Origin of the sequence: Pseudomonas syringae group sp. J309-1 (genome assembly GCF_032582135.1) — a bacterium.
GTDB lineage: Bacteria > Pseudomonadota > Gammaproteobacteria > Pseudomonadales > Pseudomonadaceae > Aquipseudomonas > Aquipseudomonas quasicaspiana.
On sequence record NZ_JAWHNU010000001.1, the window covers coordinates 57361 to 113636 of the forward strand.

General features: G+C 57.2%; 56 protein-coding genes, 1 tRNA gene, 1 pseudogene and 1 riboswitch (2 of these 59 only partly in view). Of the genes and pseudogenes, 33 read left to right on the forward strand and 25 right to left on the reverse strand.

Annotation, left to right across the window (positions count from 1 at the left end; translation table 11 throughout):
• The 8 genes from RX972_RS00270 to RX972_RS00305 form a co-directional block, all read right to left on the reverse strand.
• Positions 1 to 492 carry the 5' portion of an OmpA family protein gene (locus RX972_RS00270; RefSeq protein ID WP_255881358.1) on the reverse strand. The gene continues 213 nt to the left of window position 1, outside the view, so the window shows 492 of its 705 coding nt (coding positions 1-492); the start codon lies at positions 490 to 492; its stop codon lies beyond the left edge, outside the window.
• A gap of 100 nt (positions 493 to 592) precedes the next feature.
• Positions 593 to 1237 (reverse strand): MBL fold metallo-hydrolase, encoded by a 645-nt coding sequence (locus tag RX972_RS00275; protein ID WP_316872086.1) that lies wholly within the window; start codon positions 1235 to 1237, stop codon positions 593 to 595.
• Positions 1238 to 1294: 57 nt separating this feature from the next.
• Positions 1295 to 1888 (reverse strand): hypothetical protein, encoded by a 594-nt coding sequence (locus tag RX972_RS00280; protein ID WP_316872087.1) that lies wholly within the window; start codon positions 1886 to 1888, stop codon positions 1295 to 1297.
• A gap of 224 nt (positions 1889 to 2112) precedes the next feature.
• Positions 2113 to 4854: a LuxR C-terminal-related transcriptional regulator gene (locus RX972_RS00285; RefSeq protein WP_316872088.1), complete on the reverse strand. Its 2742-nt coding sequence runs from the start codon at positions 4852 to 4854 to the stop codon at positions 2113 to 2115.
• 259 nt (positions 4855 to 5113) lie between these two features.
• A complete protein-coding gene (locus tag RX972_RS00290) occupies positions 5114 to 6478 on the reverse strand; it encodes a DUF1329 domain-containing protein (RefSeq protein ID WP_027899543.1) in 1365 nt (454 codons plus the stop codon).
• 29 nt (positions 6479 to 6507) lie between these two features.
• A complete protein-coding gene (locus tag RX972_RS00295) occupies positions 6508 to 8445 on the reverse strand; it encodes a DUF1302 domain-containing protein (RefSeq protein ID WP_255881355.1) in 1938 nt (645 codons plus the stop codon).
• A gap of 381 nt (positions 8446 to 8826) precedes the next feature.
• Positions 8827 to 10503 carry a fatty acid--CoA ligase gene (locus RX972_RS00300; RefSeq protein ID WP_316872089.1) on the reverse strand — a complete coding sequence of 559 codons (1677 nt, stop codon included), beginning with the start codon at positions 10501 to 10503 and terminating at the stop codon, positions 8827 to 8829.
• Between the two features lie 270 nt (positions 10504 to 10773).
• Positions 10774 to 11403 (reverse strand): LysE family transporter, encoded by a 630-nt coding sequence (locus tag RX972_RS00305; RefSeq protein ID WP_122705654.1) that lies wholly within the window; start codon positions 11401 to 11403, stop codon positions 10774 to 10776.
• 120 nt (positions 11404 to 11523) lie between these two features.
• Between RX972_RS00305 and RX972_RS00310 the strand changes: the two genes are divergently transcribed.
• The 3 genes from RX972_RS00310 to RX972_RS00320 all read left to right on the forward strand — a co-directional run bounded on the left by RX972_RS00310 (position 11524) and on the right by RX972_RS00320 (position 14538).
• Positions 11524 to 12489 (forward strand): 2-hydroxyacid dehydrogenase, encoded by a 966-nt coding sequence (locus tag RX972_RS00310; RefSeq protein ID WP_316872092.1) that lies wholly within the window; start codon positions 11524 to 11526, stop codon positions 12487 to 12489.
• 217 nt (positions 12490 to 12706) lie between these two features.
• Complete coding sequence (locus RX972_RS00315; protein ID WP_316872093.1) at positions 12707 to 13705, forward strand: class I SAM-dependent methyltransferase; 999 nt, start codon at positions 12707 to 12709, stop codon at positions 13703 to 13705.
• Positions 13706 to 13745: 40 nt separating this feature from the next.
• Positions 13746 to 13865, forward strand: a riboswitch (yybP-ykoY riboswitch).
• Positions 13866 to 13953: 88 nt separating this feature from the next.
• A complete protein-coding gene (locus tag RX972_RS00320; protein ID WP_122808037.1) occupies positions 13954 to 14538 on the forward strand; it encodes a TMEM165/GDT1 family protein in 585 nt (194 codons plus the stop codon).
• Positions 14539 to 14649: 111 nt separating this feature from the next.
• Here the strand turns inward: RX972_RS00320 and RX972_RS00325 are convergent, their stop codons facing one another.
• Positions 14650 to 15468 (reverse strand): M48 family metallopeptidase, encoded by an 819-nt coding sequence (locus RX972_RS00325; RefSeq protein ID WP_027899536.1) that lies wholly within the window; start codon positions 15466 to 15468, stop codon positions 14650 to 14652.
• Positions 15469 to 16779: 1311 nt separating this feature from the next.
• Between RX972_RS00325 and RX972_RS29330 the strand changes: the two are divergent.
• Both RX972_RS29330 and RX972_RS29335 read left to right on the forward strand, forming a co-directional pair.
• Positions 16780 to 16983, forward strand: a pseudogene (locus RX972_RS29330) (HAMP domain-containing protein); the annotation flags it as partial.
• A gap of 111 nt (positions 16984 to 17094) precedes the next feature.
• Positions 17095 to 17838 carry a methyl-accepting chemotaxis protein gene (locus RX972_RS29335; protein ID WP_410478180.1) on the forward strand — a complete coding sequence of 248 codons (744 nt, stop codon included), beginning with the start codon at positions 17095 to 17097 and terminating at the stop codon, positions 17836 to 17838.
• Positions 17839 to 17936: 98 nt separating this feature from the next.
• Here the strand turns inward: RX972_RS29335 and RX972_RS00335 are convergent, their stop codons facing one another.
• Genes RX972_RS00335 through RX972_RS00345 form a run of 3 tightly spaced genes read right to left on the reverse strand, consistent with a single transcriptional unit; the run spans position 17937 to position 19078 of the window.
• A complete protein-coding gene (locus tag RX972_RS00335; RefSeq protein WP_122705650.1) occupies positions 17937 to 18566 on the reverse strand; it encodes an SOS response-associated peptidase in 630 nt (209 codons plus the stop codon).
• A gap of 57 nt (positions 18567 to 18623) precedes the next feature.
• Entirely contained in the window at positions 18624 to 18896 is a 273-nt protein-coding gene (locus RX972_RS00340) for a putative signal transducing protein (protein ID WP_027899533.1), read from the reverse strand.
• Positions 18896 to 19078, reverse strand: a complete 183-nt coding sequence (locus RX972_RS00345; RefSeq protein WP_027899532.1) for a CPXCG motif-containing cysteine-rich protein — start codon at positions 19076 to 19078, stop codon at positions 18896 to 18898. Before RX972_RS00345 ends, RX972_RS00340 begins: the two co-directional genes overlap by 1 nt.
• Before the next feature lie 118 nt (positions 19079 to 19196).
• Between RX972_RS00345 and RX972_RS00350 the strand changes: the two genes are divergently transcribed.
• Positions 19197 to 20360: a 1-acyl-sn-glycerol-3-phosphate acyltransferase gene (locus tag RX972_RS00350; RefSeq protein ID WP_316872097.1), complete on the forward strand. Its 1164-nt coding sequence runs from the start codon at positions 19197 to 19199 to the stop codon at positions 20358 to 20360.
• Positions 20361 to 20510: 150 nt separating this feature from the next.
• Positions 20511 to 20717 carry a hypothetical protein gene (locus RX972_RS00355; protein ID WP_027899530.1) on the forward strand — a complete coding sequence of 69 codons (207 nt, stop codon included), beginning with the start codon at positions 20511 to 20513 and terminating at the stop codon, positions 20715 to 20717.
• A gap of 200 nt (positions 20718 to 20917) precedes the next feature.
• Here the strand turns inward: RX972_RS00355 and RX972_RS00360 are convergent, their stop codons facing one another.
• Complete coding sequence (locus RX972_RS00360; RefSeq protein WP_255881353.1) at positions 20918 to 21499, reverse strand: YajG family lipoprotein; 582 nt, start codon at positions 21497 to 21499, stop codon at positions 20918 to 20920.
• A 175-nt stretch (positions 21500 to 21674) separates the two neighbouring features.
• Here RX972_RS00360 and RX972_RS00365 point away from each other — a divergent pair, with 175 nt between their 5' ends.
• Together RX972_RS00365 and mqo are read left to right on the forward strand one after the other, a co-directional pair.
• On the forward strand, positions 21675 to 21908 hold the full coding sequence (locus RX972_RS00365) for a hypothetical protein (protein WP_316872098.1): 234 nt from the start codon (positions 21675 to 21677) through the stop codon (positions 21906 to 21908).
• 727 nt (positions 21909 to 22635) lie between these two features.
• Positions 22636 to 24144: a malate dehydrogenase (quinone) gene (mqo, locus tag RX972_RS00370; RefSeq protein WP_316872099.1), complete on the forward strand. Its 1509-nt coding sequence runs from the start codon at positions 22636 to 22638 to the stop codon at positions 24142 to 24144.
• A 54-nt stretch (positions 24145 to 24198) separates the two neighbouring features.
• On the opposite strand, the gene RX972_RS00375 is transcribed toward mqo, so the two are convergent.
• From RX972_RS00375 to RX972_RS00385, 3 genes are all read right to left on the reverse strand, one after another.
• On the reverse strand, positions 24199 to 24486 hold the full coding sequence (locus RX972_RS00375) for a PA4642 family protein (protein WP_316872100.1): 288 nt from the start codon (positions 24484 to 24486) through the stop codon (positions 24199 to 24201).
• Positions 24487 to 24553: 67 nt separating this feature from the next.
• Positions 24554 to 25042 (reverse strand): hypothetical protein, encoded by a 489-nt coding sequence (locus tag RX972_RS00380; protein ID WP_027899525.1) that lies wholly within the window; start codon positions 25040 to 25042, stop codon positions 24554 to 24556.
• Between the two features lie 178 nt (positions 25043 to 25220).
• Complete coding sequence (locus RX972_RS00385) at positions 25221 to 25778, reverse strand: hypoxanthine-guanine phosphoribosyltransferase (protein WP_027902893.1); 558 nt, start codon at positions 25776 to 25778, stop codon at positions 25221 to 25223.
• Between the two features lie 181 nt (positions 25779 to 25959).
• Here RX972_RS00385 and upp point away from each other — a divergent pair, with 181 nt between their 5' ends.
• Positions 25960 to 26598 (forward strand): uracil phosphoribosyltransferase, encoded by a 639-nt coding sequence (upp, locus tag RX972_RS00390; RefSeq protein WP_027902892.1) that lies wholly within the window; start codon positions 25960 to 25962, stop codon positions 26596 to 26598.
• Complete coding sequence (locus RX972_RS00395; protein WP_122395490.1) at positions 26598 to 27875, forward strand: uracil-xanthine permease family protein; 1278 nt, start codon at positions 26598 to 26600, stop codon at positions 27873 to 27875. Before upp ends, RX972_RS00395 begins: the two co-directional genes overlap by 1 nt.
• A gap of 154 nt (positions 27876 to 28029) precedes the next feature.
• Here RX972_RS00395 and hemH read toward each other — a convergent pair whose 3' ends face one another.
• Both hemH and RX972_RS00405 read right to left on the reverse strand, forming a co-directional pair.
• Positions 28030 to 29055: a ferrochelatase gene (gene hemH, locus RX972_RS00400; RefSeq protein ID WP_027902890.1), complete on the reverse strand. Its 1026-nt coding sequence runs from the start codon at positions 29053 to 29055 to the stop codon at positions 28030 to 28032.
• A gap of 13 nt (positions 29056 to 29068) precedes the next feature.
• Complete coding sequence (locus tag RX972_RS00405; protein ID WP_316872101.1) at positions 29069 to 29971, reverse strand: TIGR01777 family oxidoreductase; 903 nt, start codon at positions 29969 to 29971, stop codon at positions 29069 to 29071.
• A gap of 279 nt (positions 29972 to 30250) precedes the next feature.
• Here RX972_RS00405 and RX972_RS00410 point away from each other — a divergent pair, with 279 nt between their 5' ends.
• The 12 genes from RX972_RS00410 (at position 30251) to RX972_RS00465 (ending at position 40366) form a co-directional block, all read left to right on the forward strand.
• Entirely contained in the window at positions 30251 to 31237 is a 987-nt protein-coding gene (locus RX972_RS00410) for an NAD(P)/FAD-dependent oxidoreductase (RefSeq protein ID WP_316872102.1), read from the forward strand.
• The gene (locus RX972_RS00415) at positions 31234 to 31449 is read left to right on the forward strand and encodes a TIGR02450 family Trp-rich protein (protein ID WP_027902887.1); all 216 of its coding nucleotides are present in this window, start codon (positions 31234 to 31236) and stop codon (positions 31447 to 31449) included. The genes RX972_RS00410 and RX972_RS00415 overlap by 4 nt, the downstream gene beginning before the upstream one ends.
• A 217-nt stretch (positions 31450 to 31666) precedes the next feature.
• Positions 31667 to 32629, forward strand: coding sequence for a YbgA family protein (locus tag RX972_RS00420; RefSeq protein WP_027902886.1), 963 nt, complete (start codon positions 31667 to 31669; stop codon positions 32627 to 32629).
• A gap of 2 nt (positions 32630 to 32631) precedes the next feature.
• On the forward strand, positions 32632 to 33570 hold the full coding sequence (locus RX972_RS00425) for a MerR family transcriptional regulator (protein WP_263268367.1): 939 nt from the start codon (positions 32632 to 32634) through the stop codon (positions 33568 to 33570).
• Between the two features lie 9 nt (positions 33571 to 33579).
• Positions 33580 to 35028 (forward strand): deoxyribodipyrimidine photo-lyase, encoded by a 1449-nt coding sequence (gene phrB / locus RX972_RS00430; protein ID WP_316872104.1) that lies wholly within the window; start codon positions 33580 to 33582, stop codon positions 35026 to 35028.
• Positions 35021 to 35443, forward strand: a complete 423-nt coding sequence (locus RX972_RS00435; RefSeq protein WP_316872105.1) for a nuclear transport factor 2 family protein — start codon at positions 35021 to 35023, stop codon at positions 35441 to 35443. Before phrB ends, RX972_RS00435 begins: the two co-directional genes overlap by 8 nt.
• Positions 35440 to 36228 (forward strand): SDR family NAD(P)-dependent oxidoreductase, encoded by a 789-nt coding sequence (locus RX972_RS00440; RefSeq protein ID WP_099270499.1) that lies wholly within the window; start codon positions 35440 to 35442, stop codon positions 36226 to 36228. The genes RX972_RS00435 and RX972_RS00440 overlap by 4 nt, the downstream gene beginning before the upstream one ends.
• Positions 36225 to 37472: an NAD(P)/FAD-dependent oxidoreductase gene (locus tag RX972_RS00445; RefSeq protein ID WP_099270500.1), complete on the forward strand. Its 1248-nt coding sequence runs from the start codon at positions 36225 to 36227 to the stop codon at positions 37470 to 37472. Before RX972_RS00440 ends, RX972_RS00445 begins: the two co-directional genes overlap by 4 nt.
• The gene (locus RX972_RS00450; protein WP_316872108.1) at positions 37469 to 38269 is read left to right on the forward strand and encodes a DUF1365 domain-containing protein; all 801 of its coding nucleotides are present in this window, start codon (positions 37469 to 37471) and stop codon (positions 38267 to 38269) included. Before RX972_RS00445 ends, RX972_RS00450 begins: the two co-directional genes overlap by 4 nt.
• Positions 38256 to 39521 (forward strand): SAM-dependent methyltransferase, encoded by a 1266-nt coding sequence (locus RX972_RS00455; protein ID WP_027902879.1) that lies wholly within the window; start codon positions 38256 to 38258, stop codon positions 39519 to 39521. The genes RX972_RS00450 and RX972_RS00455 overlap by 14 nt, the downstream gene beginning before the upstream one ends.
• Positions 39514 to 40035, forward strand: a complete 522-nt coding sequence (locus RX972_RS00460) for a DUF2878 domain-containing protein (RefSeq protein WP_231666513.1) — start codon at positions 39514 to 39516, stop codon at positions 40033 to 40035. Before RX972_RS00455 ends, RX972_RS00460 begins: the two co-directional genes overlap by 8 nt.
• A gap of 16 nt (positions 40036 to 40051) precedes the next feature.
• Positions 40052 to 40366 (forward strand): YkgJ family cysteine cluster protein, encoded by a 315-nt coding sequence (locus RX972_RS00465; protein ID WP_049827204.1) that lies wholly within the window; start codon positions 40052 to 40054, stop codon positions 40364 to 40366.
• 103 nt (positions 40367 to 40469) lie between these two features.
• On the opposite strand, the gene RX972_RS00470 is transcribed toward RX972_RS00465, so the two are convergent.
• The 6 genes from RX972_RS00470 to hemA form a co-directional block, all read right to left on the reverse strand.
• A complete protein-coding gene (locus RX972_RS00470; protein ID WP_316872111.1) occupies positions 40470 to 40988 on the reverse strand; it encodes an acyloxyacyl hydrolase in 519 nt (172 codons plus the stop codon).
• Positions 40989 to 41104: 116 nt separating this feature from the next.
• Positions 41105 to 41905 carry a glutamate racemase gene (gene murI, locus RX972_RS00475; protein WP_316872112.1) on the reverse strand — a complete coding sequence of 267 codons (801 nt, stop codon included), beginning with the start codon at positions 41903 to 41905 and terminating at the stop codon, positions 41105 to 41107.
• Positions 41898 to 42656: a molybdopterin-synthase adenylyltransferase MoeB gene (locus tag RX972_RS00480; protein ID WP_231675314.1), complete on the reverse strand. Its 759-nt coding sequence runs from the start codon at positions 42654 to 42656 to the stop codon at positions 41898 to 41900. The genes murI and RX972_RS00480 overlap by 8 nt, the downstream gene beginning before the upstream one ends.
• The gene (gene prmC / locus RX972_RS00485; RefSeq protein WP_027902873.1) at positions 42650 to 43483 is read right to left on the reverse strand and encodes a peptide chain release factor N(5)-glutamine methyltransferase; all 834 of its coding nucleotides are present in this window, start codon (positions 43481 to 43483) and stop codon (positions 42650 to 42652) included. The genes RX972_RS00480 and prmC overlap by 7 nt, the downstream gene beginning before the upstream one ends.
• On the reverse strand, positions 43484 to 44566 hold the full coding sequence (prfA, locus tag RX972_RS00490) for a peptide chain release factor 1 (RefSeq protein ID WP_231675313.1): 1083 nt from the start codon (positions 44564 to 44566) through the stop codon (positions 43484 to 43486).
• Complete coding sequence (gene hemA / locus RX972_RS00495) at positions 44563 to 45840, reverse strand: glutamyl-tRNA reductase (RefSeq protein ID WP_027902871.1); 1278 nt, start codon at positions 45838 to 45840, stop codon at positions 44563 to 44565. Before hemA ends, prfA begins: the two co-directional genes overlap by 4 nt.
• A 226-nt stretch (positions 45841 to 46066) precedes the next feature.
• Here hemA and RX972_RS00500 point away from each other — a divergent pair, with 226 nt between their 5' ends.
• From RX972_RS00500 to RX972_RS00540, 9 genes are all read left to right on the forward strand, one after another.
• Entirely contained in the window at positions 46067 to 47794 is a 1728-nt protein-coding gene (locus RX972_RS00500; protein ID WP_122395507.1) for a tetratricopeptide repeat protein, read from the forward strand.
• A gap of 4 nt (positions 47795 to 47798) precedes the next feature.
• Complete coding sequence (gene lolB, locus RX972_RS00505) at positions 47799 to 48416, forward strand: lipoprotein insertase outer membrane protein LolB (RefSeq protein ID WP_027902869.1); 618 nt, start codon at positions 47799 to 47801, stop codon at positions 48414 to 48416.
• Between the two features lie 2 nt (positions 48417 to 48418).
• Positions 48419 to 49270, forward strand: a complete 852-nt coding sequence (ispE, locus tag RX972_RS00510) for a 4-(cytidine 5'-diphospho)-2-C-methyl-D-erythritol kinase (protein ID WP_099270508.1) — start codon at positions 48419 to 48421, stop codon at positions 49268 to 49270.
• A gap of 38 nt (positions 49271 to 49308) precedes the next feature.
• Positions 49309 to 49383 (forward strand) — tRNA-Gln (locus tag RX972_RS00515).
• Positions 49384 to 49429: 46 nt separating this feature from the next.
• Positions 49430 to 50371 carry a ribose-phosphate pyrophosphokinase gene (locus RX972_RS00520; protein ID WP_002552145.1) on the forward strand — a complete coding sequence of 314 codons (942 nt, stop codon included), beginning with the start codon at positions 49430 to 49432 and terminating at the stop codon, positions 50369 to 50371.
• A gap of 138 nt (positions 50372 to 50509) precedes the next feature.
• Positions 50510 to 51118, forward strand: coding sequence for a 50S ribosomal protein L25/general stress protein Ctc (locus RX972_RS00525; protein ID WP_027902867.1), 609 nt, complete (start codon positions 50510 to 50512; stop codon positions 51116 to 51118).
• A gap of 162 nt (positions 51119 to 51280) precedes the next feature.
• A complete protein-coding gene (gene pth, locus RX972_RS00530) occupies positions 51281 to 51865 on the forward strand; it encodes an aminoacyl-tRNA hydrolase (protein WP_027902866.1) in 585 nt (194 codons plus the stop codon).
• A 21-nt stretch (positions 51866 to 51886) separates the two neighbouring features.
• Positions 51887 to 52987, forward strand: coding sequence for a redox-regulated ATPase YchF (ychF, locus tag RX972_RS00535; protein WP_099270509.1), 1101 nt, complete (start codon positions 51887 to 51889; stop codon positions 52985 to 52987).
• A gap of 226 nt (positions 52988 to 53213) precedes the next feature.
• A complete protein-coding gene (locus RX972_RS00540) occupies positions 53214 to 54449 on the forward strand; it encodes a M20/M25/M40 family metallo-hydrolase (protein WP_316872151.1) in 1236 nt (411 codons plus the stop codon).
• 206 nt (positions 54450 to 54655) lie between these two features.
• On the opposite strand, the gene RX972_RS00545 is transcribed toward RX972_RS00540, so the two are convergent.
• Complete coding sequence (locus RX972_RS00545) at positions 54656 to 55564, reverse strand: LysR family transcriptional regulator (protein ID WP_316872152.1); 909 nt, start codon at positions 55562 to 55564, stop codon at positions 54656 to 54658.
• Between the two features lie 145 nt (positions 55565 to 55709).
• Here RX972_RS00545 and RX972_RS00550 point away from each other — a divergent pair, with 145 nt between their 5' ends.
• Positions 55710 to 56276, forward strand: partial view of an NAD(P)-dependent oxidoreductase gene (locus RX972_RS00550; RefSeq protein ID WP_316872154.1) — the 5' portion only. Its footprint extends 324 nt past the window's final position; the window shows 567 of its 891 coding nt (coding positions 1-567); the start codon lies at positions 55710 to 55712; its stop codon lies off the right edge, out of view.

The window sequence follows — 56276 nt, forward strand, 5'->3', positions numbered from 1 at the left end:
CTGACGCGAACCTGTACTGTCGGTGTAACCAACGATCTCGATGTTGTTCTGATTGAACTGTTTCAACGAACCGGCAAGGTTGTTCAGCGGCGAGTAGAAGCTGCTGGCGATAGCCGAGGAATCGGTCGCGAAGGTGATATTGCCCGGCATGATCAGCTTGATCTGATCGCCCTGACGCTGCACTTCGACGCCGGTGTTGGCCATGCTTTCGCGCAGCGCCTTTTCCTGTTTGTCAGCGTAGTAGCCGTAACCGGCGGAAGCCGCCCCCACTACCGCAGCACCAATCAAAGCCCCTTTGCCGCGGTTATTGTGATCGATCGCTGCACCAGCCAAAGCCCCCGCCAGCGCACCCAGCCCGCCGTATTTGGCCGTTTTGCTGACACCGCCAGAGCTTTGCGCCTGGCCCTGATTGTCGTAAGGGTTTGGTGACGCACACCCGGAAAGCATAGCCACGGCAGTAGCGGCAATAATCAAACGACGCGAGGTAAACATGCAGATGCTCCTGAATTCTATGAACATCAAGTCCTCAGACTTGTGACGAAATTAGAGCATGGCAGCCCTGTTAAATTCCTTAACCCTGCCTGAACAGCGCTCAAGCCCGAACGAACGGGTTCTCACGCATTTCATCGCCCAGCCGGGTATCAGGACCATGCCCTGTGACAACCGTAGCCTCTTCATCCAGTGTGTACAAACGCTGCTTGATGGAACGCACGATGGTCGGCTGGTCCCCGCCCCACAAATCCGTACGACCAATACCTCGACGAAATAACGTGTCCCCGGCAATCAACAACCCGGCATCGGCAAACCAGAAGCTCATCGAGCCAGGCGTATGACCCGGAGTATGCAGCGCCACACCACAGCCGCAGGCCAGCTCCTCATCATCGGCCAACCAACGGTCTGGGGGCGGCACGGGTGTGTAAGGCACGCGAAAAACCTGACATTGCGTCTCAAGGTTGTCCCACAGAAACTGATCCTCTTTATGCAGATGCAACGTCGCCCCGGTCTTCTCCTTCAAGAGCCCCGATGCCAGAAAGTGATCCAGATGCGCATGGGTATGGATGATGCTCACAACCTTCAGATCCAGTGCTGTCAGGCGAGCCAGAATCAATTCATGGTTGCCCCCCGGATCCACCACGATGGCTTTTCGGGTGATCGGATCGCCAATGATCGTGCAGTTGCACTGCAATGGGCCAACGGGGAATGTTTCTCGTATCAGCGTGAGCTTTGCCGCTTGCATGGAGGGCCTGCGAAGGTTAATGGATCAATCGGGATTGAAGACTACCGACCGGAAGCCTCAATTGCTCTCAGACTTCGCGCCCTGTAGCTCACAGTTCGTGCTGCCTGTAACGCCACTGGTATGCACGCTGACATGCCGTGTCTTGAAGCCCGGTGTCTCAAGCAATTGCTCTTCAGATTTGCTGTCCGCGGTAGCGACCTGGTACGTAATTGATCCATCCTCGTGCCACGCCAGCCGAAGGGAAAAGTCGCCGTTCGTATCGAGCGCCTTGAAGAACGTTGAACGCACGATCGGTTTGTCATTCAGGTGCGTTCGCACGCTGAAAAGTCGCGTGTCCCCAACAGGTTTTGTGGGTGAGCTGGTGAGGAACATGCTGTAGTCCTCTTTATCGTCCTCGGCCGCAGCCAGCACGACAGAGGGAACCCATGCGTCGCCCAGGTTATTTTTCTCGACGTGCACCTGGCAGATCAACTCACCTTTAGACAGAACGTTGTGTCGTACCAGCGTGTGATATTGACCGTAAGGAACATCGAAGCTTTGGGAAATTTTCAGCGGCACTGGCTGGCATGCCTGAAGCGTCCAGACTGCCGCAAGACCAACGAGCACCTTGACGGCTAAACCTGATTTTTCAGTGGTGCAATCAATGCGCATCGAGCTTCCTTGGATGAAATAGGTTTTCTGACAGTGCGCATTTTAGGCGGGGGATTGGCAATCGTCACCGAGCAACGCGAAAGATCGTTGCTGATGCCTTGAGGCAAAGTCTTCATGTCAGCCGAAACCAATAGCATCCTGGAAAGCGAAGCGCCTGATCATTGAGCGCTAACCACAGCGATGGGTCATGGATGGGTTCCAGGATCGTAGCAGTCGGCCAAATCTCAGCTCAACAGGCCAAGTTCCTGTGCCCGGGCCACGGCCTGGGTTCGGCGCTCGACCCGAAGCTTGCCATTGATATGGCTGGCGTGGGTCTTGACGGTGTGCAGCGAAATAAAGAGCTGATCACTGATCTCCTGATTCGAGCACCCCTGGGCGATTAACTGCAGGACGCTTAACTCACGTGCGCTGAGGGTGTCCATGACAGGCAAGGCCTCAGTGCTTTCTTTGAGCTGGGTGCAGGCCAATACAGGCAGCCTTTCCAGCAACGCATCGCGCACCGCACAAGGCACGACTTGCAGCAGTTGCTCGCGTAACCAGCCAGGGTGATGCTCAATCAGCTCATGAAACGGCAACAACGCCCCGCCCGTTGCTGCGCGCAAACTCTGATCCAGTAAAGCGCGGGCCTTAGCCTCGTCGCCGGTGCCAATAAACAACAACATCTGCTGGATCAATGCCGTCAGGTTCAGAAGTTGACCATCGACGCTACGAGCATGAATCTCCAGTTGATTGAGGCGTTGCGCGCAAGCGTCGACCTTCCCCTGAATTCGCTCAAGTGCAGCGCACTGCAACTCGACATAATGCGGAAGTTGCGGATGGCACTCAGGTGAGGACGCTGGCGTATCGCCGCTGTAGGTCTGGGTCAACCGCAGCAACCAGGCTTCTGCCAGATCGAATCGGCCTTGCGCCAACCACAGCTCGCACTTGACCAGCGTGATCATCGCCAGATAGTAAATCGATGGCACATCCCAGATATGCATCAGCCGCTCAGCTTCGGAAAGCTCCGCAAATGCCTCGGCAAAACGCCCTTCTCGCCCCAACAACCCCGCAACCGCGCAATGGCCGATCAACACGCTGATGTCTCGACATGCCCGCGCTTCGGCAAGACCGGCCAGTAGCTGCACGCGTCCAGTCTCATCCTGCATGCGCAGGGTCAATAAATAACCTTCATAAAGCGTGAGTCGCGCACGAACGGCGTACAAGCGTTGCGCAGACAACCCCCTCAGACGGTGTAGCCCGTGGCGAACCTCATCAAGCGCACGCAAAATTTCACCCCGAGCCTGCAACGCACGGGCGCGATCATAATGGGCGAGGGCTTCGAACAGCGGATTGGCGACCCGCTGCGCCAGCTCAAGCGCGTCACGATTCAAGGCGCGAGCACGCCACAGGTCACCTTCGGCAATTGCCAGATTGGCCAGGGTCGACAAGCACATCAAGCGCTGGCCATAACGTTTGCGCGGCAGGCTGAGCAATGCCTCGCTGCAATAACGCTGAGTCTTTTCAGTATCACCTCGCCCGCGAGCAATGATCCCGCTCAGGGCCAGCCACTGAGCGAGCATTGATTCTTGCGCCGTGGCAGAAGGTGCCGGCAGAAAACGACTGAGATGTTCGGCCAATTCTTCGGCGGCATCAAGCTGACACGCCAGCCCCAGCGCCCAGGCGTACAACACAATCAGCCTCGGCGTACTGATCAGCAGGCTGTCGGGCAAATCCATCTTCCAGCGTAACAACATGCCAACGTTCTGCTCAGCCAGCAGTTGCTCTTCGGAAAGGTTCTGGACCAGATTGGCGGCGACGTCCAGGTGCCCGGCCCGCAGCGCCTGCTCGACAGCTTCATCCAATAAGCCCTGTTCGCTGAACCAGCGGCAGGCATTAAGGTGCAGACGGTTTTGTTGGGGGCCGTCCTGAGCCTTGGCGCGCAGCAGATCGGAAAACAGGTGGTGATAACGGTACCAACGACCGTGCTCATCCAGCGGTACCAGAAATACTTGATGCGCCTGCAAATAACCCAGCAATAGCGCGCTGTCATGGCTGTCCCTGACGGCATCGCACAGCTCGACGCAAAAACGCTCCAGGCATGCAGTGTCATACAGAAAAGCCTGCACATCGTCGGGCAAGCTATCGATGACTTCTTCAAGCAAATAGTCGCGTATCAGCCCTTCACCGCCATGCAGCGCTTGTGACAACTCGTTATCAGTCCCCTCTCCAGATGCCGCCAGCAACCAGAAGCGCAGCCCGGCCACCCACCCCTCGCTGCGCTCGATGAGGCTCTGCAGCGCATCGGCCCCGAGCGAGTGGCTACGCGCACCCAACAGGGATAAAGATTCAGAATGCGTCAGACGCAAGTCGTGTTCGTTAAGCTCTACTAATTGCCGCGACAGCCGCAGACGCGCCAGATGCCACTCGGGGCGCTGGCGACTGGTGACCATGATGATCAATCCGGCAGGAAGGTGATTGAGGAAAAACTGCAGACAGCGATCCAGCACGGGACCTTGGGCCAAATGGTAATCGTCCAGCACCAGCAGTACTGGCTTGCCCAGCATCAGGTGCATCGACAGCTCATCAAGCAGACCATCGAGCCACTCTTCAAAAGCGAAGGGCTGATGACGCTGACGCATCTTCAATAAACCCAGTGCCTGAGCGCCCAGTTGTGGGAAGAACTGTTGCAACGCTGCCAGCAAACGCTCCAGAAAACGCCCCGGATCGCTGTCACGCGGACTCAAACCCAACCATGCACTTTGCCAGTCCTCAGGTAGATTCTGGCAAAACTCGATAGCCACTGAACTCTTGCCGAAACCGGCAGGCGCACTGATCAAGAGCAGCCGTCCGGATAAACCGGCAGCCAATCGTGTACAGAGACGGTTACGAGGTACGTAGCCGTCAGGCAAGGGTGGCCGGAAGAGTCGTCCTTCCAGCGCGGGGACCACGTTGCCTGCGAACGCTTGCAAACGGGACAAATCAGTCATGGCCGGCTCTTGATCGGCTAGGCGAATGCTCTGGAGACTAGCCGGTAAGTCAGCTGTTTTGAAGGTTGCGCGGGAAAAGACTGTAACAATTTCCCTACAATCATTGACTCGAATACACAGCCATAAAAAAGCCCCGCACAAGGGGCTTTAGAGGAATCGATCTGTAGGAGCCAACTTGTTGGCGAGACGTCGGACCTGCGCAACCAGACATTTCGTCTCGCCAACAAGTTGGCTCCTACAAAAATCTATTGCCGCGTTATCAGCGAACACCCTCCTGACGCAACGCATTCGGCGTGAACTCACTAGTAGTCGCAGTGAAGCCGAAGTCATAGGCCCTCTTCTCTTCGTTCTTCATGCCCAACGCCAGATAACGACCCGATTGGAGGTCGTATATGGCTTCCAGGGCATACCACGGCACTTGCTTGTCGTAGTAATTCTCGGCATGAGCTTCCGCGACACGCCACAGCTGGCCACGACCGTCGTAGTGGTCAATGACCGCGGCTTGCCAGGTATCTTCATCAATGAAGAAATCACGCTTGGCGTAGATGTGACGCTGCCCTTCCTTCAGGGTTGCGGTGATGTGCCAGACGCGGCGCAACTCGTAGCGTGTCAGGTCCTGATTGATATGCCCTGCCTTGATGATGTCAGCGTACTTGAGCTTCGGATCGTCCAGTTTGTAGCTGTTGGCAGCGATGTACATTTCCTGCTTGCCGACCAGCTTCCAGTCATAGCGATCCGGTGCGCCGTTGAACATGTCCAGATTGTCGGATGTGCGCAAGCCATCAGCGGCGGTGCCCGGTCCGTCATAAGAAACCTGCGGAGCGCGGCGGACCCGACGTTGCCCTGCGTTATAGAGCCAGGCAGAACGCGGTTCGGCTACCTGATTGAGGGTTTCGTGGACCAGCAGCACGCTACCGGCCAGACGCGCTGGCGCAGTGACTTCCTGCTTGAAATAGAACAATACGTTTCCGGGATTCTTCGGATCGTAGTCCTTCATTTTGTCGCGAAATACAAACTGATCACTGAAATACACCAGGCTGTATGATCCGTTCGGCTGCGGCGTTGCCTGGGTCACCAGACGCTTCACACTACCGCCACGATAACGCCCAATGTGGTTCCAGATGACTTCGGTAGCACTCTGAGGAATCGGGAACGGTACCGCTGTATCGAAGTTTTCGACACCATTACCACCCCCTACGAGCTTGGCATTGGTGGCATTTCTCTTGATGGCAGCCGACACGTCATCCGGAACCGCCGCGCCACGATGGGACGGATAAACCGGCATTTTGAAGGTTTCCGGGTAGCGCTTGAACATCGCATACTGGCCCGGCGCAAGGTTGGCCTTGTACTGCTCAACGTTAGCGGCGGTGATGGTGAACAGAGGTTTCTCGCTGGCATAGGGGTTGGCCAGGAAGCCTTTGCTGTCCACCGCCCCGGCATTCTTCGGCATCGGGCTCCAGGCAGGAATAGTGTTGCTGGCATTCCCGGCCTTTTCCGCGCCCATTGGCGTCAGCGTAGTGCCCAGCTTTGCAGCTTCGGATTCAGACACAGCAGCCATCACACCGGTCGCCAACAGCGACAACCCCAGCACACCGACCTGCAACAGATTTTTTGTTATTTTCATATTCATCGTCGTCCTGAAAAACCGGGCTCTTAGAAGTTCATACCGAAGCTGAGCGACACGAAATCGCGATCATCAACCGTGGTGTACTTGCCATCAAAGAAGTTGGTGTACGCGAGAGCCGCTGTGTAAGTGTTCTGGTACTCAGCATCCAGCCCAAGGCTGACCGCTTTACGCCCTTCCTCGAAGTTACCGCCAGGACCTGGCGAATAGCCTTTTACGTCATGAGACCAGGCGACGTTTGGACGCAGGTTTACCCCGGCAAATACGCTGTTGTAATCCCAGATGGCGCGGGCGCGATAGCCCCAGGAGTTGGCGGTAGTAAAGCCGTCGTCTTCGCAATAGCGGGTAAGGTTGTTTTGTGCTGCGCCAGTCAGCGTGCCTGCGTTGAGTGTCGCGCACTGCCCATTAGGCAGCGGGCCAGGACCATAGCTCGGATCCCGGCCGTAGCGAATTTTCGAAGTGCTATCCAGGCCGCCAACATGCGTCCAGCCCACTTCACCCACCACGGTCAGACGTTCAGCCCCCATGACTTGATCAAAGAACTGAGTAAAGCTGGTTTGCAGCTGGGTGATTTCTTTACGGCGATAGCCCTTTTGATCGGTATCCGGGCGACCTTGCAGCACCGAAACGTTCGGGTTCAGAGGGGTGATGCCCGAATACAGGATATCGGTGGTATTGATCTGCACCGGAGCATTCGGCCGGTAGCTGAGTTCGCCGGACCAGGCCGTGCCGGTTGGCAATGTGGTGGAGAAGCTGAGGCCGTACAGATGGATGTCTTCCGGGTACTCGACGTAGTAGCTGGAATTACCCGCAACGACCAGAGGTAAAAGCGTCGGTGCCAATGCCCTGGCCGTAGCCAACGGAATACCACTGCCCACAAGTCCACCCACTAGCCCTGCGGCACTATAAGCACTGGCGGGAGCGCCTTTTCCGCTGAAAATCGGCGCGCGGCTGTGGTAATTCATGAAGTAAGCGCCAAACTCGGTGTCCAGCGGCTCGAAGTTATAGTGCATGGCCACGCCAAACTGGCCACTGTCACGAGCATCCCGATCAGGGCCGCGACGTACGACTGCACCTTCATCCGGGTTGCCGAAAGATACGCCGCGTTGGCCGAGGCTATTGAAGACCGCGCCACGCGCCCCGGCGGGCAAACCGGCGGCAGTCAGTGAACTATTAAGGCCGCTTCGACTGCGCAATACCGCCAGGTTGCTGTCACAACCATCCGAAATCACATCCGGCTGCGAGAAGAACGTGCCGCAGTTATCGGTAACGGTCTGGTCCCACTCAAGCTGGTAGAAACCTTCTGCCGAGAGGTTCTCAGTGATGCTCTGCGACAGGTAAAACATGTTGACCGGAATCAGGCCTTCCTTGATTTCGGCGCCTGGACGACGGAACGCGGACACGTCGACCGGGTTGATGCTGTTGATGCCGCCCTGGATGAAAGTACTTTCACCCCAACTGACCACTTGCTTACCGAAACGCACCGAACCTGGCTCATCGCCGATGCTGTAGTTGTGATAAACGAAGGCGTCGAGAATTTGCCCGCCGGAAGACTTGGCGCCTTCCTTGCGATTGGAGTCGCTGATGTCCTTGAACTCCCGGTTCTCATCTTTGAGTTCAAAGTCATACCAGTATTTGCCGCGTACAAACACGCCGGTGTCGCCGTACTTCAACTCAAGATCGTGAATGCCCTTGAAGATTTTCGAGAACGTTTCACCGCGTTTGAAGTTCAAGTGGCCGTCATCGGATGTCTGCGACAGACCATGCCCGCCGTTGTTCGAACCGATGAGATTCTTGTTGGCGTTTTCGGTGGACCAACTGGCGCCCACGGAGAGCGAAGAGTCGAACTTGCCTTCGATTTCGCCGATGTTGAAGCTGACGCCGAAAGCAGGACCGGCGAGCGTAGAAGCGAGACTGACGGCCAAAGGCAGTTTTGCCCGGCGCCAGAACTGGTTTGCTGATGTCATCAACGCTACTCCATGTGTTTTTTATTGTTTTGGCAGTGGTACTGCTAAAAACGGGCAGCCGATCTTTCGAAAGACAGCCCAGCGCTCATCGGGTAACCCGGAAGGTTACAACGATTCGCCTTGTTATTGGTTTTTACGCAGCCCCTGTATCGACTATAGCCAGCCCAACGCACTGCTTGATCCCTCTAAAGTGTGATTTGTAGCTTCAAACGCTCTGGGAAGCGCTTGTCGGAGGATTCTTTATTGGCCTGCAAGCACTCGCCGATTCCTTGCTCTTGCAGGACCGGCGTTAGCCGGGAGGGCGGCATTGCTGACGGAAGAAATGTAGCGCCCCCATGTCCTCCCGGCTAAAGCCGGTCCTGCAGGATTGCGTAGACGTTGTCAGAGCGTCGACAAAAAGGCGCTGTTGGTGCTCTGCCATTCGGCGATGTCCAGGCGCATTCGCTTCTTGTCGAGCTTACCGACGCTGGTCTTGGGAATTTCAGTAACAACCGCAATCTGATGCGGGATTGCCCACTTGTTGATGTGCCCCAGCTCAACGAAAGGCTTGAGGTGCTCTTTCAAATCCCTGGCCTCGACGCTGTGCCCTTCACGCAATACCAGCAATGCAAAGGGTCGCTCCCCCCACTGCGGATCCGCGATGCCCACTACCGCAACTTCGCGAACCCCCGGATGGCGACTGCACAAATCCTCCAGCGCCAAAGATGAAATCCATTCACCACCGGTCTTGATCACATCCTTGATTCGGTCGCGGATGTCGATGACACCCATGCTGTCGAGCGTCGCCACATCACCTGTGTGCAACCAGCCGCCGGCCCACATCTCGGCGCCTTTCTGCGGCTCCCCGCAATAACCCTCACTCAACCAGGGCGCACGCAGCACCAACTCACCCATGGTTTCACCGTCAGCCGGGAGGAAGTTGCCGTCTTCGTCAACGATTGCTGCGTCTACCAATACGCCAGGCACGCCGGCCTTGATGCGGTAGGTGATGCGCTCGTCTTCGCTACCCGCACGCAATTCGTCATTCAAATGAGCAACCGAAATCAGCGGGCCGGTTTCCGACATGCCATAAGCAGCCGTCAATTGAATACCCCGCGCTTTGGCCGCCTCATAGAGTGTCCGGTTCAGTGAGCTGCCGCCGATGATGATTTTCCAGCCAGCAAAGTCGACGCCCTGCGCGCTTTTCGCGTTGAGTACCATCTGCATGATGGTCGGCACGCAGTGGGAAAAAGTCACCTTCTCCTTTCGCCACAACTCGACCAGAAACTCCGGGTCGTAACGACCGGGATAAACCTGTTTGACCCCCAGCATCGTCGCCGCATAAGGCATGCCCCAGGCGTGAACATGAAACATTGGCGTGATGGGCATGTAAACATCATTGGTATTCAGCAATCCCTCGATGCTGCCTAAACCAGTGGCAAGTCCCAAGGTGTGCAGCACCAACTGACGATGGCTGAAGTACACGCCTTTGGGGTTGCCCGTAGTGCCGGTGGTGTAAAAAGTGGTGGCGACAGAGTTTTCGTCAAAGTCTTCGAATTCATACTGGTCGCTCGCCTGGGCCAGCAGCGTCTCGTACTCGCCGATCAGGTTCGGCAACTCGGCGGTCTTCTCGGGCAAGTCCGTCAGCAGCAGGGTTTTCTCGACCGTGGTCAGATGCCCGGCCATTGCTTGATACAGGCCGACGAACTCACTGTTGACCAGCACAAACTTATCGTCGGCGTGGTTCATGGTGTAGGCAATTTGATCAGGCGAGAGCCGCACGTTGATGGTGTGAACCACCGCACCAATCATCGGAATGGCGAACATGCACTCAAGGTAACGGTGGCTGTCCCAGTCCATTACAGCAACTGTATCTCCAGCTTTCACCCCAGCCGCGCTGAGTACGTTTGCCAGCCGACAGACGCGCTCAATCAACACTGGATAGGTGTAGCGGACTGAGTCGCGGTAGACAATTTCCCGGGTTTTTTCGTATCGACTGCCTGACATCAATAGCCGCTTGATCAACAGAGGATATTGGTAGGCACCGTCGGCTGGCGGAATAACGCGGGTCTGTAGCATAAGAGTTCCTTTTCAAAGTACACAGGCGTGGCTTGAAATATGGACTCTAGAGCGGTACCTCGCCAGTCAAATCAGCCGAAGGGATGATTTGCGACCCGGATACTGCCTGCTCGATCTGTAAGAGGGACGGTATTTCTGACACCACGCTGTCTGGCAGCAAACATTGGATCTGTAGGAGCTGCCGAAGGCTGCGATGGCGGTGTGTCAGCATAAATGCCTCGCAGCCTTCGGCAGCTCCTACCGTTGTATCGCGTAAGGCAAGAATTTGTATCAATGACTTTCAGTCAGCGCCAGCTTCACCCCCAACGCCACCAGCACACCGCCCATCGCCCGATCAAACCAGTGGCCCATGCGTGCAAAGCCTGCGCGTACGCGCTCCTGACTGAACAGCCGCGCGACCAGACAGAACCAGAGGCCTGTTGCAACCGCCAGATAAACGCCATAACCGGCTTGTACCCACATCGGTGTGTGCGGGTTGATCACCACGGTAAACAACGAAAGAAAAAACAGCGTTGCCTTGGGGTTCAAGCCATTGGTAATGAACCCACTGGTGAATGCACCACGGGCCGTGCGCTCGCCTGCAACAACATTGACCGGCGCATCACCGGCGCTGGCAGGTTTGGCCCGGAGCGCTTTGATGCCGATGTACAGCAGATAAGCCGCAGCAGCCCACTTGAGGGCGTTGAACAATACGATGGACTGCGACACGATCAAGCCAATCCCAAGCAATGAATAGCCGACGTGCAGAAAGATCGCCGTACCCACACCCATGGCGGTATAGGTGCCGGCCTTGCGTCCATGGGCAACGCTTTCACGTACAACCACAGCAAAATCGGGGCCGGGGCTTGCGACAGCGAGCAAGTGGATCAAGGCAACGGTAAGAAACTCAGGCCAGTACATGGGGACACTCCAAAAAATAATCTGACCAAAAGGCAAACTGGTCAGGAATGTAAGCAGACGTTTCGCTCTGGTAGGCTAGCCACATTAAGGCTTCGATACGTCCATTAACAGGTACAGCTGATGAGCAATCAGAGTAAGGCAGTTTTTCTCGACTACACGTCGCTGGATCTTGGCGATCTGGATTTCAGCGAGCTGCGTGAATGCTTCGGTGAACTGACGCTGCACGCCAGCACCAGCGCAGATGAGGTAATCGAGCGCCTGCAAGGCGCACAAGTGGCAATCAGTAACAAGATCGTGATCGATTCCAACACGTTCGCAGCATGCCCTGACCTGAAGCTGGTACTGGTGACGGCCACCGGGACCAATAACATTGATCTTGTGGCGGCCCGTCATCACGGAGTTACCGTATGCAATTGCCACGGTTACGGCACGCCGTCGGTGGCCCAGCACACTTTGATGCTGCTGTTGGCCCTGGCGACCAGCCTGCCCGATTATCAGAAAGCGGTGCAGCAAGGCCTGTGGCAGAAGTCGAAACAGTTCTGCCTGCTGGACTTTCCCATCGTCGAACTGGAAGGCAAAACTCTGGGTTTGCTGGGGCATGGCGAACTGGGTAGCGCCGTCGCGAAACTGGCCGAAGCTTTTGGCATGCGCGTACTGCTGGGGCAAATCCCCGGTCGCCCTGCCCGCCCGGATCGTTTACCACTGGATGAGCTGTTGCCGCAGGTCGACGCGCTCACGCTGCACTGCCCGCTCAACGACGATACCCGCGACATGCTGGGGGCTCACGAGCTCAGCTTGCTCAAGCCTCACGCCTATGTGATCAATACCGCCCGCGGCGGACTGATCAACGAGCAGGCGCTGGCCGACGCCCTGCGTGAAGGTCATCTTGGCGGTGCCGCCACCGACGTACTCACGGTCGAACCGCCTAACGCAGATAATCCGCTGCTGTCAGGTGACATTCCCCGCCTGATCATCACGCCTCACAGTGCCTGGGGCGCTCACGAGGCGCGGCAGCGGATCGTCAGTCAGGTGACTGAGAATGCGCTGGGGTTCTTCGCGGGCAAGCCGGTTCGGATGGTGAGTTAGGTCGCACCACTGTGTCCTGACATCGCATTTTTGCGAGTCAGACACCGAACCTGGAGCGCACGAGCACCGCGAGGCAGCGATAGCGGTATATCAGACAGACCGCCATCGCGGCCTCGCGGTGCTCGTGCGCTCCTACAGATGTATTTCAATTCAAGGGATCGCGCCGCCGTTGCAGGCTCCAAACTGTTAGACTCCGCGCTTTTTCGAGGAGCCCACCATGGACCCGCGCAGTGAAGTGTTACTCCGTCAGGCCGAATTGTTTCAGGGCTCCCTGTTGCTGGCGGGCCTGCCCGCAGACGATTTGCTGGGTCGCCTGCCGAACGCGCAGGGATGGTGCTGGCATGCGGGCGATCAAGCCGCGCTGGACGCTCGCTTCGAAGGTCGCAGCCATTTCGGAGTAACAGCCCCCGAGCAGCCATTCGAGGCCGCCGTAGTGTTTTTGCCCAAGGCGCGAGAACTGACCAACTACTTGCTCAATGCCCTCGCCTCGCGTCTGGCGGGACGTGAATTGTTTCTGGTCGGTGAAAAACGCAGCGGTATCGAAGCTGCGGCCAAACAGCTGAGTCCGTTTGGCCGACCCCGCAAACTCGACAGCGCCCGCCATTGTCAGCTGTGGCAAGTCACCGTTGAAGATGCCCCGAAAGCGGCAACGCTGGAAAGCCTCGCCCAGCACTACGAAGTCGAAATGGAGGATGGCCCACTCAAGGTTGTCAGCCTGCCGGGCGTTTTCAGTCAGGGTCGACTGGATCGTGGCTCGGCATTGTTGCTGCAGAATATCGACAAGCTGCCCAGCGGCAATTTGCTCGACTTCGGCTGCGGCGCAGGCGTGCTGGGCGCTGCGGTAAAACGTCGCTACCCGCACAACAACGTGATCATGCTTGATGTGGACGCCTTCGCCACTGCCAGTACGCGTCTGACCCTTGCTGCAAACGGCCTTGAGGCCGAAGTCCTGACGGGCGATGGTATCGATGCAGCTCCCATGGGTTTGAGCACGATTCTGAGCAATCCGCCGTTCCACGTCGGGGTTCATACCGACTATAAAGCGACCGAGAATCTGCTGAGAAAAGCACGCCAACATCTGAAATCAGGCGGCGAACTGCGACTAGTTGCCAACAGCTTCCTGAAGTACCAACCGATCATTGAGGAGCATTTTGGCGTGTGTGCGATCAAGGCTGAGGGCAACGGCTTCCGGATCTATCGTGCCAAGCGGGCTTGAAAATAAGCACTTGCCGAAAGCGAAAGCTGAAGGCAGAATCCGCTCCGTCCTAGGGGAGTAGTCTCCCACGAGCGCCATGCTCGTCCGGTACGCATCAACATACTTGGTCCTCAGACCATGGTGCGTACGACCCCGAATCCGCTCAGACGGATCGGTGGTTTGACAAGACCTATGACACGAACACCTTACCCGGGGCGGGGAGGCTGTACGTGTCATAGCCGTGTCGACCCGCCCCTTAGGAAAACCTGATGCTGGAATCCCTGTTGGTCCCCACCGCTGTTGTCGCGCTTGCCGAAATAGGTGACAAGACCCAACTTCTTGCCCTTATTCTGGCTGCTCGCTTTCGCAAGCCATGGCCAATCATCGCTGGCATCGTTGCCGCAACCCTGGCTAACCACGCCGCCGCTGGTGCCGTTGGTGCCTGGTTCAGCAGCTTTTTCTCAGACGCTACCCTGCACTGGATTCTCGCCGCGAGCTTCACCGCAACGGCCCTGTGGACGCTGGTTCCAGACAAAATGGATGACGACGAGGCCAATACCGCACGCAAGTTTGGCCCGTTCATGACCACGCTGATCGCGTTCTTCATCGCCGAGATCGGCGACAAGACGCAAATCGCCACGGTCATGCTCGCCGCGCAATATTCCTACCTGTGGCTGGTCATTCTGGGTACGACGCTGGGTATGTTGCTGGCCAACGTGCCAGTGGTACTGGCAGGTAATTTCGCAGCCGAAAAACTCCCGCTGACCTTGATCCGCCGTCTGGCGGCAGGCGCTTTCTTCGTCCTTGCGCTGGTTGCGGTCTACAAGGCGATGCAGGTGAGTGGCTGGGTATAACGACATTGACCTGTAGGAGCGCGCTTGCCCGCGATGGCGTCAGACCAGATAAAAAATTGTCGATCTGACAGGCCCTATCGCGGGCAAGCGCGCTCCTGCCAATGGGCGTACTCAGGATTTTTTGGCAGCGTTATACAACGGCATCACCTTGGGAATTGCGGCTTGCAACGACGCAATACGGCTTTCCGAAGCCGGGTGAGTGCTCATGAATTCAGGTTGTGAACCGCCTGAGTTCTGGGTCATTTTCTGCCAAAGGGTGATAGCGGCATTCGGGTTGTAACCCGCACGGGCTGCCAGCTCCAGGCCGAGCAGATCTGCTTCGTTTTCGTTACCGCGACTGTTAGGCAGCGTCAGACTGTAATTCACCACGGTATCGGCCAGCGCCATGCTGTCCTGCCCCAGGCCCAGAATGGCACCCGCCCCTTGCTTGGCCATCGCAACGCCGTAGGCCTTGGACATCGACTCGCGCCCATGCTCGCGCAAGGCGTGGGCGATTTCGTGGCCCATCACCGCCGCGATCTCATCGTCAGTCAGCTTCAACTTGTCGATCAGACCGGTGTAGAAAATGATCTTGCCGCCAGGGCCGCAGTTGGCATTCAACTCATCACTTTTGATCAGATTCACTTCCCACTGCCACTGCGCAGAATCCGGGCGCAACTTGGGTGCCTGACCGATCAGGCGGTCGGCAATGGCATGCACGCGCTTGGCATTGGCGCTGGTCGTGTCCAGCACGCCTTTGGTCGACGCCTCGCCAACGGTTTCTTTATAGGACTGGGCATACATCTGATTGACCTCATCGGTCGAGAGCATGCTGAACATGTATTGCTTGCGCTCTACACCGACCGAATCGCCACTGGTGGTATTCACGGCCTGACACCCGCCAAGCAGCAAGGCGGCACTCAAGGCACATAGAGCAAATTTCTGACGCATGATGGATCTCCCTTTGAACATGGCGCTCATCCTAGGCGGTGAACGACGGATGCGCCAGATGCTGGCTGACAGCGGCTTTGTCCGCACGGACCCATTATGGTTCCCGCCTGCCTCATACCCGTAAACGACACATCGGCACGATCCACGCCATTTGTCGGACCGTTACTCATGAATCCAGAAATAAATGCCGATAGCGATAGATAGCGTTAAGCCATGCATGGAGCTCTCATGAAGTTCAAATCGATCCAGTCTTCCATCGCAGCGCTGGCGGGTGCGATTGTCCTTTCTGTCGTCGCCGCCCTGGTGCTCTACTCGGTTTTCGCCAACGAACGTACCCAGGAACTGATGGATGAGCGAACTCAGTCCCTCTTCGAACACGTCATGGAACAGCGTCTCAGTGCACTGGTTCAAACCCAGGCCAGCGAGATAAAACGCGAGCTGGAAGCGCCGTTGCTGATCACCGCAGGCCTGGCCCAAGTCAACGCATTGCTGGGCGTTACCGACAAAGCAGGCGAACCACAGCTGAAAGCCAGCCGTGAGCAACTGCTCAACATGCTGCGCCACACCGTAGAACAGAATCCGAAAGTGCTGGGTGCTTACATCGGCTGGGAGCCGAAAGCGCTAAATAATGATGATGCTACCTACGTTGGCTCATCCACCACCGGCGCCGACCCGGCAACCGGTCGCTTCATGCCATGGTGGTATCGCAATACCGATGGATCGCTGGCCCTGGAAAAACTGGCCAGCCTGGAAGACACCAAATTGCTCTCCACCGGTGTGCGCGCCAGCGAGTACTACATGTGCTCGCGCGATACCAAAAAGCCCTGCGTCATTGACCCTGCGCCCTACAAAGTCGGTGACAAGATGGTGATGCTGTCCTCTTTCATTGAACCCATCATGGTCAACGGAACATTTCAAGGCATCGTCGGCGCGGACCTGTCGGTCAACTTCATCCAGGACATGCTGACTACCGCTGACAAAAAACTGTACGACGGCGCAGGTGAGATGGCATTGATCTCCACTGGCGGCTCGCTGGTGGCCTACACCAAAGACGCCAGCAAGCTGGGAGAGAAAGCGACGACCATCCTTGATGCCAACGAAGTCGAGAACCTGAAGAAGATTGCTGCAGGCGAGGTGCTTTACGACATCGACCGGGACCACGGCCACATTGAGGTCTACATGCCCTTCAGTATCGGCACGACCGAAGCGCGCTGGACCTTGATGATTCAGGTGCCTCTTGAGGCCGCCATGACGGACGTGAAGAAGCTTCACGATGACCTGGAAGAGCAACGCAAAGACGACGTGTTCGGTATGGCCTTGGTCGGTCTTATTATTGCTGCACTGGGACTGGTGGTGATTTGGCTGGTGTCCCGCGGTATTGCGAAACCGCTTAAACAAATGGTGCTGATGCTGGACGATATTGCCCAGGGCGAAGGCGATCTGACCCGCCGTCTTAAAAGTGACCGGGTGGATGAAGTCGGCCAGATCGCGATTCGCTTCAATACGTTCCTGAGCAAGCTGCAGGCCATGATCACCCAGGTGGTTGCCTCTGTGCAGAAGGTCAGTGACTCCTCGGAACACACTGCCGACATCGCCATACGCACCAATCAGGGCGTGCATAAGCAAATGTCGGAAATCGAACTGGTTGCCACCGCCGTTCACCAGATGACAGCCACCGCGCAGGACGTCGCCCGTAACGCTACCCAGGCGGCGCAAGCGGCGAGCCATGCCGACGGCGCTGCCAGCCAGGGGATGAAAATCGTACAGAACACCTCGAACTCCATCAGCGCCCTTGCGTCGGAGATCGGCCGCGCTGTAGGGGTGGTTCAGACACTCGCTGCCGACAGTGAAAACATCAACGCGATCCTGACTACCATTCGCGGCATTGCCGAGCAAACCAATCTGCTGGCCCTCAATGCCGCCATCGAAGCCGCTCGCGCAGGTGAGCAGGGTCGCGGGTTTGCCGTGGTTGCCGATGAAGTGCGAAATCTGGCGCAGAAGACGCAGCAGGCGACTCAGGAAATCCAGTCCATGATCCAGCAACTGCAAAACGGCACTCGCCAGGTGGTGCAGGTGATGGAGCAAAGCCAGGGCAAGACAGAAGAAAGTGTCGGCCATGCGGCAGAAGCTGCGCAGGCACTGGAAACCATCACCAAAGCGGTCTCGGTCATCAACGACATGAACACCCAGATCGCCAGCGCCGCCGAAGAGCAGAGCTCGGTCGCCGAGGACATCAACCGTAACGTGACAAACATTGGCGAGGTGGCCAACGAAGTTGCGAGCGGCGCGGACGAGTCCAGCCAGGCCAGTGCAGAGCTGACCAAACTGGCCGAGCAACAGCGGCGGTTGATTAATCAGTTCAAGGTGTAAGGGCCCGCGCGGCAAATGGCTTTAATCTTCCGGATTGAACCCAATCCTGTAACCTCGGTGAGCGCCTGCACGTCCTGTGTTTGTTCCTGAAGCAACCATCACAACGGTGTCAAACACTCCGGCGCGTTTAACTTCGGGTCGTTGACAAGATTTGCCAACGGGCGCTCGCGCAGAGAGGTTTGCGGGGCGGCGAGCAAGGCTTGCAAGGTCGGCAGCGGCGTGTCGGCCGCCAGCCAGTCCTTCTGCCCTTGCGCGTCCAGAATCAACGGACGCCGCTGACTCGCGGCCAGCTGCGTAACCACCGCGACACTCAGGTACGTATGGCCCTGCACCGGATAAGCTTCCCATATCGCTGCAAAAAACAGCGCTGAGCCCTCCCCCGGTGTCAGCCAGAATGGGCGTTTGCGCGTCGTGCCGCGCCATTCATAAAAGCCATTGGCGGGCAGCAGGCAGCGGCGCAAGCGAAAGGCCTCGCGAAACATGGGTTGCTCGGCAATGGTTTCAGCACGGGCATGGGCCGGGGTTCGCGATAGATCAGTCAGCCAGGGTGGCGTCAGTCCCCAACGCGCCCGGGCCAGTTCAAGATCGCCGTCAGTTCCAGCGGTGGCGCGCAACATGAGCACAGAATCTGCTGGAGAGATATTCCACTGCGCCTGTTGGTCAGCCGGAAAACCGGGCAAGGCCGCAAAAGCGGGCGTCCAACGAAACAGCGCATAACGTCCACACATGGGGCAACAAAACTCGTTTGGACGTGCTGAGCGGTGAAGAAAAGGCGCTTACGCCGCTCAACACACCAGCACGTCAGGGAAATTGTCCGGCTCATCACCGGGCTCGCCTCCAGAGAAGGGCAGCGCCGCATTGTACTCAGTGATCAACTGCCGCGCCCGCTCGACCTCATCGTTATCCACCAGCAGGCCCAATAGCCCGAGGGCCGGCAACTCGCCAAGGGCTCCCAGCAAGTGCCCACCGGTCAGGTGCGCTTCAATCCCTTCGCTGGCGAGCATGCCTTGCAACAGTTCGCCTTCCATCAGATTTTCAGGCTCGTAAACTTTCTGCATCACTCGTTCTCGCTGCGAACATCCAGATTCCAGTCTTCACCATCGGTTTGCAGGTCGAATACGATGGGCCGACAGCATACCGGGCAATCCTCAATGTACTGCTGATCACCGCCGGACAGATCCAGCACGGCCTCAACAGGCTCACCGCAGTAAGGGCAGTCGTAACTCTGAATTTCCTGCATCGCGGTCTCCGGGTTCAGTTGTGCGTATAATCGCGCTCTTTGAAGGCTCCGACAGAGTCTGGACGCAATTTCCAGACCCGGCCTCCCCTATTTTTGTCACCCTTAACAAGAGAGCATGATGGGCGAATTTGATGCCATCCGACCTTACAACGACGCTGAAGTCTCAGCGGTACTTGAGCGTTTGCTCAGCGACAAAGAATTTCTATCGATCCTGACCCGCTTCCGCTTCCCTAAACTGGCGGGCGCTTTGGGCTGGGCATTACAACCGATCATTGCCCGCAAACTGCGCCGTCAGTTCGTTGGTATCAATTCGGTCGCTACTTTGCAGGACAAGGTCGAGTACTACGTCGATCACACCATTGAGCGCGCTACCGACGGTGTGACCTACACCGGTGTCGAGCAGTTCAAATCCGGCAGCGCCTATCTGTTTCTGGCCAACCACCGCGACATCGTGATGGACCCGGCCTTCGTCAATTACGCGGTTTACCACGCTGGCCTGCCAACACCGCGCATCGCGATTGGCGACAACTTGCTGCAAAAGCCGTTTGTCAGCGACCTGATGCGCCTGAACAAAAGCTTCATCGTGCACCGTTCTATCGCCGGGCGTCGCGAAAAGATGGCGGCTTATCAGTTGTTATCGGCTTACATCAACCACTCGATTCGCAATGACTGCCAGTCGATCTGGATTGCCCAGGCCGAAGGCCGTGCCAAGGACGGTGATGACCGTACCGAGTCGGCGATCCTCAAGATGTTTCACATGAGCCGCAAGGACGAGCCGTTCGCCGAGGTGATCAAGTCACTGAACCTGACGCCAGTGTCGATCAGCTATGAGTACGATCCTTGCGATCAGGCCAAGGCCCGGGAGCTTTATATTCGCGCTACTACCGGCAGTTACACCAAAGTGCCGGGCGAAGATGATGTCAGCATCGCCTTGGGTATCACCGGCTATAAAGGCCGTGTCCACGTGAACTTTGCTCCGCCCATTACCGAGCTGTTCGAAGACACCAAGGCGCTGGCTACGGAAATGGACCGGCAGATTCTCGGTGGCTACCGCCTGTTCCCGGTGCATTACCTGGCGTATGCACAATGGGCCGATGCGGACGCGACGCTCGATGTGCCCCTGGCCAAGGATGTATTTGCCGCGCCGGAGCTGGCAAAAGCTCAGGAAGAATGGCAACGCCGTCTCGACGAGTGCCCGGCAGAGCACCGTCCTTACCTGATCCAGCAATACGCGACGCCGGTGCGCAATCAGTACCGGGTCAAGGCTGGTATCCCGCTCTGATCCTGCTGATGGTAAAAAGGCGCTGATATTCAGCGCCTTTTTTACGCCCGAAACTTGTCAGACAATTTTCATTATCGTCATGTGAACGTAACCTGATCCGGGCACTGTATGGCTCCTTCGAGGAAGAACTTCGACCCAATGGAGCTTCACATGCTGCACGCCAAAAACCAGGACCGCCTTTATCTGATTGCCCCGAGCGATGAACAGGAAGCCTTGATCGACGCATGGTCCTTCAATGTTCAGGATCGTCACTGGCTCGTGTATTGCGCCCTTGGTGGTCACCAGCACCACGACCTGCCAGACATGGATCTGCAGACGGGATTCAGCTTTCTGGATTTTTATCAGCAGGCGGCTTGATCGCTTTCTAATCCTGTAGGAGCCAACTTGTTGGCGAAGCGGTGTTTCATCAGGCAATGATTTGTTGGCTCTACTGGCCTATCGCGAACAAGTTCACTCCTACAAAAGACCGCGCTCAGATCAACTTCCTGCTGCTCCTTGGCGCAAAAAAGCCCGGCATCTCGTGAGAGAGCCGGGCTTTTTTTACAACAGCGCAGGTTTTACTGAGCCAGCGTGTTGCCGATGGTCTGATCCTGGAACAGACGCGTCAGGGCATCGCTCAACACGTCGCTGACCAGACGGGTATTGGTTTCCTGATTCGGCGCCATGCCGAAACGCTGATCCAGCGAAGCGGCATAACGACCGGCGTAAGCGCGGCCATTGTTCTTCACTTCGGCACGGAATGTAGTGCTGATAGTCGCTTCAGTCACATACAGGCCTTCTTTCGGGGATTGGTACTTAAGATCCGCCAGAGTAATAGTCAGCTGTGGACCGCCGCCGTTAGGCGACGGGGTGAAGCCCAGCAACCGCACGGCAGCTTCTGCCTGAGCCTGCAGCTTGGGCACTACGTCAGCACTGGATACGCTAACGGCGCTGGTTTCCGGATACATGCCACCGCGAGTACCCAGGGTCGGGCTCGGGCGACCATCGACCACACGCACCATCACAGGCTGACCACGACCTACCGGCGCCAGCTGGGCGTTCAGCTTGGGCTGCGGGCTAAGTTGTTGCGGGCTGTGGGCACAGCCAACCAGAGTCAGACTCGTTACAGCAAGCAAACCAAACAAAATGCGACGCAGCATGCTCATCTCTCCAATGGGCCAGGCACTAAATGTGCCGCAGTATAGCGGCCTCCCAGCACCGCCAACCAGTGAAAATCGGACCGCGCCAGACATGCAATGGTTCAGCAACACCTACGTCACGATGGTGTCATGTGCGGTGTGCAGAATTGCGCCTAAACCAATCGGGAGCCACCCCATGGACTTTATCTGGTCACTCTTTGCTGCTCGCCCCCAGTACCGCAACTACGCGCGCATCGATCAACGTGGCGTTTGCTGCGCTTTCAAGCAGTGCACCCAGCCACCAGCCGGCCAGGACTGGGTTGAAGTCACGGAGCAGAATCTGTCCTGGCTGAACAAGCCACTGCCCCTCAATGCCCGCATCACCCGCCGCGCCGGACAACCTGCAGCCCGCCAGTTGCACATGGCCTGACTGCAAACCGAATAAAAGTCACTTAATACGATCAATTCCTGTCGTTTCATCGCTATAATCTTCCCCCGATTATAAGGACGTCTCCTGATCGGGCCTCGCAGCATGGCTAATCCCCGGATTAGCGCCTTCGTAATGCCCACAGAGAGCCGCCCACACAGGTCACGATTACGCAGATGCGCGTGTTGATCGGTGCTGACGGGCTCGAATATTTTGAATCCGTATCGCTCGCCAACACGCCGGATCGCATGTCTCTGACCTGCCGGTGCTGCCATCGCGCAGCCCTTTTGAGGTTGAGGTTCGCGTCTCCAAAAGAGCGCGGAAAAACGGGTTTCACTACTTCACAAGAGTGTGGCGAGCAAATGAACAGGTACGCGTTTGTAAATGCACCATTAGCATCTGACCCAGCCATTTTGAACAGGATCGATTGCTGCTGCGCAGCCTCCACGACTGGAGTCTGAAGCCTGTCCGCTACGGATTTGGTTGCACAACGGATGCCTTGACGATAGTCGAATGGCTGACCGGGCTGAAAAATGCGTTCATGCTGACTTGATGAATTCAAGCCCGTTTGGTGGCCTCCGTTGATGATGCGAAGAATTGCGAAGAATCGGACATGCAGATCCTGGCCAGGATTATCGGGACACAACTTTGAACAAAGTCCCGCTACCAGGCATCTGACCTCAGGATCGTATGCCGTCAATTTGGTGCTGCAGATTTTGGAGACGCGTTAATGGCGCATAACGAAGCAGTCGATGTGGTATTGGTTGGGGCGGGCATCATGAGTGCCACCCTCGCCGTGCTGCTCAAGGAGCTCGACCCCGGCCTCAAGCTGGAAGTCGTTGAGCTGATGGACTCTGGCGCTGCGGAGAGTTCCAACCCGTGGAATAACGCCGGTACCGGCCATGCGGGTCTGTGCGAACTCAATTACACCCCGCCGGCAGCTGATGGTTCCATCGACATCAAGAAAGCCGTGCAAATCAATACCCAGTTCGAGGTTTCCAAACAGTTCTGGGCTTACCTGACGCAAAAAGGCACCTTCGGCTCCTCGAAGAGCTTCATCAGTGCAGTGCCGCACCTGAGCTTCGTGCAGGGCGAGAAAGGCATCGCCTTCCTCAAGACCCGCTTTGAAGCCATGCGCACGCACCATGCGTTCTCGTCCATGGAATACACCGAAGACAAGGCGACCCTGGCCGAGTGGATGCCGCTGATGATGCCCGGCCGCCCTGCCAACGAGCAGATCGCCGCAACGCGGGTCATGAACGGCACCGACGTCAACTTCGGCAACCTGACCAATCAACTGCTCAAGCACCTGAGCAGCGGTCCGGATGCACAGGTCAAGTACAGCAAGCGGGTCACCGGCCTGAGCCGAAAAGGCGCTGGCTGGAGCGTCAGCATCAAGGACGTGAACAGCGGCAGCACCCGTGAAATCGACGCGAAATTCGTGTTCCTGGGCGCAGGTGGCGCGGCGTTGCCGTTGCTGCAGATGTCAGGCATCGAGGAAAGCAAAGGTTTTGGCGGCTTCCCGGTCAGCGGCCAGTGGCTGCGCTGCGACAATCCTGAAGTGGTCAAACACCATCAGGCCAAGGTCTACAGCCAGGCAGCGGTTGGCTCGCCGCCAATGTCTGTGCCGCACCTGGACACCCGCGTCGTCGACGGCAAGAAATCCCTGCTGTTCGGACCTTACGCCGGTTTCACCACCAAATTCCTCAAACACGGCTCGTTCCTCGACCTGCCGCTGTCGGTACGTCTCGCCAACATCAAACCGATGCTGGCCGTGGCCCGCGACAACATGGACCTGACTAAATACCTGGTCAGCGAAGTCATGCAGTCCATGGAACAGCGTCTTGAATCCCTGCGCCGCTTTTATCCCGAAGCGAAAGCCGAAGACTGGCGCCTGGAAATTGCAGGCCAGCGCGTGCAGATCATCAAGAAAGACCCCAAGAAAGGCGGCGTTCTGCAATTCGGTACCGAACTGGTCTCGGCCAAGGACGGTTCCCTTGCCGCACTGCTGGGTGCTTCGCCAGGAGCTTCGGTCACCGTTTCGATCATGCTGGACCTGATCGAGCGCTGCTTCCCGGAAAAAGCCCGCGGTGAGTGGGCAAGCAAACTGAATGAGATCTTCCCGGCCCGGGAAAAAGCTTTGGAAACCGACGCGCAGCTTTACGAGCGGGTCAGCACCCAGAACAACGAGCGCCTGGAACTGGTCGAGAAACACAGCGAAGCACACAGCATCGCCTGATTCTGCCGGTAAAAAAAAACGCCCCTCGGGGCGTTTTTTTTGACCGAAAAAACCTCAACCGCGAGCTTTTTCGATCAGCTCAATGTACTCGTCGGCGTTACGCTGGTCCTTGATCGTCGCAATGAAATCATTGCCTTGCTCGTCCTTGCCATCCAGGTCGTAACCGGCCTCAAGGAAGAACACCAGAAAGCGCTCGAAATCATTGACCCGCAAACCGCGGTAAGCCTTGATCAGCTTGTGCAAGGATGGCGAAGTAGCGTCAACCGGTTCGAAGAGCAGGAACGCTTTAACCTGCTCGTCACCGATCTCATCACCAATCAACTGCTTTTTATCTTTACGCATTGCGTACTCCAACTGGATCGCTGACTTGTTAACCGGCGGGCAGTTTACCCCTCGCCCGGCAAAAGCCTCAACGAGTACGCACCGCCCCAGTGTGCAGGTCGGCCCAGATATGGCCGTTGGCATAGCTCAGGAACTGGCAGTAAAGCTTCTCGTTGCGCAGCAGATCCATCAGTGTTCGATATTGCGCGACCGGGTAATAGAGATTGAGCACGCGGCTCTTGTCATCAAAGACCGGTTTCTTCAGGCTTTTGCTCTCGCCATCGAAATGAATCAGCACCTCATTGATCGTAGCGCCCTTGTTCATTGGCTTGCCTTTGAGACGCAGCAGTACCGGGGCTGTTACGGGGATTGGTGTTTGATTGGACTGACGCTGATTACCCACCACGACCGAGTACTCGGTGATCTGCAGCAATTGCTGCTGTTCGGGTTCCCCTTCACGCAGATTCAGGTCGTCTGGCGGCAGGTATTGGGCGTGCATGGGTTCAGCTGAAACAGGCGCTGCAACTGGCAGGCAGCACAACAGCGCGAGTGTTGCGCTACGGATCAAAAGCTTCATTTCGACTTCCCGCAAGGACAGGGCTGGCACTTTAGCATGCGGAAAGTCTGATCTCCGCGGGCAGGAGATCCTGTGGGAGCGAATTCATTCGCGAATGCGTTATCAAAGCCGGCCACTGTGCGTTGAATGTACCGGCCTCTTCGCGAATGAATTCGCTCCCACAAAAACACGTCCGCTATTACATCCCTTTAACCGCATAAATCCCGGCAGCATTGCGCCAGTAACCCTTGTAATCCATGCCATAACCGAAGATGTAACGGTCAATGCATGGCAAGCCTACGAAATCGGCTTTCAGGTCAGGACGCGCTTTGCGGTCATGGTCTTTGTCGATTAAAACGGCGGTGTGCACCGCTCGGGCACCGGCATGTTTGCAGAAGTCGATGATCGCGCCCAGGGTGTGACCTTCGTCGAGGATGTCGTCGATGATCAGCACGTCGCGGTCGATGAACGAAACTTCGGGCTTGGCCTTCCAGAACAGATCGCCGCCGCTGGTTTCATTGCGGTAGCGGGTAGCGTGCAGGTAGGACGCTTCCAGCGGGAAGTTCAAGTGCGTCAGCAGCTTGCCGGAGAAAATCAGGCCGCCATTCATCACGCAGAATACGACCGGATTGCGGTCAGCCAGCTCGGCATTGATATGCGCACCGACGCGAGCAATGGCCGCTTCGACTTCAGCTTCTGTGTACAGGCAGTCGGCTTCGCGCATGATTTGACGGATATGCTCGAGATCAGCGGACATGGCGCTCTCCTGGGGGCAGTGTAAGAAAAGCGGGCAAAGGTACGCATCCGCTCCAGTCAGGGCAAGCAATTCTGGACTAACGTGTCAGGAATTGTCTGAAAACACCGCAAGGCACGTAGGACAGTAACAGCTGAATAGATTAACCTAGGCCGTTTTTTTGCCCACGCCGGAGCTTTTTCCTATGCCTATTCGTGAGATCCGCCATCCGCTGATCCGCCACAAGCTCGGCCTGATGCGCCGCGCCGATATCAGCACCAAGAACTTCCGTGAGCTGGCTCAGGAAGTCGGTGCCCTGCTCACCTATGAAGCCACCTCCGATCTGCCGCTGGAGACCTACGATATCCAGGGTTGGGCGGGTACTGTCCCGGTCGAAAAGATCGCAGGCAAGAAGATCACTGTCGTACCGATTCTGCGCGCTGGTATCGGCATGCTCGACGGCGTGCTCAGCCTGATTCCGGGCGCCAAAGTCAGCGCCGTGGGTGTGGCACGCAACGAGGAAACCCTCGAAGCCCATACTTATCTGGAGAAACTGGTTCCGGAAATCGACGAACGTCTGGCCATGATCATTGACCCGATGCTCGCTACCGGCGGATCGATGGTTGCCACGATCAACCTGTTGAAAAAAGCCGGCTGCAAGGAAATCCGTGCGATGGTGCTGGTTGCTGCGCCGGAAGGTATTGCAGTAGTTGAAGCCGCCCACCCGGACGTCATGATCTACACCGCCTCCATCGACGAACGCCTCAATGAGCACGGCTACATCATCCCGGGCCTTGGCGATGCCGGTGACAAGATTTTCGGCACCAAGCAAAAGGACGCGTGATGAGGCAGGACGAGTTCAACGATCCACTGTGGCGCACCGTGCTGTCCGGTGCGCAGATGCTCTTCGTGGCATTCGGCGCGCTGGTATTGATGCCGCTGATCACAGGGCTGGACCCTAACGTCGCACTATTTACCGCTGGCCTGGGTACATTGCTGTTTCAAATCGTCACCGGGCGTCAGGTGCCGGTGTTCCTGGCGTCGAGCTTCGCGTTCATCACTCCCATTATTCTTGCCAAAGGCCAGTTCGGTCTTGCGGCAACCATGGGTGGGGTCATGGCGGCAGGTTTCGTCTATACCTTCCTCGGCCTGGCCGTGAAGATCAAAGGCACTGGCTTCATTGACCGACTGCTGCCGCCGGTGGTTATCGGTCCGGTGATCATCTCCATCGGCCTGGCGATGGCACCCATTGCCGCGAATATGGCCATGGGTAAAAGCGGCGACGGCGCGGAACTGATTCCATACAGCACCGCGATGCTGATCTCGATGCCTGCGCTGCTGACCACGTTGATCGTGGCCGTGTTCGGCAAGGGCATTTTCCGTCTGGTGCCGATTATCTCCGGCGTACTGGTGGGCTTTGCGCTGTCGTTCTACTTTGGCGTCGTCGACACGGCAAAAATCGCCGGGGCGCCCTGGCTCGCTTTGCCTGCGTTCACCGCTCCGGAGTTCAACTGGCAGGCGATTCTGTTCATCGTCCCTGTGGCGCTGGCGCCCGCCATTGAGCACATCGGCGGCGTGATCGCAGTGGGCAGCGTGACGGGCCGTGATTACCTGAAGAAGCCTGGCCTGCATCGCACGCTATTCGGGGACGGCATTGCTACCACTGCGGCGGGCCTGTTTGGCGGCCCACCCAACACCACCTACGCCGAAGTCACGGGCGCAGTGATGCTGACCAAAAACTACAACCCGAAAATCATGACCTGGGCGGCTGTGTTTGCGATCACCCTGGCATTCATCGGCAAGTTCGGTGCGCTGCTGCAAAGCATTCCGGTGCCGGTGATGGGCGGGATTCTCTGCCTGCTGTTCGGTTCGATTGCGGCGGTGGGCATGAACACCCTGATACGCCACAAGGTCGACCTGGCCGAAGCCCGCAACCTGGTGATCGTCTCGGTGACGTTGGTGTTTGGTATCGGCGGCGTGTTGATCGGAACGGGCAACGGCCCGGACGATTTCGGCCTGAAGGGTATTGCCCTGTGCGCGGTAACAGCTATCGCGCTGAACCTGCTATTGCCGGGCAATGACGGGTGGAAGAACAAGCATCTGGATGATCAGTTGCCATAACGATCCGGTTACCTGTGGGGATGTGGCCAGGTGGGAGCGAATTCATTCGCAAATGCGGCAGAACAGACGGTAGAAATATGTCGAATGTACCGGCCTCTTCGCAAATGAATTCGCTCCCACAATTGGGCACCGCATTTCAGGTCCCGAAATCCTCTTACAACATCAATGGCGCCCGCTCGCACAGTTTGTTCAATGCCGCGGCCCAGTTCGGGTCATCGTTCAGGCACGGTATCAAGGTCAACTCCTCTCCCCCGGCAGCCTTGAACTGCTCCGCACCGCGATCACCGATTTCTTCCAGCGTTTCGATGCAGTCCGCAACAAATGCCGGGCACATCACCAGCAACTTCTTCACGCCCTGAGCAGCCAGTTCTTCCAGCCGCGCTTCGGTGTAGGGTTCGATCCACTTGGCCCGGCCCAGTCGCGACTGGAACGACACCGACCACTTGCCATCGGCAATGCCCATCTGCTTCGCAAACACGGCTGCCGAACGCAGGCATTGTGCGCGATAGCAGGTAGCAAGTACTTCTGGCGAAGCGTTCTTGCAACAGTCGGCATCCTTGAAGCAGTGATTGCCGGTTGGATCAAGTTTGGTCAGGTGTCGCTCGGGCAAACCGTGGAAGCTCAGCAGCAGGTGATCATGGGGCTGCTCAAGATGAGGTTTTACGCTTGCAACCAAAGCGTCGATATATTCCGGCTGATCATAAAACGCCTGCAGTACAGAGAACTTCACGTTCAGTGACTTGGCCTTCACAACCCGTTTGGCCTCCTCGATCACCGTAGTCACCGTACTGTCGGCAAACTGCGGGTAAAGCGGAGCCAGGGTAATTTTGCTGATGCCCTGAGCTGCCAATCGGGTCAGCACGGTTTCAATGGACGGCTCACCGTAACGCATGGCCAGTTCAACCGGGCCTTGTGTCCATTCTTTAGTCATGGCCTGGTGCAAACGCTTGCTCAGCACCACCAGCGGTGAGCCTTCGTCCCACCAGATCGAGGCATAGGCATGGGCGGACTGCTCAGGTCGCTTGATCAGGATCAGCGACACCAGCAGCCGACGAACCGGCCACGGCAAATCAATGACGTAGGGGTCCATCAGGAACTGGTTGAGATAACGGCGAACATCAGCCACAGACGTGGAGGCTGGTGAACCCAGATTGACCAGCAACAGCGCGTGATCGGTCATGCAACATCCTATTTCAGTGGCGGCCGAGGAAATCGTCCAGGGCGGCGTGCAGTTCAGTAAATTTGAATGTGAAACCGGCCTCTTCCAGTCGGGCAGGTCGAGCGCGTTGACCGCCCAATAGCAAAACAGACAATTCGCCTAACAGGATTTTCAAGGCCAGTGCAGGCAACGGCATGAAGGCAGGACGGTGCAGGACACCGGCAAGTGTTTTGGCAAACTCATGATTGCGGACCGGGTGGGGAGCGCAAAGATTATAGGGGCCCTGCGCGTCACTCTTGTGCAACAGAAAATCAATCGCGGCGATTTGGTCTTTGATGTGTATCCACGGCATCCACTGCCGACCGTTGCCGATGGGCCCGCCCATGCCGAATTTGAAGGGCGGCAGCAGCCGCTGCAACAGACCGCCATCACTGGAGAGCACAAGGCCGGTCCGAATGATCACCACTCGCACGCCCAGGGCCTCGGCTCGCTGCGCGGTTTCCTCCCAGGCGTCGCACAGATGACTGGCGAAATCTTCTTTCACCGGCAGAGAAGTTTCGTCCAGCTCACGCTCGCCACCGTCGCCGTACCAACCCACTGCCGAGCCACTGATCAGCAGCTGTGGCTTCTGCGAACGTTGCTCCATCCAGCTCAGCAATTGCTCGGTCAAACCAATACGGCTGTCCCACAATTGGGTTCGGCGCTTGCGCGTCCAGGGCCGGTCAGCAATGGGCGCACCTGCAAGATTGACCACCGCGTCCAGCGGTTGATCATTCAACTCACTGAGTTGGGCGATACCTCGCACTCCGCTGCCACACAATCGCGGTACTTCATCAGGCCTGCGGCTCCAGACCGTGATCTGATGACCCTGTTGAGTCCAGAACTGGCAGAGTTGTCGTCCTATCAGACCAGTACCGCCGGTCAGCAATATGTGCATGGCAGGTTTCCTTGCGTGGCGTTCACGAGCTTTCGGTAGTCTATTTTTTATGCGTCAACAGATGGCTTATGAACCATAGGCCAAACATTGCCATGAAGCGTCCGGACTGTCCGTATGGATAGTTGCATGTCGCCTTCAAGTATCAGATTTTAGATCTCGAGCCGTACGAGTCAGGCTATGCAGGCCCCAAGCTGTAATCGAAGCAAGTTATACCAAAAAACAATATTGTACAGGTTTTAACTACGGCGTAGTCTGTGCAGACAAGGTAACGAGGCCCCTATGACTGTACCTATCGCAATCATCGGTACCGGCATCGCCGGACTCTCCGCGGCCCAAGCGCTCCATGCTGCCGGGCACTCGGTTCATCTTTTCGACAAAAGCCGCGGCAGTGGCGGAAGGATGTCCAGCAAACGCAGTGATGCAGGCTCGCTCGATATGGGCGCGCAATATTTCACTGCTCGCGACCGACGCTTCATGGCCGCGGTGCAGCAGTGGCAACTTCAGGGTTGCGCGGCTCAATGGACGCCATCACTTTACAACTCCCATGCCGGCCAGCTCAGCCCGTCACCCGACGAACAGGTTCGCTGGGTCGGCCAACCCGGCATGAGCGCCATCACTCGCGCCATGCTGGGCGACTTGCCGGTGTCGTTCTCCTGCCGGATCACCGAAGTCTTTCGGGGCGAGCAGCACTGGAGCCTGCAAGACGCAGAGGGCCAGAGTCACGGTCCATTCAGCCATGTGATCATCGCCACGCCCGCTCCTCAGGCAACGGCATTATTGGCGAGCGCGCCAAAACTTGCGGGTGCTGCCGCCAGCGTAAAAATGGACCCGACCTGGGCCGTGGCGCTGGGATTCAGTAGCGCATTGCAAACGCCTATGGAAGGCTGCTTCGTACAGGACAGCCCCATTGACTGGCTTGCCCGAAATCGCAGCAAGCCCGGGCGCGACACCACTCTGGACACTTGGGTGCTGCACGCTACCAGCGCCTGGAGCCGACAGCACATCGACATGCCCAAGGAAGAAGTCATCGAGCATTTGCACGGCGCGTTTGCCGAACTGATTGGCTGCGCAGTGCCTGCACCGACATTCAGCCTGACGCACCGCTGGCTCTATGCCCGCCCTGCCACGGCTCACGAATGGGGTGCGCTTTCAGATCCTGATCAGGGCATTTATGTGTGCGGCGACTGGTGCTTGTCAGGCCGCGTCGAAGGCGCCTGGCTCAGCGGCCAGGAGGCAGCGCGTCGCTTGCTGGAACACCTCAATTGAACCGCCTCAATCCGCGCAAGCTGCTGCTGTCGAAATGGACAGCCGCCCAGCCGGTCAACCGCGAAAAGCATTTTCTGGTCACTGAGTTGTTTCGCGACGACGAAGGCACAGTCCTCGAGATCGAGCTGCAAGCGGTGCTGACACAACGCAGTGAACGCTTGCCCTGGCAGACGTTGCAGGACGCTGACACCTGGAAGATGGGTTGGAAGTAATGCAACTCGGGGAGCCGGTGCGGAGAAACAGGCACTCCGCGTTATCGTTCATCGCGAGCAAGCTCGGCTCCCACAGGTTCTGCACCATCCAGTGAAACCGCATCACCCCCCCCCGTACAAACCCTATACAAACCATTTGACTTGTACAGCATTGAACCTATGATGAACCGAAGTTGTACAGCGAATAACCTCTGTACAATTATGTTCCGAGGTTTGCATGCTTTCTCCAGCAGTCCATAAACCGAAACTCGGCATCAGTGCCTGCCTCATGGGCGACGAGGTACGGTTCAATGGTGGTCATAAAGAATCCCATTTATGCACCCGCGAGCTGAGTCGATATTTCGAGTTCGTCACCGCGTGCCCGGAAGTGGCCATCGGCATGGGCATCCCCCGCGAACCCATCCGTCTGGTAGGCGATGCGCAAAGCCCTCAGGCTGTCGGAACGGTAAACAAAGCGCTGAACGTTACCCAGCCTCTGGCCGACTACGGGGTAAAGATGGCCGAGGAGCTGGGGGATATCTGCGGCTATATCTTTATGCAGAAGTCGCCGTCCTGTGGGCTTGAGCGAGTCAAGGTCTACACGGAAAACGGCGCTCCCGTTGAGGGAGGTGGACGCGGGATTTATGCTCAGGCGTTTTGCGAACTGCACCCCAATCTCCCGGTAGAAGAAGACGGCCGCCTCAACGACGCGGTGTTGCGCGAGAACTTCATCACCCGCGTGTTTGCCTATGCCGCGTGGCAAGACTTGCTCAAGGCAGGTATCACGCGCCGCAGCCTGACCGAATTTCACTCGCGTTATAAATATCAGCTCATGGCCAACGACCCGGTGCAGTACAAAGTACTGGGCAATTTTCTGGGCAGCATGGGCCGCAGCGATCCCAACGAGATCGCACCGCGCTATTTCAGCGACTTGATGGCGGCCCTGAAAAAACCCGCTACCCGCCGCACCCATACCAATGTCCTGCAGCACATCAGCGGCTATCTGAAACAGACCCTGAGCGCGGCGGACAAGCAGGAAATGCAGCAAATCATCGCCCAATACCATCAAGGCATCGTGCCGTTGATCGTGCCCTTGACGCTGCTCAAACACCACTTCCGCCAACATCCTGATCCTTACGTGGCCTTGCAGGTTTACATGCAGCCGCACCCGGAAAACCTCAGCCTGCGGAATGCGATCTGAACATGAACAACACACTGCATGTGATCCCTGCGCCCGAGCCAACCGATGAAGACCCGGGGGTTGAAGGCGGCTGGTTGCCGATACGGGAAGTCGCCCGTCAGACCGGAGTCAACGCAGTCACGTTGCGTGCGTGGGAACGTCGCTATGGGCTGATCGTGCCGCACCGTACGCCGAAAGGGCATCGACTGTATTCCGGCGAGCATGTCCAACGGGTGATGAACATTCTCACCTGGCTCAATCGTGGCGTATCGGTCAGCCAGGTAAAAAACCTCATCGACAGCCGCCAACCGGACACCAGCGTCGCCGGCAACGATTGGGACGATTTGCGTCACAACCTGATCAAGGCCATCAGCGAACTGGCAGAGCGCAGGGTTGACGACCTGTTCAACCAGGCCATGTCGCTTTACCCACCGCGAACTGTCTGCGAACAACTGTTGATGCCGTTGCTGACAGAGCTTGAATTTCGCTGGCAGGGACACTTCGGCGGGCAAATGGAGCAGGTGTTCTTCTACTCCTGGCTGCGCAGCAAATTCGGTGCCCGGATTTACCACAATAACCGTCAGCTCAGCGGTAAGCCGTTATTGCTGGTCAACCATTCTGATTCACCGCTGGAGCCGCACCTGTGGCTCAGCGCGTGGCTGATCAGCAGCGCCGATTGCCCGGTTGAGGTTTTCGATTGGCCGCTGCCCAACGGTGAACTTTCGCTGGCTGCCGAGTTGCTTAAACCGCGAGCGGTATTGCTGTATTCCAGCAAAGCATTGAATCCCGGCCAGCTCCCAAAATTGCTCAGTAACGTTCAGTGCCCCACCGTACTTGCCGGTGCCTGTGTCCGTATACATTGCGACGACCTCGCCATGACGATCAACAAGATAGAAGGCCTGCACCTGGCCGAAGACCCGCTGGGCGCCCTCGCTGCTTTGCAGCTACTGGATCTTATCTAAGGAATAAACATGCAACTGCTATGGCTGCGCAGCGATTTGCGCATTCACGACAATACCGCCCTGACCGCTGCCATGGAGCAGGGTCCGGTGGTGGCTGTTTACCTGATCAGCCCCACGCAATGGCGCAGCCACGACGACGCCCCCTGCAAAGTAGATTTCTGGCTGCGCAATCTGGTCGAGCTGCAAAAAGCCTTGGGCGAATTGAACGTGCCATTGCTGATCCGCGAGGCCGACAGCTGGGATGAAGCACCACGAGTGCTGCTGGAACTGTGTCGCGAGCACAATATCCAGTCCGTACATGCCAACGAAGAATACGGTATCAACGAAACCCGCCGGGACGCCGCCGTCGCCGATGCGCTTGAGGACGCCGACATTCAGTGGCGCAGCTATCTGGATCAGCTGTTTTTCAAACCTGGCACGGTGCTGACCAAGACAGGCACCTACTTCCAGGTGTTCAGCCAGTTCCGCAAAGTCTGCTACGCCCGCATGCACCAAGCCATGCCGCCGCTGATTCACTTGCCGAAACCTCAGGCAGCGCTGGATATAAAAAGTGATCGCGTACCCGAACAGGTAGAGGGATTCGCCACGCCTCCTCAGGCACTGCAAGCCTTGTGGCCTGCTGGTGAGGACGAAGCGCGTCGGCGACTGGCCGCCTTCAGCGATGAGCAGATTGATTACTATCGCTCCGAGCGTGACTTTCCGGCCAAACCCGGCACCAGTCAGTTGTCGGCTTACCTGGCTGCTGGCGTGATATCGCCGCGCCAATGCCTGCATGCGGCCTTGAGCAGCAATCAGGGTGAGTTCGAGACAGGCAGCGTCGGCGCAGTCACCTGGATCAACGAGTTGCTCTGGCGTGAATTCTACAAACACATTCTGGTGGGCTTCCCTCGAGTATCGCGGTATCGCGCTTTTCGCCCGGAAACCGAAGCACTGAAATGGCGTGACGCCCCCGAGGAGCTGGCTGCCTGGAAAGAGGCGCGCACAGGCCTGCCGATCATTGACGCCGCCATGCGCCAGTTGCTGGAAACCGGCTGGATGCATAACCGCCTGCGCATGGTCGTGGCGATGTTCCTGACCAAGAATCTGCTGATTGACTGGCGCGAAGGCGAACGCTTTTTCATGCAGCACCTGATCGACGGCGATCTGGCCGCCAATAACGGTGGCTGGCAGTGGAGTTCGTCGACGGGTACCGATTCATCGCCCTATTTCCGGATATTCAATCCCCTGTCGCAATCCGAGAAATTCGACCCTGAAGGCCTGTTCCTGAAGAAGTGGTTGCCCGAACTGGCCGACCTCAACAAAAAGGAAGTGCATAACCCGGCGGCGTCTGGCGGCCTGTTTGGTGTGGCTAGTTATCCCAAACCGATTGTCGACCTCAGCAGCAGCCGCGCCCGCGCGTTGGCTGCGTTCAAGGCTTTGCCTCATCGCCAGCCCGCGGCAGAGGTTACCGATGACTGATTTCCTGCGGCGCTTTGCTCATGAATTTGCAGCTCTGGACAAGAACAGTCTGGATCGCCTCGGCGAACTGTACAGCGACGATGTGCAGTTCACCGACCCGTTGCACCAGATTCATGGGCTGCCGCAGATGCGTCGTTATTTCGCCGAATTGTACGCCAATGTCAGCGATCTGCGTTTTGACTTTCATGGGTTTGACCAGGTCAGCGAGGGCAGCGGTTATCTGCGCTGGACAATGAGCTACTCCCATCCGCGCCTTGTCAGAGGAAAGTCGATCCGGGTTGAGGGCTGCTCGCATCTGCTCTGGCGCGACAAGGTTTATCAACATCGTGACTATTTCGATGCAGGCGCTTTGCTGTACGAGCACTTGCCGATCATGGGCCAGCTGATTGCCTGGCTGAAAAGGAGATTGGGATGAGTGATTCGAACGTGCGACGTATCTGGTTGACCGGTGCCAGCAGCGGCATTGGCCTGGCGCTCGCTGAAGAGCTGCTCGTCGCCGGTCACAAGCTGGCGCTGACGGCTCGAACTCTAGGCCCGCTCGAAGAGCTGGACCGACGTTTTCCCGGGCAAGTCTTGCTCGTACCGGGGGATTTGACCGATGGCGAACAAATCACTGCCATCGGTGATCGCATTGGCCAGACGTGGGGAGCCCTGGACAGCGCAATCATCAACGCTGGTACCTGCGAATACATCGACACCAACCATTTCGATGCCGCGCTGCTTGAGCGAGTGGTTCGTACCAATCTGCTGGCCAGTTCCTACTGCGTGCAAGAAGCACTGTTGCTGCTGCGCAAAGGCAACAAGCCGCATCTGGTGGGCGTGTGCAGTTCGGTGACCTATCTGCCGCTCACCCGCAGTGAGGCTTACGGCGCATCCAAGGCCGGCATGCGTTATTTGTTCGAATCCCTGCGAATCGATCTGGCCCACGAAAATATCGACGTCACCGTCGTCAGCCCAGGCTTTGTCGATACCCCGCTGACCGCTAAAAACGACTTCGCCATGCCCATGCGCTGGCCGGTCAAAAAAGCCGCGAAATACATCTCCGAGCGCTTGCAGCGGACGCGTCGCCCGATGGAAATCGCATTCCCCGGATTGTTCATTTTGACTCTGCGTTTATTGGCGCTGCTCCCTACCCGTCTGCAACTTGCGTTAGGCAAACGCATGGCCCGCTCAGCGGCTCAACACAAGGACGCCCAATGAAGATCGCCATCATCGGCAGTGGTATTGCGGGCCTGACCAGCGCTTATCTGCTCAACCGTTCTCACGACATCACGGTGTTCGAGGCGGCAGACTGGATTGGCGGGCATACCCATACCGTTGATGTAAACGTGAATGGCCGCGATTACGCCATTGATACCGGCTTTATCGTGTTCAACGACTGGACCTATCCAAATTTCATCCGCTTGCTCGGCCAACTGGACGTTACCTTCAAGCCCACCGAAATGAGCTTCTCCGTCACCGATCCTAAGACCCGGACCGAATACAACGGTAATAACCTAAACAGCCTGTTTGCCCAGCGCAGCAACCTGTTGTCCCTGAGTTTCTGGGGCATGCTGCGCGACATTCTGCGCTTTAACCGCGAAGCGCTGGCCGATCTGGAAAGCCAGCGGATCGCTCAAGACACCACCCTGGGTGAGTACCTGCGCAGCCGCGGTTACGGCGAGCGCTTTATTGATCACTACATCGTGCCCATGGGCGCGGCGATCTGGTCCATGTCCCTGGCAGACATGCTCGCCTTCCCGTTGCAATTCTTTGTGCGTTTTTTCAAGAATCATGGCTTGTTATCCGTCAGCAATCGGCCGCAATGGTGCGTCATCGAAGGCGGTTCCAGCCGCTACATCGAGCCGTTGACAGCGTCGTTTGCCGAGCGGATTCGTTTGTCGTGCCCGGTCAATCGCGTTGAGCGGGATGCAGAAGGCGTGACCGTTCACAGCGCCGCAGGCAGTGAGCGCTTTGACAAAGTCGTGTTTGCCTGCCACAGCGATCAGGCCCTGAAAATGCTTGCACAACCGAGCGCCGCCGAGCAGGAAATCCTGGGTGCCCTGCCCTACGCCGAAAATGACGTGGTGCTACACACAGACACCCGCCTGTTGCCCAAGCGACCGCTGGCCTGGGCCAGCTGGAACTATCGACTCGGCGGCGGCAAGCAACAATTGGCCGCTGTGACCTATGACATGAACATCCTGCAGGGCATCGACAGCGACACGACCTTTTGCGTCAGCCTCAATCAGACCGAAGCCATCGACCCGAACAAAATTCTTGCCCGCTACACCTACTCCCATCCGCAGTACAGCCTGGCAGGCGTAGACGCTCAGGCGCGCTGGCCTGAACTGGATGGCGTTAACCATACCTGGTTTTGCGGCGCTTACTGGGCTAATGGCTTTCATGAAGACGGCGTGGTCAGCGGCCTTCGGGTTGCCTCGGCGTTGGGCGAATCATTGTGAACAGCGCCCTGTACAGCGGCTGGATAGCCCACCGGCGCTTTGCGCCGCGGGTTCATGACTTTCGTTATCGGATCGGCCTGCTGTATCTGGATCTGGATGAACAGCGCGAGGTATTGAAAGCCTCTCCCCTCGCAGGTAAAAGTCGCTGGTCGCCGTTTTCATTCCGGGAGACGGATTACCTGCGTGAATTTACGCGCAAAGGCATACCGCTGACAGACGCTGTTCGTGAACGCGTCGGCCAAGCCATAGGTCATGTTCCGCAGGGCAAAATCTGCCTGCTGACTCAAGCGCGCAGTTGGGGCCTGGCCTTTAATCCAGTGAGCTTTTTTTATTGCTTTGAAGAGGATGGCGCGCTGGCGGCTATTCTCTGTGAGGTCAGCAATACACCGTGGCGCGAGCGCTACCACTATGTATTGCCTGCCGACGGTGAAGGTCATCAGCACTTCGCCGTAGCCAAGGCCTTCCACGTTTCGCCGTTCCTGCCCCGCGATCTTGAATACCGGATGAGTTTCAGTCCGCCCGGCGAGCGTCTCGGCGTTCACATGGCAGACTGGCAAGGCGATCTGAAAATGTTCGACGCCACGCTTAACCTGCAACGCCGGGACCTGACAAGAAGCAATCTGCATCGTTATTTACTGGCTTTTCCATGGATGACCGCCAAGACCTGCCTGGCGATTTACTGGCAAGCATTACGTCTATTTTTGAAACGTGTTCCACTTTTTTCTCATCAGGCCGCTGACGGCGACTACCGCACTGCCGCCACGCAATTGAAGGGTAAACCCCATGAAAAGCAGTAGCAGTTTTTCGGCCAATCTGGGCACCAACAGCCTGACCGCCAACATCCTGCGGCGCGGCGTGCTACGCCAGCTTGCCCGGTTGCGCAGCGGCCAACTGGTCGTCAATGAAGGCGATGAGCGCCATGTATTCGGCGTGGCAGGGGCCGTTGTCCAGGGCGAGATCCAGATTCTCGACTCAGCCACCTGGGGCATGGTCGCCAGTAATGGCTCCATTGGCGCAGGCGAAGCCTACATCCATGGCTACTGGACCTCGCCGGACCTGACTGCCGTCATCAGGGTTTTCGTCAGCAACCTGGATGTGCTGGACGCGATGGAAGGCGGAATAGCACGGCTGGGCCGCCCCTTCATTCAGGCGTTGCACTGGCTGAATCGCAATACCCGTGAAGGCTCGCAAAAAAATATCGCCGCCCATTACGATCTGGGCAACGAGCTGTTCAAGCAGTTTCTTGACCCCACCATGATGTATTCGGCGGCGCAGTTCCTGACGCCTGAAGACACGCTGGAACAGGCTCAGTTGAACAAGCTGGAACGAATTTGCCAGAAGCTGGCGTTGAAACCCGAGGACCACCTGCTGGAAATCGGTACCGGCTGGGGCAGCATGGCGATTTACGCTGCGCAGCACTATGGCTGCAAAGTCACCACGACGACACTGTCCCAAGAGCAGTTCGCCTACACCGAGGAGCGAATTGCGACGCTGGGCCTGAAAGATCAGATCACCCTGCTGCTCAAGGACTATCGGGACCTTACCGGACAGTTCGACAAGCTGGTCTCGATTGAAATGATTGAAGCGGTCGGCCACCGGTTTCTGCCAACTTACTTCAAGCAATGCGCCCACCTGCTCAAGGACAACGGCCTGATGTTGCTGCAAGCCATCACCATCCGCGAGCAGCGCTACGAACAGGCCAAAGGCAGTGTCGACTTTATCCAGCGCTATATTTTTCCCGGTGGCGCGCTGCCGTCGGTGCACAAAATGCTGGAAATTGTCGGTCGCGACACTGACATGAACCTGCTGCACATGGAGGATTTTGGCCTGCATTACGCGCGCACCCTGCGCATCTGGCATGACAACTTCCGCCACGCTCATGGTTACCTCGCAGAGCTGGGCTACGACGACTACTTCCTGCGGCTGTGGGAGTTTTACCTGTGCTACTGCGAGGGTGGTTTCCTGGAACGTACCATCGGCACCGCGCAGTTGCTGCTGGCCAAACCCTGCGCATCGCCACAGCCGCTGTTGGGCCGCTTCAATGCTTAAGCAGATCGCCAATGCCGTGCTTTTCCAGCTCGGCTGGTTTGCCTGCGTGCTGGGCGGTAATAGTTATTGGCTGTTGATCCCGGTTGGCGTCCTGCTCATTCATCTGCTGTGGATAAGTTCGTGGACGGCCGAAGGTAAATTATTGCTGTGGATAACCGGCCTGGGCACCTTGCTGGACAGCGGGCTGATGCTGCTCGGTGTCTTCGACTTTGGCAGCCAGGGCTTGCTGATCCCGCTGTGGCTGATTCTGCTGTGGGCAGTATTGGGCACTACGCTCAGGCATTGCCTGGCCTGGACCGCAAAACCATGGTGGCGCGCCAGTATCCTTGGAGCGATTGGCGGGCCGATGTCGTATTACGCCGGTTCGCAGCTGGCTGGCGTGCAGCTGCCGCTGGGTTTATGGCCGAGCATGGCACTGCTGGCGGTGCTATGGGCCGTGGTATTTGCGCTGCTGCAATGGCTATCCGGTCGATTGCTCACCGGTCATTCAGTCAACATGCCCGCCTCGCGCTGACATACACTGCGCGCCTATGACTGCCACCCTGATCCCGACCCGCCCGATTCCCACAGAAACCGCCATCACCTGCTCAACCTGCGCAGCCTGTTGCTGCCAGCTTGAAGTCATGCTGATTACGGACACCGGCGTGCCTGAACGCTTTATCGATACCGACGACTGGGGCGGCGAAGTCATGCTGCGGCTGGACGACGGCTGGTGCGCCGCGCTGGATCGCAATACGATGATGTGCACCATCTATGAGAAACGTCCCCTGATCTGCCGGGAGTTCGAGACCGGTTCAGAGGAGTGCATGCATGAAAGGCTGGGGATTGAAGGGGCTTATTTGTAGCGGTATTGCCAAGGCCGTATTTGCGGCGCTCTTATCGCGAGCAAGCTCAGCTCCCACAGGGGAACACGGTTAGCTGTAGGAGCCGAGCTTGCTCGCGATGGCGTCAGAGCGGCATCGTGTAATGCAATGCGTAGCTCTCAATACCGTCGTTTGGCTCTTTGATACCGGCGTTCGAGTAGTGGGTCGCACGGATGCCCACTTCATGACCGCCGTTGAAGCGCACGCCAAAGCCGATACGGTCTTCAAAGTTGAAAGCCGAACCCAGCTTGTTGTCTTCGATTTGCGTATTGGAGAATACAGCGACACCGATACCGGCTTCGATGTACGGCTTCACGTTCTGGCCAGCGAATTCGTAAACGAATACCGGTGAGAACGAAAGGCTGTTGTTGCTGGAACGCTTGTCGCCATCCCAGTACGTGTAAGCGCCATCCCAATAACCGGTCAGGCGACCTACGTCGCTCTGCAACCAGCTTTTATCCCAATCAAACTTCATGCCCAGGCGGTAAGTCTGGGTCGTCTGGCCCGTCTGACCGACCGAAAACTCAACGCCAGCGGCTTGAGTAAGTGAAGTTTGCCCCATCAACGCAGCCGCAAGCGCAGCCAAACACAACAGACGCTTCATCAGAAACTTCCTATTTCGAATGCAATTATTAGGTGTTTTTGCAGATAACCGACTTGCTATAGAAATCCGGCGTGGAACGTTAGTTCCAATGCCAAGCAAAGCTTTTCACGATTTTTTTACAAATCGAAGAATCGCACATTGTCAGATTTTTTCCATAGTGTAGGTAGGATGTTTCCGAAATTATACAAATCAGCGCTGGTCCAGAACTGCGTTTCCTGGGCGTGTCCATCGTGCAGAAGGCCGTGCTGAGTCAATAATCGCTGGAGCTGGCGAGCCACGGCGTGACCGGTGTCGATCAAGATGACCGATTCCGGAATAATTTCCCGCAGCAGAGGTTTGAGGAAGGGATAGTGGGTACAGCCGAGGATGATCGTGTCACAGCCCTCGGCGAGAAGCGGTTCGACATAGCCCCGCAGCAAGGCACGAATGGTCGGGCTGAACAGGTCGCCCGCTTCGATCAGTTCCACCAGGCCGGGGCACGGCTGCGTCACGACCCGTACATCACCGGCGAAACGGTCGAGCAAGGCGGCGAACTTCGCGCTTTGCAAAGTACCGGTGGTAGCGAGCACCCCAACCACACCACTGCGGGTCGCAGCCGCCGCCGGTTTGACCGCAGGCTCCATTCCGATAATCGGCCAGTCAGGATAATGTTCACGCAATTGAGCGGCGGCAGCGGCAGTCGCGGTGTTGCAGGCCAGCACCAGTGCCTTGGCCCCTTGCTCGCGAAAGAATTGCGCGATGATCATGCAGCGTTCGCGGATGAACTCCGGGGTTTTCTCTCCGTAAGGGATATGCCCGCAGTCCGCGACGTACAGCAGCGACTCGTTGGGTAACAGGTTGTGAATCTCGCCCAGCACCGACAAGCCACCTACGCCGGAATCAAATACGCCCACCGGCGCATCGCTGGCTTTACTCATGCTGCCCTGCACCGCAGACGCTACACCCCGGATCACGCTTGACCTTCAATTCACGAAAGCGGGTGCTCAGCGCGTCAATCAACAACAAACGCCCCACCAGCGGCTCACCGAAACCGACTAGTACTTTGAGTGCTTCAAGGGCCTGCAGGCTGCCGACCAATCCCACGAGAGGCCCGATCACACCGGCTTCGCTACAGGTCAGCTCGGCTTCGCTGCCGTGACCATATAAGCAGTGATAGCAAGGGCTTTCAGGTCGACGTGGATCGAACACCGACAACTGCCCTTCCAGGCGAATCGCCGCACCGCTGACCAAGGGTTTTCTGGCCGCCACACAGGCGGCATTGACCGCACCACGAGTCGCGAAATTGTCTGAGCAATCGAGTACCAGATCGACACCCTCGACGGCCGTCGCCAGGGAATCGACATCCAGCGCGGCGCGATGAGGGACAAGAGATATCTCAGGATTGATTGCAGTCAGACGAGCGATGGCCGAATCCACCTTGCTCTGCCCGACTGTCTGGCTGTCGTGAATAATCTGGCGTTGCAGGTTCGTCAGGTCAACGGTATCGAAGTCGGCCAGGTGCAATTCGCCAACACCTGCGGCGGCCAGATACAAGGCAACGGGAGAGCCGAGGCCGCCGAGGCCCACGATCAGCACCCGGCTTTGCTTGAGTTTGAACTGGCCTTCGATGTCGACATGCTGCAACAGAATCTGTCGGCTATAGCGCAACAGTTCCTGATCACTCAGCACGGCAGACGCCCAAAGGTAATGCGCTCATGGTCGCCCAGGTCCCGGCGGGTCTGAATCTTCTCGAAACCATGGCGGCTCAACAGCTCACGGACCGCTGCACCCTGGTCGTAGCCATGCTCCAGCAGCAACCACCCATCGTCGTTCAAGTAGTTCGGTGCTTGCTCGATGATCATGCGTAGATCATCCAGACCATCCGACCCGGCCACCAGCGCGCTGCTGGGCTCGAAACGCACATCGCCCGCCGCCAGATGCGGATCTTCGGCAGCGATGTACGGCGGGTTACTGATGATCAGATCAAAGCGCTGACCTTCAAGAGAGCTGAACCAGTGACTGCTCAGCACCCTGGCGTTGTCCAGATGCAGACGTTGACGATTGCGCTCGGCCAACGCGACGGCTTCTAGCACCCGATCCACCGCCGTCACTTGCCAGACTGGACGCTCGCTGGCCAATGCCAATGCAATCGCTCCAGTACCGGTGCCCAGGTCAAGCACGCGAGTGGGTGCAAATGCAGGCACCAGCTCCAACGCGGCTTCAACCAGCATTTCGGTTTCAGGACGCGGAATCAATGTATGAGGCGCGACGTCAAGATCCAGCTTCCAGAACCCCTGCTGCCCCAGAATGTAGGCCACGGGTTCACCGGTACGACGGCGCTGCAGATGGGAAGCAAAGGTCAGTGCGGCTTCGCTGCTGACAATTCGCTCCGGCCAGGTGTGCAGGAAACTGCGCGGTTTACCCAGCGCAGCCGCCAGAAGCAGTTCAGCATCAAGACGGGCAGTTGGTGAATCAGGAAGCTCGGCGCTTCTTAACAGGCTGGCGATGATGGTCATTTACTCACCCAGTGCCGCTAGTTGGTCTGCCTGATATTCGGCAAGTAGCGGCTCTATCACTGCATCGACACCACCGGCTAAAACTTCATCCAGCGAATACAAGGTCAAATTCACGCGGTGATCCGTTACTCGCCCCTGAGGGAAGTTATAAGTCCGGATACGCTCGGATCGATCACCCGAGCCCACCAGCAGTTTACGCTCACTGGCAATGGCATTGGCAGCGGCGCTGGTTTGCTGGTCGTTCAGTTTGGCAGATAGCCAGGACATCGCACGGGCACGGTTCTTGTGCTGCGAGCGCTCTTCCTGGCACTCGACGACAATACCCGACGGAAGGTGAGTAATGCGAATCGCCGAGTCAGTCTTGTTGACGTGCTGACCACCCGCGCCCGATGAACGATAGGTGTCAACACGCAGGTCCGCAGGGTTGATTTCGATTGCCTGTTGCTCGTCCGGCTCAGGCAGAACGGCTACTGTGCAGGCGGAAGTATGGATACGACCCTGGGATTCTGTTTCCGGAACCCGCTGCACGCGATGCGCACCGGACTCGAATTTGAGCTTGCCGTAAACGTTCTCGCCTTCAACCCGGGCAATCACCTCTTTATAGCCGCCATGCTCGCCTTCGTTTTCGGACAGAATCTCTATCCGCCAACCACGGCGCTCGGCATAACGCGAATACATGCGGAACAGGTCGCCGGAGAAAATAGCCGCCTCGTCGCCACCGGTCCCGGCGCGAATTTCGAGGAAAACGTTACGCCCGTCATTCGGGTCCTTGGGCAGCAGCATGCGTTGCAGTTGGCTTTCCAGATCGGCCAGCAACTGCTTGGTCTCGCGGACTTCCTCCACCGCCATTTCACGCATGTCCGGATCACTGTCCTTGAGCAATGCCTGAGCACCGTCCAGATCAGCCAAGGCCTTGAGCAGCTGTTTATAAGCAGCAACGATTGGCTCTACTTCAGCGTATTCCCTTGAGTACGCACGAAACCTGGTCTGATCCGAAATAATCTCGGCATCGCCAAGCAACGCGGTCAGTTCCTCGAAACGATCGCTGAGGATATCGAGTTTGTTGAGCAGTGAGGCTTTCATTGCGGGGGTTTATCCGTCGAGCCCTCACCGAGGGCAAAAAGTTCCTGGGCCATGGCCAGCGCGTCGAGGCGGCCTTCGGCAGAGAGTTTTTTCAACTGCACGCTCGGCGCGTGCAATAACTTGTTGGTCAACCCGCGCGCCAGCTGCACCAGCACGTCTTCGGCGTTGCCGCCGTTGGCCAGCATACGCTGGGCCTTGAGTAATTCTTCGTCGCGCAATCGCTCGCTTTGCTGGCGATAAGCCCTGAGCACGTCCACTGCGGCCAGTTCACGCAGGCGGAACATGAATTCATTGGCGCCCGTCGAGACCAGCTCTTCGGCTGCCATGGCAGCGCCCTGGCGACTCTTGAGGTTCTCGGCGACCACTTCATGCAAGTCGTCAACGGTGTACAGATACACGTCGTCCAGCTCGCCGACTTCGGGCTCGATGTCCCGTGGCACAGCGATATCGACCATGAAGATCGGCTTATGTTTGCGCAGCTTCAGGGCACTTTCAACTGCGCCCTTACCAAGAATCGGCAGTTGGCTGGCCGTCGAGCTGATCACAATGTCGCTATTGACCAGCTCTGCCGGGATGTCAGAGAGCAATACCGCGTGAGCGCCGAACTCGGCAGCCAGAATACTCGCCCGCTCAAGGGTCCGGTTGGCAACCACGATGCGCTTGACGCCAAGGTCATGCAAATGACGCGCAACCAACGTGATGGTTTCACCCGCGCCGATGAGCAAAGCCTGGCTGCGTTGCAAATCACTGAAAATCTGTTTCGCCAGACTGACAGCGGCAAAAGCCACGGAAACCGGGTTTTCACCAATAGCCGTATCGGTACGTACCTGCTTGGCAGCGCTGAACGTGGCCTGAAACAGTCGGCCCAGCAACGGACCGATGGTGCCGGCTTCCCGGGCCACGGCGTAGGCGGACTTCATCTGACCGAGAATCTGCGGCTCACCCAATACCAGCGAGTCGAGCCCGGAGGCGACTCGCATCATGTGACGAACAGCCGCATCGTCGGCGTGCACATAAGCACTCGCGCGCAGCTCATCCAGGCTCAAATGGTGATATTCGGCCAGCCAGGCGAGCACCGTCTCAGAACCGATCTGGTCCTGTTCGATGTACAACTCGCTACGATTACACGTAGAAAGGATCGCAGCTTCGCGGCTATTGGTAAGGCGGCAAAGCTGCTGCAAGGCCTCAACCAGCTGCTCTGGCGTAAATGCCACGCGCTCGCGGACGTCTACTGAGGCAGTCTTATGGTTGATACCAAGTGCAAGGAAGGCCATTCAAGGTCGCTGATGGTGACGTGAAGCCGACAATTGTCCTACTTCAATAGACTCAGAACAACCACCGTTGACTATTGTCCTAATAGACTCACGCTGCAAACGCCCCGAAATGGCGCTTACGGCATAAACAAATATGCGTTCCGGCAGTTTTCCAACCGGCTGTGGGTTTGCTCCCAGCCTTGTGTCATGATGCTCAAAACCGCAGGTAAGTCGTCCCTTCTTATATATGAATAGATCCTCCGCGCTGTTTCTCGCCCTAGTCTTTCTCAGCGGTTGCCAGTCCATGGCTCCGGTTCAGCCGCAGACTACTCCTGCGCCGAAAGACACCGCCCCCGCACCTGAAGCCAAGCCTCAGGTCTACGGCTCGTTCACTCAGGAAACCCTCGTCAGCCTGCTGAGCGCGGAACTGGCTGGCCAGCGCAATCGTTTCGACATTGCCCTGGACAACTACGTGACCCAGGCGATCAACACTCAGGATCCGGGTGTTTCCGAGCGGGCATTCCGCATTGCAGAGTACCTGGGTGCCGATCAGGCGGCGCTGGACACTTCGCTGATCTGGGCCAGAAACGACCGGGACAACCTTGAAGCACAGCGCGCAGCAGCCATTCAACTGGCTCGGGCGGGACGCTATGACGACTCCATGGTGTACATGGAAAAAGTCCTGCAAGGTCAAGGCGACACGCATTTCGACTTCCTGGCACTGTCAGCGGCGGAGACCAATCCGGAAACCCGCAACGCGCTGCTTACCAGCTTTGACCGACTGCTGGTCAAATACCCAAACAACGGACAGCTGATTTTTGGCAAGGCACTGCTGCTTCAACAGAACGGTGACGCACAAGCCTCACTGAAGTTGCTGGAAGACAATCCACCTAAAGAAGGTGAAATTGCTCCGATACTGCTCCGGGCTCGCCTGCTGCAAGGCTTGAATCGTGGCAAGGAAGCATTGCCGATCCTCGAAAAAAGCATCAAGAAATACCCGGACGACAAGCGCCTGCGCCTGACTTACGCCCGCATGCTGGTTGAACAGAACCGCATGGAAGACGCCAAAGTGCAGTTCTCCAGCCTTGTGCAGCAGTATCCAGATGACGATGAACTGCGTTTCTCCCTGGCATTGGTCTGCCTTGAAGCCAAGGCATGGGATGAAGCAGCAGGTTATCTGGAAGAACTGATAGCCCGGGGCGCTCATGAGGACTCTGCGCACCTGAACCTGGGTCGCATCCATGAAGAGCGTAACGACCAACAAAGCGCACTTGCCGAATATGCCCAGGTTGGCCCCGGCCCGGACTACCTGTCCGCACAGCTACGCCAGGCCGATATCCTGATGAGTAACGGCAGCGCGGCAGAAGCCTCCAAACGCTTGTCCGAGGCCCGCGATTCCCAACCTGACTACGCGATCCAGCTGTACCTGATCGAAGCCGAAACCCTGTCCAGCAACAATCAGGTGGATCGCGCCTGGCAGTTGCTGAATCAAGCGCTCAAGCAGTATCCGGATGACCTGAATCTGCTGTACACCCGCTCGATGATGGCGGAAAAACGCGGTGATCTGGCCCAGATGGAAAAGGACCTGCGCTCGATTCTCAAGCGTGAGCCGGAAAACGCCATGGCGTTGAATGCACTGGGCTACACCCTTTCCGACCGCACCACGCGCTATGCAGAAGCCAAGGAATTGATCGAAAGAGCCCACAAACTCAATCCGGAAGATCCTGCAGTCCTCGATAGCCTTGGCTGGGTAAACTACCGCTTGGGTAATCTGGACGAAGCCGAGCGCCTGCTGCGCCTGGCACTTGAACGCTTCCCCGATCATGAAGTGGCCGCCCACCTGGGCGAAGTGCTGTGGGCCAAAGGCGAGCAGCGCGAAGCCCGCAAAGTCTGGGGCAAAGCCCTTGAAGAACAACCTGACAGCCCTATTCTGCGCAGCACTCTGTTGCGCCTGACCGGATCCGAGACTCTTTAATTTTATGTTTTTGCGCCATGTAGTCGTATTCAGCCTCATCGCCCTGCTCGCCGGTTGCGCCGGCCTCACTTCCCGGGAAGCCGTCGAAGGCAAGGGAGACCCGGCGCAGTGGCGTCAGCACAAAGAACAACTGACCGCCCTCGACGGCTGGCAGATCAACGGCAAGGTCGGCATTCGCGCGCCAAAGGATTCAGGAAGCGGCACGCTGTTCTGGCTGCAACGCCAGGACTACTACGACATTCGTTTGTCCGGTCCATTGGGACGCGGCGCCGCACGCTTGACCGGTCGTCCCGGCAGCGTTGCGCTGGAAGTCGCCAACCAGGGTCGCTACGAGGCCCCCACTCCGGAGACACTGCTTGAAGAACAGCTCGGCTGGAAACTGCCCGTGTCGCATCTGGTCTGGTGGGTCCGCGGCCTGCCCGCTCCGGACAGCAAGAGTCGCCTGACACTTGATGGTGACAGTCGTCTGGCAAACCTTGAACAGGATGGCTGGCAGGTTGAATACCTGAGTTATGTCGAACAGAACGGTTATTGGTTGCCGGAGCGCGTCAAGCTGCACGGCCAGGACCTTGATGTCACGCTGGTGATCAAGGACTGGCAGCCACGCAAACTGGGCCAATAAGCATGAGCGATGCACGTCTGACCCTGCCCGCTCCTGCCAAACTGAATCTGATGCTGCACATTCTCGGCCGTCGACCCGATGGCTATCACGAACTGCAAACCCTGTTTCAGTTCGTCGACTACGGCGATGACCTCAGCTTCGCCGTTCGCCAGGACGGTGAAATCCGCCTGCAGACCGATGTTCCCGGTGTTCCCCATGACAGCAACCTGATCGTCAAGGCAGCCCGGGCACTGCAACAACAATCGGGTTGCACCCTCGGCATGGACATCTGGCTGGAAAAGCGCTTGCCCATGGGCGGCGGAATCGGCGGCGGCAGCTCCGATGCAGCGACGACATTGCTGGGGTTGAACCATCTGTGGAATCTTGGCTGGGACGAAAATCGTCTCGCCGCGCTGGGCCTGACTCTCGGCGCAGACGTTCCGGTTTTCGTACGCGGACATGCCGCATTTGCTGAGGGTGTAGGGGAAAAACTCACCCCTGTAGACCCGGAAGAACCGTGGTATCTGGTACTCGTGCCGCAAGTATCTGTAAGTACAGCAGAAATTTTTTCAGATCCACTGTTGACACGTAACACTCCTCCCATTAAAGTGCGCCCCGTTCCCAAGGGAAACAGTCGAAATGACTGCTTACCGGTTGTAGCAAGGCGTTATCCAGAAGTACGTAACGCTTTGAATTTGTTAGGTAAATTTACCGAAGCAAAATTAACCGGAACTGGAAGTTGTGTGTTTGGGGCCTTCCCAAACAAAGCTGAAGCTGATAAAGTCTCGGCCCTTCTTACAGAGACCTTTACGGGGTTTGTAGCAAAAGGAAGCAACGTTTCGATGTTGCATCGCAAGCTGCAAAGTCTGCTCTAAAAAGGAACCGGGTACTGGGTACTCGTTGCAACAAATACAGGGGCGTCGCCAAGCGGTAAGGCAGCAGGTTTTGATCCTGCCATGCGTTGGTTCGAATCCAGCCGCCCCTGCCATTTTCCTATACTCATCCAGGTTACCCTCAGCCTTCAGGTACTGCGCGTGTCCAAGATGATGGTCTTTACGGGGAACGCTAACCCCGATCTGGCTCGACGTGTCGTACGTCAGCTGCATATCCCACTAGGTGATGTTTCTGTCGGCAAGTTTTCCGACGGCGAAATTTCTACTGAGATTAATGAAAACGTCCGCGGTAAAGACGTATTTATCATTCAGCCGACTTGCGCACCGACCAACGATAACCTGATGGAACTGGTTGTGATGGCTGATGCCTTCCGCCGCTCCTCAGCGTCCCGAATCACTGCTGTGATTCCTTACTTTGGTTATGCCCGTCAGGATCGCCGTCCGCGTTCCGCACGTGTGGCTATCAGCGCGAAAGTTGTTGCTGACATGCTTACCGTAGTCGGGATCGATCGTGTTCTCACGGTTGATCTGCATGCTGACCAAATCCAGGGTTTCTTCGATATACCGGTAGATAACATCTACGGCTCCCCGGTTCTGGTGGATGACATTGAAGATCAACGCTTCGAAAACCTGATGATCGTTTCCCCGGATATCGGCGGCGTCGTGCGTGCACGTGCTGTTGCGAAGTCTCTGGGTGTTGATCTCGGGATCATCGACAAGCGCCGTGAGAAAGCCAATCACTCTGAAGTGATGCATATCATCGGTGATGTCGAAGGGCGTACCTGTATTCTGGTTGATGACATGGTCGATACCGCCGGCACACTGTGCCATGCGGCCAAGGCCTTGAAAGAGCATGGCGCTGCCAAGGTCTTTGCCTACTGCACACACCCTGTGCTGTCGGGTCGGGCGATCGAAAACATTGAAAATTCCGTGCTGGACGAACTGGTGGTGACTAACACCATCCCTTTGTCCGCTGCAGCACAAGCCTGTAGCCGTATCCGTCAACTGGATATCGCTCCGGTAGTCGCTGAGGCGGTCCGCCGCATCAGCAACGAAGAATCGATCAGCGCGATGTTCCGCTAAGGGGTTTCCCTAAGCTGACACCCTGTTGACGAAAAGCGCCCCGCCCTGACATTCGGTCAGGGCGGGGCTTTTTTGCCCATATCGTCCTGACGTCGGTCGCAAACGTCAGGTCGAATGTGGCTAATTTGGAGATACAAAATGAACGATTTTACTTTGAATGCTGAACTGCGTTCCGACCTGGGGAAAGGTGCGAGCCGCCGCCTGCGTCGTCTCGCAAGCCTGGTTCCAGCTGTAGTTTACGGTGGCGACAAAGCCCCTGAATCCATCAGCCTGCTGGCCAAAGAAGTTGCAAAACTGCTGGAAAACGAAGCTTCGTACAGCCACATCATCGCGCTGACCGTTGATGGCAAAAAGCAAAACGTGATCATCAAAGCTCTGCAACGTCACCCGGCCAAAGGCCACGTGATGCACGCTGACTTCGTACGCGTTGTAGCTGGCCAGAAACTGACCGCTATCGTGCCTGTGCACTTCATCGGTGAAGAAGTTCCAGTCAAGAAAGGCGGCGAAGTTTCGCACGTTACTTCCGAGCTGGAAGTAAGCTGCCTGCCGAAAGATCTGCCTGAGTTCATCGAAGTAGACGTGTCTGCTCTGGAAATCGGTTCGATCGTTCACTTGTCCGACGTTAAAGCACCTAAAGGTGTTGAGTTCGTTGCTCTGGCGCACGGTAACGACCTGGCTGTTGCCAACGTCCACGCCCCACGCATCGCACCGACCGAAGACGAAGCAGAAGAAGGTACTGCCGAGTAATTCATTACTTGGTCATACCGGAGTTGCTCGGGAAACCGCTGTAAAAGTCAGGCAAAACGGGCAGGATCGCGGAGTTTACATCATGGTAAATGAGCAGTTTTCTTCCAGTTTTGCCGCTGTCTGCAGCGGCTTCAACCACAACTCCATAAAAGGGCCCCTGTCGTGACTGCCATACAACTGATCGTTGGCCTGGGAAATCCAGGCGCTGAATACGAACAGACCCGGCACAACGCAGGGGCTCTTTTTGTTGAGCGTATCGCTGACGCGCAACGAGTCAATCTCGTCGCCGAGCGCAAATTTTTTGGCCTGACCGCACGCTTCACTCATCAGGGTCAGGATGTTCGTCTGCTGATTCCCACCACCTATATGAACCGCAGCGGTCAGTCCGTGGCGGCGCTCGCTGGTTTCTACCGGATTCCGGTTGATGCCATCCTGGTGGCGCATGACGAACTCGATCTACCACCGGGCGTTGCCAAGTTCAAACAGGGCGGCGGCCATGGCGGACATAACGGGTTGCGGGACATCATCGCGCAGCTCGGCAATCAGAATACATTTCACCGCTTGCGGCTTGGCATCGGCCACCCGGGCGACGCCAATAAGGTCTCCGGTTTTGTTCTGGGTCGAGCGCCACGCGCCGAACAGGAGAAACTGGACGCCAGCATCGACTTTGCCCTCGGCGTGCTGCCGGATATCTTCGCCGGTGAATGGAACCGGGCGATGAAAAACCTGCACAGCCAGAAGGCCTGACATCACTCGAGGGGAAACACCATGGGCTTCAATTGCGGCATCGTCGGCCTGCCCAACGTCGGCAAATCCACTCTGTTCAACGCCCTGACCAAGTCCGGTATTGCAGCGGAGAACTTCCCCTTCTGCACCATCGAACCGAACAGCGGCATCGTGGCCATGCCCGACCCACGCCTTGCGGCATTGGCGGCCATCGTCAATCCCAAGCGCATCCTGCCGACCACCATGGAGTTCGTCGATATCGCGGGCCTGGTAGCCGGTGCGTCCAAAGGTGAAGGCCTGGGCAACAAGTTCCTCGCCAACATCCGCGAGACCGACGCCATCGCTCACGTGGTTCGCTGCTTCGAAGACGACAACGTGATTCACGTTTCCAACAGCGTCGACCCGAAGCGCGATATCGAAATCATCGACCTGGAACTGATCTTTGCCGACCTCGACAGCTGTGAAAAACAGCTGCAGAAAGTCACGCGCAACGCCAAGGGCGGCGACAAGGATGCAGTGGTCCAGAAAGGCCTGCTGGAGCAGTTGATCGCTCACTTCACCGAAGGCAAGCCAGCCCGCAGCCTGATGAAGAACATGAACGCTGACGAAAAAGCGGTGATTCGTGGCTTCCACCTGCTGACCACCAAGCCGGTCATGTACATCGCCAACGTTGCCGAAGACGGTTTCGAGAACAACCCGCTGCTGGATGTCGTTCGCGCCATCGCCGAAGAAGAAGGCGCAATGCTGGTGCCAGTCTGCAACAAGATCGAAGCGGAAATCGCCGAGCTTGATGATGGCGAAGAAAAGGATATGTTCCTCGAAGCCCTGGGCTTTGAAGAGCCAGGCCTGAACCGCGTGATCCGTGCAGGCTACGAAATGCTGCACCTGCAGACCTACTTCACAGCTGGCGTTGAAGAAGTCCGCGCCTGGACCGTACGCGTCGGTGCCACCGCACCACAAGCCGCTGGCGTGATTCACACCGACTTCGAAAAAGGCTTCATCCGCGCCGAGTGCATCGCCTACAACGACTTCATCCAGTACAAGGGTGAAGCCGGTGCCAAGGAAGCCGGCAAATGGCGTCTGGAAGGCAAGGACTACATCGTCAAAGACGGCGACGTGCTGCACTTCCGCTTTAACGTCTGATCGGAGTGTTCAGTTTCAGGTGTGTCTGAAGCACTGAGAAACCGACCAACCCTCATTAAAACCGCGCCTTTGCGCGGTTTTTTTGTTTCTTCATCACCAAAAAAGTCCTATCCCCCAGTGCCGGCGACCAAGCGTGGACTTTTCTCGGTACCAAGGTCGAAGGGTACAAAAAAAACCGGTCAAGTGTTACAAAAGCTTCTCTTGAACACCATCTGAGGGATCCAGCATGTTCGTTCGTAGTACCGCTCTGGCGGCCGCCGTCGCCGCCACCCTGCTCTGTTCATCGACATTCGCCGTCGAAGTGCCTCCAAAGCAACTCCTCAAAAACGCCGAAGCCGAACAGAAGGCTTATCTGGCGACCGTTGAACAACTCGTAGATATCGATACCGGTACAGGCCAGGCGCCAGGGCTCAAGACCGTCAGCGAAATGCTCGTAAAACGCCTCGAAGCATTGGGGGCAACGGTGCAGACCACCCCAGCTTCGCCATCAACGGGCGATAACATCGTCGGTACGATCAAGGGCAATGGCAGCAAATCATTCTTGCTGATGATTCACTATGACACGGTGTTTGGGCCGGGTACGGCGGCCAAGCGACCATTCAAGGTCGAAGGCGAACGTGCCTTTGGGCCGGGGGTAGCAGACGCCAAAGGCGGCGTGGCCATGGTGCTGCATTCACTCAAGCTTTTGCAGGATCAAAAGTTCAAGGACTTCGGCACCATTACCGTGCTGTTCAACCCGGACGAGGAAATGGGCTCGGCGGGCTCGAAAAAGACAATCGCCGAACTGGCTCGTAAACACGACTACGTATTCTCCTACGAGCCGCCTGACACGGATGCGGTAACGGTAGCCACCAACGGCATCAACGGCGTGTTCGTGGAGGTCAAAGGCAAGTCATCCCACGCAGGCTCCGCTCCTGAAGCGGGCCGCAATGCGGCAATGGAGCTGGCGCATCAACTGGTCCAGCTCAAGGACCTGGGTGACAAGGCCAAGGGCACCACAGTGAACTGGACGATGATCAACGCCGGTACCAAGCGCAATATCATCCCGGACAGCGCCGTTGCTGAGGGTGACATGCGCTACTCGGACCTCGGCGAGTCAGACCGTGTGCTTGGCGATGGTCAACGTATCGCGCAGAGCAAAATGATCGATGGGACTCAGGTGACTTTTCGTATGGACAAAGGCCGCCCGCCACTGGTGAGGAACCCTGCCACCGAAGACCTGGCTAAATTGGCGAAGACGCTATACGGCGAGATCGGTCGCAACATCGAGCCGATCGCCATGCGCTTCGGTACCGATGCCGGTTATGCCTATGTGCCCGACAGCCAGAAGCCTGCGGTGCTGGAAACCATGGGCGTGGTTGGCGCCGGGTTGCACTCCGAGGACGAATACATAGACCTGTCGAGCATCGCGCCCAGGCTTTACCTGACGACGGCAATGATTATGCAACTGTCTGGAAAGTAGTCGTCAGTACACATAAAAGCCACGGTTGACCTCGGACCTATTGGAGGTCGCGCAGCAAACATTGGGTCTTGTAGGAGTGAGCTTGCTCGCGATAGCGTTTGAAACGTTGAGAAATTAGCGCCTGACCAAACGCTATCGCGAGCAAGCTAACTCCTACAAAAAACGCTTGAATCCAAATAGTTATTCTATGTTTTTTGCGGTGGCCATCACTTCCCGTTAAACGCCGTCATGTCCTGCTGCAACAGTCCCAGCAATCGGCTCGAACCAACGCTCAACTGCCTGCCCAACCGGCTGATGATATGCACCTGTGACTCGCTGAACACTTGGGATTCCAATGGCAATGCTATGAGCTTGCCGGTCGCCAGTTCGTCCACCACCACGAACGTCGGCAACAGGGTTACACCGCCGCTCATGGCAAAGCGTTTGAGCATGGCGAAGGTGTTGCAGGTCAGGGTTGGCATCAGCGAAACGCCGCACTGCTGTTCGGCCTGAGTCAGGATCTGACGGATGCCGTAGGAAACCCCGAGCAGCCCCAATCGATAGCTGTCCAGATCTTTCAGAGGGATCGGCCCGTCATGCTGCGCCAGAGGATGATCGGGGCTGACCATCACGCAGACCGGCTGTTTCTGGTGGGCGTGGGAGCGAATCTTCGGGTCGGCGGGCGGGTTGAACACCAGGCCGATGTGCGCCTCGTCTTCTACCACCTGGCGGATCACTTCGTTGGTGCCGCACACGTTCACTTGCAGTTCGACCTTTGGGTAAAGCGTCGAGAATTTTGTCAGCGGCTCGGTCAGGCCATCGATAAACCCTTCACCAATCGCCAACACCACCGAACCACTCTGCAAACCGCGCAACGCTTGCAGCGACTCCAGCAAAACCTCTTGCTGGGAAAGTCGCTGACGGTAGTAAGCCAGCACGCGATCCCCCGCCTCAGTCGGCTTCACGCCACGACGATGACGCTCCAGCAAGGGTGCGCCCAGCTCATGCTCCAACTGGGCGATCTGCCGACTGACTGCAGACGGCGCAACGTCGAGAAAATCCGCCGCTGCACGAACACTGCCCAGTCGTACGGCCTCGAAGAAATAAAGAATGCGTCGATCCTGAACCAGACTCATGGGCCACCTGCGTTGCTTTCAACGCAACAAAAATGAATTTGGTGATTATTGCTGTGTGTGCAGAGCGGTGTCCATACTCGGTTCATCTGCCGATAACCATTGACGGTGCGACGTAGCCTGTCAAACAGCTGAGCGAGCATTCTGAATGACTTTAAAAGTAGGCGTGATTGGATTGGGCAACATGGGCGGCGGCATGGCTGCAACCCTGGCCAGCAAAGGCTTCGACGTAAGCGGCTTTGACCTGTCGCAAGCGGCACTGGAAATCGCCGAAAGCAAAGGCGTCAAACCAGTCGCGGACCGCACCGCACTGATCAAACAGGTCGACGTGCTGATCCTGTCATTACCAAAAGCAGAACACGTTGAACTGGTTTGCCTGGGCGCTGAAGGCGTACTGCAACACGGCAACGCTGGCCTGATCGTGGTCGACACCACCACCTCGACACCGGAAGCCAGCCGCAAGGTGGCCGCTGCTCTGCTGCAAAAGAGCATTGGCTTCATCGACGCACCGGTTTCTGGCGGCCCTAAAGGTGCAGCCACCGGCACTATGTCCATGGTCATCGGCGCAGAAGACGCAGACCTGGAAAAAGTATTGCCGGTACTCGAAGGCATGAGTGGCACACGGGTTCACGTCGGCAAATGCGGCGCGGGCAACGTTGCCAAGATCGCCAACAACATGCTCGCCGCCTGCCACCTGATCAGCACCGCAGAAGCC

What these genes read in the sequence shown, in the direction of transcription:
- RX972_RS00275 (WP_316872086.1), bottom strand. Translation starts at nt 1,237, where the DNA reads ATGCAAGCGGCAAAGCTCACGCTGATACGAGAAACATTCCCCGTTGGC.
- RX972_RS00280 (WP_316872087.1), bottom strand. Translation starts at nt 1,888, where the DNA reads ATGCGCATTGATTGCACCACTGAAAAATCAGGTTTAGCCGTCAAGGTG.
- RX972_RS00285 (WP_316872088.1), bottom strand. Translation starts at nt 4,854, where the DNA reads ATGACTGATTTGTCCCGTTTGCAAGCGTTCGCAGGCAACGTGGTCCCC.
- RX972_RS00290 (WP_027899543.1), bottom strand. Translation starts at nt 6,478, where the DNA reads ATGAAAATAACAAAAAATCTGTTGCAGGTCGGTGTGCTGGGGTTGTCG.
- RX972_RS00295 (WP_255881355.1), bottom strand. Translation starts at nt 8,445, where the DNA reads ATGACATCAGCAAACCAGTTCTGGCGCCGGGCAAAACTGCCTTTGGCC.
- RX972_RS00300 (WP_316872089.1), bottom strand. Translation starts at nt 10,503, where the DNA reads ATGCTACAGACCCGCGTTATTCCGCCAGCCGACGGTGCCTACCAATAT.
- RX972_RS00305 (WP_122705654.1), bottom strand. Translation starts at nt 11,403, where the DNA reads ATGTACTGGCCTGAGTTTCTTACCGTTGCCTTGATCCACTTGCTCGCT.
- RX972_RS00310 (WP_316872092.1), top strand. Translation starts at nt 11,524, where the DNA reads ATGAGCAATCAGAGTAAGGCAGTTTTTCTCGACTACACGTCGCTGGAT.
- RX972_RS00315 (WP_316872093.1), top strand. Translation starts at nt 12,707, where the DNA reads ATGGACCCGCGCAGTGAAGTGTTACTCCGTCAGGCCGAATTGTTTCAG.
- RX972_RS00320 (WP_122808037.1), top strand. Translation starts at nt 13,954, where the DNA reads ATGCTGGAATCCCTGTTGGTCCCCACCGCTGTTGTCGCGCTTGCCGAA.
- RX972_RS00325 (WP_027899536.1), bottom strand. Translation starts at nt 15,468, where the DNA reads ATGCGTCAGAAATTTGCTCTATGTGCCTTGAGTGCCGCCTTGCTGCTT.
- RX972_RS29335 (WP_410478180.1), top strand. Translation starts at nt 17,095, where the DNA reads ATGTCGGAAATCGAACTGGTTGCCACCGCCGTTCACCAGATGACAGCC.
- RX972_RS00335 (WP_122705650.1), bottom strand. Translation starts at nt 18,566, where the DNA reads ATGTGTGGACGTTATGCGCTGTTTCGTTGGACGCCCGCTTTTGCGGCC.
- RX972_RS00340 (WP_027899533.1), bottom strand. Translation starts at nt 18,896, where the DNA reads ATGCAGAAAGTTTACGAGCCTGAAAATCTGATGGAAGGCGAACTGTTG.
- RX972_RS00345 (WP_027899532.1), bottom strand. Translation starts at nt 19,078, where the DNA reads ATGCAGGAAATTCAGAGTTACGACTGCCCTTACTGCGGTGAGCCTGTT.
- RX972_RS00350 (WP_316872097.1), top strand. Translation starts at nt 19,197, where the DNA reads ATGGGCGAATTTGATGCCATCCGACCTTACAACGACGCTGAAGTCTCA.
- RX972_RS00355 (WP_027899530.1), top strand. Translation starts at nt 20,511, where the DNA reads ATGCTGCACGCCAAAAACCAGGACCGCCTTTATCTGATTGCCCCGAGC.
- RX972_RS00360 (WP_255881353.1), bottom strand. Translation starts at nt 21,499, where the DNA reads ATGCTGCGTCGCATTTTGTTTGGTTTGCTTGCTGTAACGAGTCTGACT.
- RX972_RS00365 (WP_316872098.1), top strand. Translation starts at nt 21,675, where the DNA reads ATGGACTTTATCTGGTCACTCTTTGCTGCTCGCCCCCAGTACCGCAAC.
- mqo (WP_316872099.1), top strand. Translation starts at nt 22,636, where the DNA reads ATGGCGCATAACGAAGCAGTCGATGTGGTATTGGTTGGGGCGGGCATC.
- RX972_RS00375 (WP_316872100.1), bottom strand. Translation starts at nt 24,486, where the DNA reads ATGCGTAAAGATAAAAAGCAGTTGATTGGTGATGAGATCGGTGACGAG.
- RX972_RS00380 (WP_027899525.1), bottom strand. Translation starts at nt 25,042, where the DNA reads ATGAAGCTTTTGATCCGTAGCGCAACACTCGCGCTGTTGTGCTGCCTG.
- RX972_RS00385 (WP_027902893.1), bottom strand. Translation starts at nt 25,778, where the DNA reads ATGTCCGCTGATCTCGAGCATATCCGTCAAATCATGCGCGAAGCCGAC.
- upp (WP_027902892.1), top strand. Translation starts at nt 25,960, where the DNA reads ATGCCTATTCGTGAGATCCGCCATCCGCTGATCCGCCACAAGCTCGGC.
- RX972_RS00395 (WP_122395490.1), top strand. Translation starts at nt 26,598, where the DNA reads ATGAGGCAGGACGAGTTCAACGATCCACTGTGGCGCACCGTGCTGTCC.
- hemH (WP_027902890.1), bottom strand. Translation starts at nt 29,055, where the DNA reads ATGACCGATCACGCGCTGTTGCTGGTCAATCTGGGTTCACCAGCCTCC.
- RX972_RS00405 (WP_316872101.1), bottom strand. Translation starts at nt 29,971, where the DNA reads ATGCACATATTGCTGACCGGCGGTACTGGTCTGATAGGACGACAACTC.
- RX972_RS00410 (WP_316872102.1), top strand. Translation starts at nt 30,251, where the DNA reads ATGACTGTACCTATCGCAATCATCGGTACCGGCATCGCCGGACTCTCC.
- RX972_RS00420 (WP_027902886.1), top strand. Translation starts at nt 31,667, where the DNA reads ATGCTTTCTCCAGCAGTCCATAAACCGAAACTCGGCATCAGTGCCTGC.
- RX972_RS00425 (WP_263268367.1), top strand. Translation starts at nt 32,632, where the DNA reads ATGAACAACACACTGCATGTGATCCCTGCGCCCGAGCCAACCGATGAA.
- phrB (WP_316872104.1), top strand. Translation starts at nt 33,580, where the DNA reads ATGCAACTGCTATGGCTGCGCAGCGATTTGCGCATTCACGACAATACC.
- RX972_RS00435 (WP_316872105.1), top strand. Translation starts at nt 35,021, where the DNA reads ATGACTGATTTCCTGCGGCGCTTTGCTCATGAATTTGCAGCTCTGGAC.
- RX972_RS00440 (WP_099270499.1), top strand. Translation starts at nt 35,440, where the DNA reads ATGAGTGATTCGAACGTGCGACGTATCTGGTTGACCGGTGCCAGCAGC.
- RX972_RS00445 (WP_099270500.1), top strand. Translation starts at nt 36,225, where the DNA reads ATGAAGATCGCCATCATCGGCAGTGGTATTGCGGGCCTGACCAGCGCT.
- RX972_RS00455 (WP_027902879.1), top strand. Translation starts at nt 38,256, where the DNA reads ATGAAAAGCAGTAGCAGTTTTTCGGCCAATCTGGGCACCAACAGCCTG.
- RX972_RS00460 (WP_231666513.1), top strand. Translation starts at nt 39,514, where the DNA reads ATGCTTAAGCAGATCGCCAATGCCGTGCTTTTCCAGCTCGGCTGGTTT.
- RX972_RS00465 (WP_049827204.1), top strand. Translation starts at nt 40,052, where the DNA reads ATGACTGCCACCCTGATCCCGACCCGCCCGATTCCCACAGAAACCGCC.
- RX972_RS00470 (WP_316872111.1), bottom strand. Translation starts at nt 40,988, where the DNA reads ATGAAGCGTCTGTTGTGTTTGGCTGCGCTTGCGGCTGCGTTGATGGGG.
- murI (WP_316872112.1), bottom strand. Translation starts at nt 41,905, where the DNA reads ATGAGTAAAGCCAGCGATGCGCCGGTGGGCGTATTTGATTCCGGCGTA.
- prmC (WP_027902873.1), bottom strand. Translation starts at nt 43,483, where the DNA reads ATGACCATCATCGCCAGCCTGTTAAGAAGCGCCGAGCTTCCTGATTCA.
- prfA (WP_231675313.1), bottom strand. Translation starts at nt 44,566, where the DNA reads ATGAAAGCCTCACTGCTCAACAAACTCGATATCCTCAGCGATCGTTTC.
- hemA (WP_027902871.1), bottom strand. Translation starts at nt 45,840, where the DNA reads ATGGCCTTCCTTGCACTTGGTATCAACCATAAGACTGCCTCAGTAGAC.
- RX972_RS00500 (WP_122395507.1), top strand. Translation starts at nt 46,067, where the DNA reads ATGAATAGATCCTCCGCGCTGTTTCTCGCCCTAGTCTTTCTCAGCGGT.
- lolB (WP_027902869.1), top strand. Translation starts at nt 47,799, where the DNA reads ATGTTTTTGCGCCATGTAGTCGTATTCAGCCTCATCGCCCTGCTCGCC.
- ispE (WP_099270508.1), top strand. Translation starts at nt 48,419, where the DNA reads ATGAGCGATGCACGTCTGACCCTGCCCGCTCCTGCCAAACTGAATCTG.
- RX972_RS00525 (WP_027902867.1), top strand. Translation starts at nt 50,510, where the DNA reads ATGAACGATTTTACTTTGAATGCTGAACTGCGTTCCGACCTGGGGAAA.
- ychF (WP_099270509.1), top strand. Translation starts at nt 51,887, where the DNA reads ATGGGCTTCAATTGCGGCATCGTCGGCCTGCCCAACGTCGGCAAATCC.
- RX972_RS00540 (WP_316872151.1), top strand. Translation starts at nt 53,214, where the DNA reads ATGTTCGTTCGTAGTACCGCTCTGGCGGCCGCCGTCGCCGCCACCCTG.
- RX972_RS00545 (WP_316872152.1), bottom strand. Translation starts at nt 55,564, where the DNA reads ATGAGTCTGGTTCAGGATCGACGCATTCTTTATTTCTTCGAGGCCGTA.